Consider the following 57671-nt stretch of genomic DNA (forward strand, 5'->3'; position numbering starts at 1 on the left):
GGCTCATGATCTCCCCGTCCGGCCAGGCGAGGATCGGCTCACCGCACTGCGCAATCGCGGTGTGCCGGTTGTGCTGGTCGACCGCGACGGCCATGGCACCCCGTTCTCCTCGGTCGCCGTGGACGACGTGGCCGGTGGTGACCTGGCCGTGCGCCACCTGTGCGCGACCGGCCGCCGCCGCATCGCCGTCGTCGGCGGCCCCGCGTCGCTCTCGCAGGTGGCCGACCGCCGCACCGGCGCCGGCCGCGCCGCCGCCGAACACCCCGGCGTCCCCTCACCATCATCGATACGCCCGCCCCCACCGTTCTGGCCGGCCGCGATGCGGGTGAGCGCATCGCCGCGCTGCCCGCGGGTGGACGCCCCGACGCGGCTTTCTGCGTCAAACGACCTGCTCGCCATCGGCGTCCTCCAGGCCCTCGCGTTGCACGGCGTCGCCGTGCCCGCAGACGTGGCGCTGGTCGGTTACAACGACATCGATTTCGCCCCGTCCGCCATCGTCCCGCTCACTTCCATCCGCCAGCCGCGCGCCGAGATCGGCTCCTCGGCCATCGATCTGCTGGTCGCGGCGGCGGACGGCGGGGGAGAGCCGGAACACATCTGCTTCCGTCCGCACCTGGTCGAGCGCGCCTCCACCATCGGCTGATCGGCCCGATAATCCGACTGGCGCCAAAGAGATTCGACCGTTGAGGTAGACCGCCGGCCGAGGTGCGGCAGCGGGTCGGCGTCTGTTGTGGGCGTCAGCCGTTCTCGGTGACGGTGGTGTCGGGGTGGCGGCGGCTGGTGTCGGGCTTGACGAAGTGACCGGTGATCGCCGAGCGGTCGCGCCGGTTGTCCCCGTCGTGCGGCTCGTCCTCACCGAGGGTGGTCTTCGGGTTCTCGGCTGCGGTCTGCTCGCTCACATATTCACCGGTCTCGGCGGAACGATGGCTGCTCTCGGCCATGGGGTCCTCCTTCGAACTGTTCGGTCGATACCCCGATCAGGGCGGGGTGTGTTCAGTCCTTACCGAATAGCACGCACGAGCAGTGAGAAACGTCTGCCGAGAAATGATTTCCGTTCCGGCGTCGTAGCTTGCGGCCTCGGCCTCGTGACGGCGTGCCGGCGCAGCTCAACCGCCGTCTTTCTCCGCAATTGCTCGTGGTTGTGCCGGCGTTCCCCCGGCTGCGCACCGAAGCTGCGGCGTCGGACGACGCTCTGGGCGACACGGGATCTCGCGATCGCGAGACATCGTCACCGAGTTCGGAGACAGCCTGCGCCGCTCGGCCGATCGTCCAACATGCGCGAACCCTGCATGAATCGACAGACGACTGGTTCATTACCCACGCCGAGTTGCCTCCAACCACGTGGATGGAGCGATGTGCGGAGGGATCGATCTGCTGCACAAGCGCACTCGCGAAGGCGCGGCCTCCAGCACCGACTCTGCGACTATTCGGCATCCGGTGCAGCCCGCCGTTCAGGCGAGGTTGGACCGCACGGGGAGCATGATCTCCTGTCCGACTCTGATCAAGTTCGGGTTCGCGATGTCGTTGAGGTCGGCGATCGCCTGGAGGAATCTCAGATCGCCGTACTTCTTCTTGACGATCCCCGACAGGGTCTCGCCCGCGACGACTGTATGTCTTTCCGCTGCCATGGTTGTCTCCTAGTTCTTCGGGGGAATGATCAGTCCTTGGCCGACGCGAATGACGTCGGGGTTCGCGATCTCGTTCGCGTCGGCGATCAACGGAAACAGTGCCGGATCACCGTAGAAGCGTTTGGCCAGCTTGGACAGAGTGTCGCCGGAGACGACCTTGTAGGCGATGCCGGGGATGATCAGTACCTGGCCGACGTGGATCTCGTCGGGATCGCTGATCCCGTTCGCCGCGGCGATCAACGGGAACAGATGCGAATTCTGCGGGCGATAGAAGTGCCCCGCCAATCCGGAGAGGGTCTCCCCGCGTACCACCGTGTGCTTGCGGCTCACCTCGGGAATGATCAGTACCGCCCCGATGCGTATCGAATCGGGGTCCGGAACCCCGCTGGCGACGGCGATCAGCTCGAAGAGCGCCGGTTGCCCGTAGAATCGTTTCGCAATCGCCGACAAAGTATCTCCTGCGACGACCGTGTGTGTGTTTATCATTGAATTACTCCTCTCGGCGGCACCTCGGCGTCACTTTCGGTGTGTATCGAGAATTCGGCGAACGATGCCGAGGTGTAAGTTGACAGCATCAGCGTACGGTCGGCATGCCGGCCATTGAAGCGCTCCGCGGGATTGCATCGAAGTCGGGTAGTCCACTACTCATTGCCGAGCTCTCGGACAACGAACAATTGTGGTCCCATATTGGCGGGCGGCTTCGGCGGATTGCGGTCTTATCGACGGCGCGACGAGAAGCGCCCGCGTCGAAATGAGTAGTGGACTACTCATTACCGGCTGGATGGGTGAAACTACGGTCGACCCTACTCAGGATGGATACCGAAGGGCATCCGGTGGCTGTATGAGGGGCCGCCAGATGTTTCGAACGCCGGACCCGGCGCGGCGATCGGACCATCTCGACGTCTGGTGACGTTTGTCGGAGGAGACATGGATGCCGCAGCGCGAACGCACGTATTGGCGAAGAATCTGTCCGTAGCCCTCGCGATGGCGTCGCGCTACCCCGAAGCTCGATCGAAAAACGGACAGGACTATCGCCTCCGAGTTGCCCAGTTTCTCACCGAGAACGATCGGGTGGCCCGTGCTATCAGTGCCGAACTGGGCGAATTGTTCGAGAACGACCCTGCGCTCGGCCATCTTGTCGAAGCCATGCGCAGCAGGGGTGGCCGTAAGCGTCTCGCGCAACACTTGCGTCAGACGCTGCACGAGCACCCTCACACACGAGAGTGCCTCCTCTCCTTGACCCAAGGTATCGCCGACCCCGTCGCCGGCCGCACACCCATAGGCCGCGCGGTGTCGCGGAGCCGGTCGTCGGGGTGGTTCAGCCGCAAGGTCGTTCTGGTGTGGATGAACGTTCTGATCGTCGTCCCCGTCGTGTTCGCGTTTCTCACCGTATGGGGCGGATTCGAGCGTCAGAATACGGCGCACGACCTGTCCACCGGAGCGCTGAGGATCTTCGTTGTCTGGGTGCTTTCGTTCCTGCCCAGCTGGTTGTACGTCCGATTTCTGGGGCAACGCGCGAGCGCCTTGTGGAACGAATACGTCATTCACCTCCACCGCCTCGCCCTGGACGAGCCGAGATACCTGCCCCGACCGCCGAGATCATCAGAATTCTTCGAGGAATGGCTCGCCGACGGCGGCTACCTCCAGGAAGAGGAGCACAATATCTACCGGCAGAAGTTCAACGCCTACTACGGACGCGCCGTGTCCTCCGGAGGTGGATCCGATTTCGCGGTCAGGACCGAAACTCTGTTCCCCGTATTCCTCGCCACGACCGTCTTCGCGACGTGCTGGACTGCGGCCCTCTGGGATCTGAACTTCGTCGACAACCCAACCACGGTGTGGGACATCCTCAAGTTCGGATTTCTCGGCGCCTACGCGTTCACCGTGCAGAGCCTCATCCGCCGCTTCTTCCAAAGCGACCTCAGGCCGAGTGCGTATGCCTCCGCCCTCCTGCGAATCATCGTCGTCTTCACCACTTTGGTGCCCCTGTACCAACTCATCGACAGTTTCGAAGCCGGTGTTCGATCGGCGATCGCCTTCGTGGTCGGCGCCTTCCCGATCGTCGGCATCTACGCACTCCACCGGACTGCGGCGGTTGCCCTCCGCGCTGCGGTACCGCAACTCACACCGCACTATCCGCTCAATCAGATCGACGGCCTGAACGTGTGGTACGAATCCCGACTCATCGAAGAAGGCATCGAAGACATGCAGAGTCTGGTGACGACGAATCTCGTCGATGTCATACTCCACACGCGAGTTCCCCTGGGCCGGCTGGTGGATTGGATCGATCAGGCCCAGCTCTACTTTCACCTGGACCACAGCGAAGTGACACGGGGCGAACGTCGTCGGTCGGTGCGCTACCACAACGACCACCCGTCCGAAGATCCCAGCTGGACCGCACAACTCAGCGGGAGTCTCGGCTCCGGCGTTCGGGCAGGCACCAAGACCCGCGTGAAACTCCGCCAACTCGGCATCCGAACGGCGACCGACCTGCTCATCGCCTTCCCGCCCAGCCAACTCGACCCACGCAACCCCGCGGAACCGGTAAGTCAGCGATTCCAACACCTCGCACCGGTGGGCATCGACCTCGATCAGATACGCATCCTCGTACGAGTTCTCGATGAGAACACCGACCTCGTCCCTATCTGGAACTGGCAACGCAGGGGCGCTCGCATTCGCGCACCGCAGGAGACGTCGAGCAGGCGGCGTGTCAACGGGCACAGCTACTCGCAACCGGAAACAACGGCGAGTGCACTCCATCGACGGCAGCCGCAACGAACTCTCCCCGAAAAGCCCAGCTAGTGTCCCGCCTACTTCGGCCAGCGCAGATCGGCACGTCCTCCGGCAGTCTCCGCCGTAACGTGAAGGACCGCACCGATGGCCGGGCGCCAGTGTCCAAGCCATCGGTTGTTTGCCGCCGCCGTGGCGCGCGCGTTCAACCCAGGGCGGCCTGCATGGCGACCCCGTCGACGTAGGAGTGCTTCTCCTTGACCGCGCCGCCCTCGACCAGCACATAGTCCGCGAGGTCGACGCACACGCGGTTTCCGGTTGCCGACGTCCCGGTCAGCTGCCACTGCACGACCCAGAAGTCCTCTCCGGCGCGTAGCGAGACCAAGTGGAACGTCAGGTCGGGAACCAGGGCGAACGTGCCCGCCGCGGCTTCGCGGATGGCGTCTCGACCTCGCGCGGGCTCCTGGCCCGAGTGCAGGTGGAACACCGAGTCGACGGTGTGGAGCGCGGCGATCCGGTCCGGGTCGCGGTCTACCCAGCAGGCGTGGTAGCGCTCGAACAGTTCGTGAGTGGCAGTGGTCATGATGGCGGATTCCGATCGTTGTGCGAGCAGTCGTCCTCGATGTGACCTGGGAAGCTTCCGTGAGATCACTCTGAACGCGTGTGGCGAATACCAACGATTTGCAGTGTCGCCGAGGGCCGCCCGTTGCGGCCACGGGCGCACGCCTCCACTTGGGCGTTCTCCGTTGTGCGCACGCACAATCGGCGCTAGGTTGACGGCGGTGACCCAGGACGCGCATATCGAGCGCCCGCGCCTCCTTCGAGAGCTGTGGGCCGATCTGCCTGCGATCTCCGAAATGGTCACCGCGAGAATCGAACAGGATGAGCAGGACTACGACGATGCCGCGCTCGGTCACCACGAATTGACCACTCTCGTAGCCGACAGCCTCGCAGCATTGCTAGATGCCATCGCCGAGACCCCATACTCGCTCGAGCCTGCTCGCCGAGCCGGACGCCTGAAAGCCGAGCGAGGGATCCCGCTGGACAGTCTGCTGCACGCCTTCCGCGTCGCGGGCATGGCGTTCTGGGAGGTCATCGTGGAACGCGCTGACCAGCACGACCGTTCCGCGCTGCCCCGACTGTCGACGCTGGTTTGGGCCACTGTGGACGAGTACTCGGTCGCGGCGGCCGACGCATACCGGCACGTAGCCGTCACCGGAGACGAACAACCCGATCAACGGTGGTTGCGGGCGCTGCTCGATCCCGACTTTCCCTCGACGCAGCGCGAGGACTTGGCCAGAAGGATGCGCCTGCCGGCCCGGGGCACGTTCGTCGTCATGGTCGGCGATATCCGCCTCGCCGCGACCGGGGTGACCACCGTCCGCACCCGTATCTCCGACGACCGGGTAGTCCTCGCCGCCGCGCACTCAGCGATCACGCTCGACCACGCGCTGCGCGGCTCGACAACGCGAGCCGGCGCCAGCAAACCGTTCACCGACCTGGTGTTCGCGCCCGTCGCGCTCGATCAGGCGCGCCTCGCGTTCCGGTGTCTGAGCACGGCGGACACCGGGGTGCACGTATATGCCTCATCACCGGCGCGCGCTTTGATCGCGGCGCATCCAGAGCTCGCCGCCGACGTCCTGTCGGATGTGCTCGCCGCATTCGACCGACTCCACCCCGACGACGCCGACGCTCTCGTGCAGACCGCCCTGGCCTGGTACGAACTCGGCGGCTCGACCTCGGCGGTGGGGGAGCGGCTTCACCTGCACCGCAACACTGTCTTGCATCGCCTGAAGCGGATCGAGCAGCTCACCGGTTCCGCATTCGCAGTGCCCGCCGACGCCGCGCTGCTGTATTTGGCGCTGCAAGCACGGCTGCTCCGGACGCCCGTCGACCGGCCGTGACGCCAGGACGCGGTCGGGTCAGAAGCCGGGCAGGACGCGTGGCTCACCCGGCGTGATCGTCGGCGGTACCTCGCCGAGGTTCGGCCGAGCCACGAAGGCTCGGCCGAAACGGGCCGCGACGGTGCCGGCCGCCGCTGGTGCATGTCAGGGGACGGCAACCGTCACCAGTTCGGTGAACGGCATCCCGCCGGTAGCGGTGTCATCGAAACAGCCGCCCCGGGCGCTGATGGTCGTGCCCGGTTCGAGCCCCTCCAGCGTTGTGGTCACGGTCTGACCGGGGCCGGCCATCGACTCCGGGGTGCCGTTGCCGAAGAAGCGGTGATTGTTCTCGGGGCCGACACCAGCTTCGGCCCAGCACCGGCCGGTTCCGTTGGGGTTGTGCACGGTTGCGGTCACGGTCCCCGGCGCGGTGCCTGCGAAGGTGACCTGGGGAGCTTGCAGCGGTGTTTGCGCGCTGGCCGGCGCGGTGACCAGGCTGAACGCCACAAGCGCGGCGGACGCGGCCAGCAGGATGGGTCCATTGATTCGCTTATTCGTCACGGGAGGGACCCTATCGGAACCATGCGAGCCCAATGCGCGCTTCCGCCAATGGATTTGCGAGAATCTCGACCAGGCGGACCACTGGTCGAGGAGGTCTCGAACCACGCGGCTGTCGACTGCGCCTCCCGGACCCCCAGAGTGAGCACGTGACGACGAAGATCATCGAGTCGGCTCGTCAGGGTTCCCGAACCGCACGCGTGTCTTGTCGCCCGAGCCTTCTTCGGGGCATCGCTTGGTAACCGATGGCGCTCGATCGACGTCACCACCTGGCGACCTCACGAGTGGGTATCCGGCCTCGGTGATATCGCGGCCCTCATTAGCATCGATACGGCGAACAAATCGAGGAAATCCGAGGATCTGCGTTGACTACCGAACAACTTGACCGCTGGAATGCCCAGGAAGCCGCCGCTGAGGCGATGATTCCCATCATCGGCACGTTGTATCGGGGCAAGGGCGTGACGATCCTGCTGCACAGCCGGTCGCTGGTGAACAAGTCGGTGATCAGCATCCTGCGGACGCACCGCTTCGCGAGGCAGATCGCGGGCGAAGAATTGTCGGTGGACGAGACCCTTCCCTTCCTCCACGTGCTCAGCGAGCTGGATCTGGGGCCTTGCAAGATCGATATCGGTCAGTTGGTCATGACCTATCGCGCCGACGATCGCGGCCTGTCGATCCGCGACTTCACCGCAGCGGTGCTGTCCGAGGTGACCAACGGCAACAAGGCTCAGTCACCGGGCCCCAGGGATGTCGTCCTCTACGGCTTCGGCCGCATCGGCCGTCTGGTCACTCGCCTGCTCATCGAGAAGGCCGGATCCGGCAACGGGCTGAACCTGCGCGCCGTGGTGGTGCGTAGAGGAGGCGACGACGATCTGGCCAAGCGGGCGTCGTTGCTTCGCAGGGATTCGGTTCACGGCCACTTCAACGGCACGATCAAGGTCGATACCGGCAATGACACGATCACCGCGAACGGGAATGTGATCAAGTTCATCTACAGCGATGACCCGACGACGATCGACTACACCGCGTACGGGATAAAGGACGCGATCCTGATCGACAACACCGGTAGATGGCGCGATCGTGACGGGCTGTCGCAGCATCTGCGCCCCGGCATCGCGAAGGTCGTTCTCACCGCGCCCGGCAAGGGTGACGTTCCGAATATCGTGCACGGCGTCAATCACCGCAGTCTGGACCTTTCGCAGCAGATCTTCTCGTGCGCCTCGTGCACGACCAACGCGATCGTTCCTCCGCTCAAAGCCATGGACGACGAGTACGGCATCCTCCGCGGGCACGTGGAGACGGTTCACTCGTTCACCAACGACCAGAACCTGCTGGACAACTATCACAAGGCGGACCGTCGCGGTCGGTCCGCGCCGTTCAATCTCGTGCTCACCGAAACCGGTGCCGCGTCCGCGGTCGCGAAGGCGATGCCGGATTTCAAGGCCAAGATCACCGGCAACTCGATTCGCGTTCCCACCCCCGACGTATCGGTCGCGATTCTGAACCTGCAGCTCGAGCGGGAGACGACGAAGAGCGATGTGCTCGCGTACCTGCGTCAGGTCTCGCTCGCGGGACCGTTGAGCCGGAACCTCGACTACACCGCCGCCACGGATGTGGTTTCGAGCGATTTCATCGGATCGCGCGCAGCGTCGATCATCGATGCCAATGCCACGATCGTCGAGGGTGACACCGCGATTCTGTATGTCTGGTACGACAACGAATTCGGCTACTCGTGCCAGGTGGTGCGGACGGTGCAATACATCTCGGGCATCGAGTATCCGACCTACCCGCAGGTCGGCGCGCCGCTGGACCGCGCCGCCGACGCGCGCGTGCTGACAGCGACCGACGCGCGGTAACCCACGCGGCGCGAGCGGCTACCTGGCCCCCGGAGTCGTCGTAGCAGATCCACGCTGTCTCAGCAGTGGGATCGTGTTGGATAGGCGTCGTGGATACTGTGGACTTCGCGCGCGTCGTGGCGGAATTCGGTCCCGGTTCCGCGCTGCTCGTCGAACCGGGCTCGTCGGCCGCGGCCCATGTACCCCCGCGGTGGGCCGGGATCGCAGGCGGCGGCGATCCTCGTGCCCGGCGCGCCGCCGCCGTGGCTTTGTGGAACCTCGACCTGTTCGTCGACCTGCTGCCGCGATTCGGGGCTGTGCTGCACGAATGCCTCGTCGATGTGCGGGTCTGCCTGCTGCGTGGCGACTGGGTGCTGCTGTACGCGCTGCGAAAGCCGTTTCAGCCGCACGAATTCCGTATCGGATGGGACCCCGAGACGTTCGGCGCCGACCAGCCGCCGTATTGGGACGCTCTGCCCGAAGCGCTGCGGGCGTTCCTCGACACGGTGCACGCGGGGTTCACCGATCTGGATGGGATCTCTTACGGCTTAACCCGGCCCCGGGACATGCAGACATATCACGCGCTGGACTTGAACGAGTCGGTGCGCAATTGGGAAGCGGCCGAGGATATCCCGGGAGACCGGGCGATGCTCATCGCCAAGGGTTTGGGCGGTACACGCTACTTCGTCTCGCCTGATCTACCCGGCGGCACCATCGGCTGGGAGGCAGACGGCCATCTGGATCGGCCCCTGGACTTCGCCCAGACCTTCGACGAACTGATGAGCTACGGCTTCCAGCTCGAGCGCGATCGTCCGTCCGAGGCCGCCATGCCCGCGAAATCGCCGACACCGCAAGAACTCCGGCAGGCGAGCATGTCCGTGCCGCGGGTAGCGCGGGCTGTCGTTCGGCACCGCGAACTCACCGAAGACATCGCGCGCGGCCGTATCCGCGACCTCGTCGCCGAGCTACTCGACGCGTTGGGCGGTCAGATGCGCATCCGCCCGCACGCCGGCTCGAACGGCGAGACCGTACTACCGTTCGACGACGACGCGGGCAACATCTACCAGGTCGACCGGCTCGAGATCCGCTACTTCCTCGACCCACCCGCCCCGGATCGCGCAGACATCTATCCGCCCGTGATCGTCCGGATCTGGGAGCAGCACGGCTGGGCAGTGACGCTCTCCACCGACGCCGAGGGCATCCTCGTGCACGCCCGAACCTCCGACTGGTACGAACTCACCTTGACCCACCGCGACGACACGTTGCGCCTCTCGGTCGCATCACCCGGTTTCCACCGGCCGCACTGACGTCGCGGGTTGCGGGACGACCGTCTGCAACCGATAACCCGTCTGATCACGCCACGACCGATTGCCTGCCCCTCCGACAGCCACCATCTCCGCTGAGTGTGTATGTCGAGCCCGGCGAGATACGACAGCGGTATCGGCGACCGGGGCGAACTCCGGGTCGCCGATACCTGTCACGTCAGGCCGGTGATGCGCCGAGCCGGCCGAGATGCCGGGCGAAGAACCGGGCCGCGCTGTCGACCTCGAACCCAGGCATCTCGCCATGCCCGCCCGCGTTGGCGTGCAGTGTCTTTTCCTTCGAGGCGAAGGCGTCGAACAACGTGAGACCGGATCGGCGGTCGACCAGCTCGTCGTCCCACTGGAGCAGGAACTGGACCGGGACGGTGATCCGTCCCGCCGCTTCGGTCAGGGACTCGTGCCCCAGCACACCGAAAATCGCCGCGGTGATCCTGGGTTCGACCGCCGTCAACGGCACCCCGATCCCGGTGCCCTGCATGATGCCCCAGAAGCCGACCGGCCCCTCGGCGCCGATCTGCGGCAGTTCCTGCAGGGCGTCCAGGGTCACCTGCCATTCCGGCACGGCACGTTCGGCCAGGTAGATGTGCAGATCGACGATTATCGGGGCGATCGGCTCGCCCGCCGCTCGAGCCCGCCGTAGGACTGCGACGTGCTGCTCGTACTCCGCCGTTCGCGGCCGGTCGCCATGTCCGGGCGCGTCGAGAGCGGCGACGTGGAAACCGTAGCCGGTCACGAAGCGGTGTGCACGGCCCACGATTCCCGGTGCTCGCTTGTGCTGGCCGCCGCCGTGGGCCATCAGCACCAGGGGCGCGTGCTCGGAGCCGGATGCGGGTGAGAAGAGTACGCCGGGGACCTCACCCACCGTGAACTCGCGTTCGACGACACCGTTCGACGAGGTCTCCGCAGTGAAGTGCACAGGATGCATAGGTTGTTGCCTTTCGGGATTGCCTGGTTGTCGAGGCACTCCCGGCGACACCTACGTCAATCGCCCAACCGTGAAGAAGATGGGGAGCACCCAATTGATACAGCGTTGATGGGTCTCACCTCCTCGCGTCGTGTCACGGACCGGCGCACGGTACCAGCCGGTGCGCCATCCCGCCCAACTCATTTCTGCAACGGAACTCGGCACGCCCACCAATGCCCTCACCTGCCGCATACCTGGGCTGGTGGAGTGTTCCGCGTACTGTCCCGGTCAGCCCCGACTATGTGGAATCGTGGCCGGCGGCGGTGTTCATCCTGATGCGCAGGTCGGCGCGAGCCGGTCCGGCTTCCGCGGCCATGAACTACTGCCGGTCGGGTCGGGCGCCTGATCTCACTGCATCTTCGGTTCGACATCGGAGCGGCTCATGGTGACATTGGATCGATTGGCGAACGTACTGAGTGGCTATGGGATCCGCGTGCGGTTGGGTTCGGTTCCCCGGTCGGCGCCATTGCGCAGCGTTGTGATCCACGGAGCCGATCCGGACCCCACGGAAGTGGGCGATGTGCTGCTGGGGATCGGAGCCCGCTCGGTATCGGAGGTGGTCGATTGGGCGGTGTCGGCGCGGGCTGTCGTCGCGCTCGTCCGTGGGGGTGAGGAGACCGAGGACGAGCCGGAGATCGAAGGTGTGGCGGTGATGGTGATCGACCCTGCGGTGGCCTGGAGCGAGGTGGCCGCCGTGGTCTACGGGTTGGTGCTGGAAGGACGCGAGACCGAGGCCGGCCGCGGCCCGACCGATTTGTTCGCCCTGGCCGACAGTCTGGCCGACGCGGTCGGGGGTGCGGTGACGATCGAGGACCGCCGGTCTCGGGTGCTGGCGTATTCGAGGCCGCAGCAGCACCACGACCCCGCACGTGTCGAGACGATCCTGGGCCGGCAGATGCCGCCATGGTTGCACGCGGTGTTCGATGCACACGGTGTCTTCACGCATTTGGCGGCGTCGGACGAGCCGTTGTTCGTTCCCGCGCAGGCGGAACGTGGTTTGACCGGGCGCATGGTCGTGGCCGTGCGCGTGGGGCGGCAGTTGCTGGGCTCGGTATGGGTGTCGTGCCCGGCACCGTTACAGGGGGCTCGGCGCATGGCCTTGGCCGACGGCGCGCGCACGGTGGCTCTGCATCTGTTGCGGTCGCGGGCCAGCGCGGACCTGGAACGTCAGGTCGAATCCGACCTGGTGATCCGTTTGCTGGAGGGCGCTGCGGACGCGGCGACGGTGGCCAGCAGATTGGGGTTGGCACCGGAGAGTCTGCGGGTGATTTCGCTGCGTGCCCGGATCGCGGACGAGCAGCACGCGGCGCTGCTGTTGGTCTTCGAGCGAGCGACAACCGGATTCGGCTGGTCCCGTTCGAGCCGCAGCGCGTTGGTCGGCGACAGCATCTACACCGTGCTGCCCGCAGTGGAGGGGGCGGCGGCGCGCCGCTGGATAGGCGAGCTCCAAGCGGCACTGCCTGCGCAGGTGACGATTGTGGCCGGTATCAGCGGGGTGGCCCGGGCCACCGAATTGGCGTCGGCGCGCCGAGAGGCCGACGAATGCCTGGCGCTGCACGAGGCCCGCTCAGCCGGTGCCGCGCCCCCCGCCTATGACGAGTCGTGGGACGAAATCCTGCTACAACGGTTGCGCACCGCAGGGCTTTCTGGACGCACCCCCGCCCGGGGGCCGGTGGCGGAGTTGCGCCACCACGACCGCACGAACTCCACCCAGTACGCGGCGACGCTGCGCGCCTGGTTGCAGGAGCAAGGCGACCCCGCCCGTGCGGGTGCGCAGCTCGGCGTGCACGAGAACACCGTCCGCAACCGACTGCGCAAGATGGCAGAGGTGACCAACCTCGACTTGGACGACCCCCGCAAAAGGCTCGCCATGATGATCGAACTCGCCGTCACCGACACCGTCTGACGCACCCGCGCTGTGCCATCCCCGCAGATCTCTGCGCAATCGTCCGAACCAGGCAGCTGAGGCGCGGTGCGCGGGCGCTGTCGAACGGCCCCAGGGGTGGAGAAATCGGACAAGTGGCGCACCCGCGATTGTCGCCGTCGGACAAGCGCAGCCGTTCGGTGTAAACGATCCTGGCCTTGTCAGCGAATATCCGGATGGCGTGGAGGTGGTCGTACAAGGGGCCGCTGGCAGGGCGGCCCATCCTCCTCACTCGACCGCATTCCAACACCAACCCTGGAGAACAGGATGACCCACGCACAACCCGTGTCACACGCACGTCTCACCGACCACCTACCCGCATTGCGAGCCGCCCTGAACCAGCAACGCCGCTTCCGCCTGCAGCAGCTGGCCGAACTCGAAGCCGAAATCGATGATGCCGCCGCTCCCATCGACCCGGCCGACACGGCCAGGTACGAGGTCACCATCAAATTGGTCTCGGCCGCACGACAAGCGTTGGCCGATATCGATGAAACCCTCACCCTCATCACCGCGGGCCGCTACGGCCGCTGCCGCGGCTGTCACAGCGAGATCCCGATCCACCTACTACAGGCCATTCCCACTTCACAGTGGTGCCTGAACTGCCGACAGCATCTCCCTTCCCCCGGCGGTTCCAGCCCGACGGGCAAACAGCTGCCTCGCGCGGCCTCCCCGGCGTGACCTGCCGGTGGAACCGGAAACCCTCGCATGCCGTTTGATACGGCTGCCGGTCGAGCGTCGTACCGGCTGCGGCGACGTCAGCCGCCGCCCGCGGCACACCTGACCAGAACTTCCGCCGGTCCCGACGGGGGCGCTTGGCGGCGCCAGATGGCGCGGAAGTTCCGTGTGAGAACGACGGAGTCGGCCGTTCGCGCTTCCGCGATGGTTCCGCTGTCCAGGTGGGGCGCCGCGATCAACCGGCTCAGCACCGCGGGTGCGACCCCTGCTCGGGCCGACGCGACGATGGCCGCCGCCGAGCCCAGTTCGGCGGCCGGGCGGGCAGGCTGACATTCCGCGCCCAAGATTTCCCAGACCGCATCGCGAGTGCCCGAGCCCGGCTCGCGCCACAGCAGGGGAGTGGTGGCGAGTTCGCGCAACGTCACCGGACGGCGGCGCCTGGCCCACGGATGGCCGGGCGCGACGACGACGACCAGTTCGTCCGTGCCGAGTATCCGACTGCCCAGGCCGGGCGGCGGGTGCGGTCCCTCGACGAAACCGACGTCCGCTCGACCCGTACGGACCATTTCCTCGACGTGCCTGGTGTTGTCCACTTCGAGGGACACGGCCACATCCGGATACGATTCGCGTAGGACCTCGAGCCACTGCGGGATCCGATGATCGGCAAGGGTTTTCGACGCCGCGATGCGCAAGTGCGGAACCTGAGCGGCGTGCAAGGCGGCCACACCCGCACCGAAGGCCCGCGCCGCGTCGAGCACGGCTTGCGCGTACTCCACCACCGAGCGCCCCGCGTCGGTGAGCGCCGACCCGGTAGGGCCGCGATCCAGCAGGCGCAGCCGCAGCCGCCGTTCCAGGGCGCTGATCCGCATGCTCGCCGCAGGCTGGCTGATGCCGTGCCTGCGTGCGGCCGCGCCGAGGCTGCCCAGCTCCGCCACGGAGACGAGCAGGTCGAGCACCGCCAGATCAGGTGTCCCAGGCGGCAATGTCATGGGCAGATTATGAGCGGTGATCAGCCGTGGGCATCGCGCACCCATCACTGTGGCTTATGAGGTGCTGTCAGCGCGATGGCTACCAGGACCGCATTCCGGTCGCGATCGTGTTGAGATGACGTTTCTTCGCAAGCACGGTCCCGGCCTCTCGGCGGCGGCCGTGCTCGCCACCGCCGCGACATTCGCGGGCACGGTGTGGCCCGTGCTCGGCGTACCCGTGCTCGCGCTGGCCGGTGGTGCGATATTCGGCGCGTTCGCGCGCCGGGCCCGGGACGAACGGTTCGGTCCCGGCCTGGCCTCGGCTCAGCAGCGACCGCTGGGTGCCGCCATCGCCCTGCTCGGTCTCGGCCTGCCGGTCGGCGCGGTGGTCAGCGTGGGCCGGAGCACGATGATCGTGCTGGTCGGCACGCTGATCATCGGTGCGGGGACCGCGCTCGTCGCAGGCAGGCTGCTGGCTCTGGACCGGGAGTCGGCCATCCTGGTGGCGGTGGGCACCACCATCTGCGGGGCCTCCGCGATCGCCGCCGCCACCGCCGTCATCAAGCCCGACCGCGATCGTGTCGCCTACGCGCTCGGCACCATCTTCGTTTTCAATGTCGTTGCCGTGCTGGTCTATCCACCGCTGGGCCACCTGCTCGGCATGTCTCAGGAGGCGTTCGGCCTGTGGGCGGGCACCGCCATCAACGACACGTCCTCGGTGCTCGCCGCCGGGGTGGCCTTCGGCTCCGGTGCTGCGCAATTCGCCGTCGTCGTCAAGCTGGTACGCAGCCTGGCGATCATCCCGCTGTGCGTCGGGCTGCAGCTGGGAGCGCGACACAACGGGGGCACCGCCACGCCCCTGTGGCGCACCATCCCGCTTTTCGTCGTGTTGTTCCTCGCCGCGTCGGCCATTGCCGCCACCGGCGTTGTCCCACTGTCGTGGACGCCACTGCTGAGTCACCTCAGCGCCTGGCTCATCGCCGCGGTCCTGGCCGCTATCGGAACCACTCTCACGCCGCAGCGTCTACGCACCGCGGGGTACCGTCCCCTGCTCTTCGGCGGCATTCTCGCGCTCGCCCTCGGAACGTCCAGCCTGGCGTTGCAATTCGCCACCGGGTGGCGGTAGCCGTGCGTCCGATGACCCCGCGAAGTAGCGGTGCGCCGGGGCTTCGCGAAGCCACCGGCGGTTCGGCGGAACACCGAAGTTGCGGAGCCTATCCGCGGTCTGTGTGAATTCCCCTCAGCAACGCCGGTGCCAACTGTGGCCAGTCACAGCATTTCCGCATACTACCGACAAGTAATGAGAGGCGTCACACGCGTCCGCGGGTCCAGAAGTTAGCTGGTCTCCGGATGGGTGAAACCGCGGCACAAACGGCGTTACGTGACTTCATATTCTTTCCGTGATGCGGTAGGGGTGATCCAAATTATAAATACCGGTGGGTTGGTATTTATTTCACCTTGTCTGCCGATTGAACACCGCGTGAACAGCGGAGTTTCCAAAAGTGGAGAAATTATTGTGTCGCGCGGTGACAGCTGATGCAATCCCCTATGGGAGACCTGTTGTCAAATCGTCTGGGACAGCTCATTTCACGTCTCGCTTTCCATGGGGTTCGGCTTTGTTTCCGGAAACATAGTCGAGGAAATTAGCCGAAGAATTGCCTTCCCATGAAACATGCTGTTGTCCAGTGCGTTTCGGATTGCAGCTCACATAGTGCGGGTGTACAGATGTGGGAAGCGTGGTGGTGTCGCAGGACCCGGCACGCAGAAGGCGGGACAGCGAGATTCGGCTGCCCCGTTCGCGGATATCGGAGGGCAAGTGATCGCGGACTCGGCAGGCCAAGAAACCTGCACTGAACTGTGTGGATCCGGTTCGAAACAGTCGTGTGAACCTCGATCGGCACATATGTACCGTGCGCGCGGAAAGAGCCGCCAGACGGTGGAGGAGGCGCTGAATGAATGAATCCGATGCTGTGACACAACGGGTGCTCGCGATATTCTCGCGTGGACTTCGGGCGGTCGAAATAGACCCCGACACACCCTTGCTGGATTATGGCTTGGACTCGGTGCGGTCGGTGGAGTTGGTGGTCGAGCTCGAGCGGGAGTTCGAAATCGCGATCTCCGACGAGGAGGCGGCGACACTGCACACCGCGCGCGAGGTGATCGCGTGTGTGACAGCGAAGACGGCCCGCGTTGCGCGGGTCAAGGCGCGAGCGTGACCGCGCGTACCGGACGGCAGGAACATATGCCGCCCACCGAATCGGACACCTTCGACGATTTCGCCGAGTACAACCGTCCTGGCCTGGCCCGACTGCTACGAGCCTGCCACCTGGACGTGGTCTATACCGCCGCCGAGGGCGACTATCTCGTCTGCGCCGACGGCACCCGGGTTCTCGATCTGGTCGGCGGCTTCGGCGCCGCACTGTTCGGGCACAACCATCCGGCGCTGGTGCGGGCTGCGACGGCGACGCTGAACCAGCAGGTGCCATTCGTGGCGCAGGGCAGTGTCCGGCCCGGTGTCGCGCGGTTGGCGCGGCGGCTGTCCGAGTCGGTCGGCGCGCGCACCGGCCGGGAGTACGTGGTGACTTTCGGTTCCACCGGGGCCGACGCGGTCGAGGCAGCGATACGGCACGCCGCGGTCGCGCACGCACGCGCCCTGTCGGAGTTGGACGCCGAGATGCGGCGGACGCTGCGTCGGCTCCGGCGCGACCGCCTGCACGACGTGCGCCCGTCCGCGCCCACCGCAGACCCGGAGATGCGGACCGCCGCGGCCGTGCTCACCGAGTCGCTGGACCGCATCGCGCGGCTGCGCGAGCGCGGACCGGTGTTCGTCTCACTCGCGGGCGCGTTCCACGGAAAGAGCGTGGGCGCCTTCGCGCTCACCGAACACGCCGATACGCCGACCGACTTCGTCGTGCCCGGCCCGGAGCGGCGACGGCTCGCTACCTGGGCACCGGACGAGGTGGCGAGCGCGTTCGCGGACGAGCTGTGCACTGTGGGCGTCATCGGCTTCGGCTCCGACGGTGCGCCCGTACGCACCTGGCGGCATCTGTCGCCCGTCGCGGCGGTGTTCGCCGAGCCGGTGCAGGGTGAAGGTGGCGTGCGTGAAGTTCCCGCCGAAACCCTGCTGGCCCTGCGCGAACTCGCGGATCGGCACGCGGCGGCGTTGGTCTTCGACGAGATCCAATGCGGCATGGGCCGAACCGGCACGTTCCTGGCGTCGGCGCCGTCGGGTGTGCGCGCGGACTACTACCTGATGTCGAAATCGCTCGGCGGCGGACTGGTCAAGATCGCCGCGCTGCTGGTGGACCGCACGCACTCCGTCGCCGACTTCGGCCGCTACCACACCTCCACCTTCGCCGACGACGAACTGTCCGCGACGGTCGCGGATGCCGCGCTGGACTTGTTGCGCGACAACCAGATCCGGATCAGCGACGCGGGTGCGCGGCTACGGTCGCGGCTGGACGAGGTGGCCCGTCGCTGGCCGCGGGAGATCGTTGCGGTGCGTGGGCGCGGCCTCCTTCAAGGCGTGGAGCTGCGGGCGCCGCAGCCGGAATCGGCGCTGCTGCGCGAGATCTGCGCGCCCGACATGTTCGGCTACGCGGTAGCCGGATACCTGCTGCACCGGCACGCGATCCGCATGTTGCCCACCCTCTCGGCGCCCACGACGCTGCGGGTCCAGCCCTCGGCCTTCGTCACCGAAGCCGATATGGGGCGGCTGACGGAAGCGTTGGACGACGTCGCCGCACTGCTGCACCGCGGCCGCTACGACCGGCTGCTGGCGCACCTGGCGGCCCCGGTCACCACGAAAACCACTGCGTCGGACCGCACTCCGCTGCCGCGGCGGGCCGACACCCCACCGGCGCGGGACCCGCGCGCGCCGCTGCGAGTGGCGTTCCTGGCGAACCTGCCCGAGACCGGGGATCTACGCCGGTTGGCCCCCGAGCTGGAGAGCTGGACCGACCCGGAATTCGCCGCCCTGTTCGAACGTCTGCGCACCGTGGCCGATCCGTTCGAGCTGACCAGGCAGACGATCTCCGCACCGAACGGCGCCGAGGTCGAGATGCTGTTGCTCGCGCTGCCGCTGACAGCCGAGCAGATCGTCGCGCATCAGCGTGCCGGTGAGCGGACCTATCTGCGCGAACTGGTGTGGCACGCGGTGGAACAGGCGATCGCGGCCGGGGCCACGGTGATCGGTCTGGGCGGTTACACGTCGATCGTCACCGATGCCGCTCGCGAGGTGGCGGAAGACACCGTCACGGTCACCTCCGGCAATGCGCTCACCGCGGCCTGCGCCTACGAGGTGCTCAGCGCCGAACTGGCCGCACTCCCGCCGGGACAGCGGCGGGTCGGCGTCCTCGGCGCACTCGGCAATATCGGCGCGGTCATGGCCGAACTGCTCGCCCCGCTCGCCGACTCGCTGGTCCTGGTGGGCAGGTCCGGCGCAGAGACACGCCTGCGTCGAGTGGCCGGCGGACTGCCCGGCGAGGTCGTCGTGAGCGAGGATCTGGCCGCCCTACGGGACTGCCGGGTCGTGGTGACCGCGACCAACTCGGCGGAGCCGCTGATCACCGCCCGGCATCTCGCCGCCGATCACCGGGTGCTGATCTGCGATCTGGCCGTACCGGGGGACGTGGACCCGGCGGTCGCCGAGCATCCGCACCTCACCCTGCTCGACGGCGGCCGCATGGCGCTGCCGCTGGGCCAGACCCCTTCCTTTCCCGAAACCGGGTTGCCCGTGGGAATCGTGTACGCGTGCATGGCCGAGACGCTGCTGCTCGGCTTCGAGCCGCGCACCGCGAGCCCGTCCTACGGAGCGCTCACCGTGGCCGGCGTCCGCTCGGCGCGGAGTCTGGCCGCTCGCCACGACGTACGCCCGGTTCTGCTTCCGACAGGAGCCACCACCGTGATCACTCCCGCCACCGCGTCCGCCCCGATGTTCCTGGGCGCGGCCGACTTCACCCCGGCGCGGGCCGGCGGCAAAGCCGCCACCCTGCACGAATTGCTGGCCGACGGCTTCGCAGTCCCACCCGGCTTCGTCGTGCCCGCCGACCTGGACCTGGACGGCGTCACCGACGACGAGCTGTCCGGCTGGGTGCGGGCCATCGGCGGGTTCCCGGTCGCCGTGCGCTCCAGCGGTGTCCTCGAGGATCTGGACGACGCCAGTTTCGCGGGGCAATACGAGTCGTATCTGGACATCGCGGACACGGCCGCACTGCGGACGCACATCCAGCAGTGCCGGGCGTCGGTTCGGAACGAGCGCGTGCGGGCGTATCTGTCCCGGCGTGGGATGGGCGACACGGACGCGACGGTGGCCGTCCTGGTGCAGCGCATGATCGAGGCCCGCTGCGCCGGCGTCGGTTTCAGCATCGATGTGCTCACCGGAGTCGAGGAGCACGCCGTGCTGGAGACCTGCCACGGTGTGGGTGAGCGCCTGGTCTCCGGGCAGGTCACACCGACTCGCTACACACTGCGTCTGGCCGACGGCGGGGTGGTGACCCGCGACGCGGGCGACGAGGACGTCGTGCTCGCCGCGGCCGACACCACAGCGCTGGCGGCGTTGCTGCTCGCGGTGCAGGCCCGCCGGCATCGGCCGCAGGACATCGAATGGGCGATCGACGGCGACGGCGCACTGTGGTTGCTGCAGTCCCGTGCGGTGACCGCGATCAGCTGGCGCACCGACATCGACCAGTTCTCCGATGCGGACCTACGGGACGGCGGCGTCTCGGCCCGGGTGTGCACACCGATGATGTTCTCGCTGTACGACAACGCTTTCCAGTACTCGATGCAGCGCTTCTTCGAAGGGCTCGGCTTGGCCGGGCCGGGCGAGGAGGCGGACTGGATGGCCATGTACTACGGCCGGGCCTACTGGAACGTGAGCGCGGTGAAGAAGTGCTTCCAGCGCATTCCGGGTTTCGACGAGCAGCACTTCGATGACGATCTCGGCGTCCTCAACGAATACGGCCCCGACGGGCCGATCCGCACGCCGAACACGCCGTTGACGATCGCCCGCGCGCTGCCCGTCGCGCTGGCGGTGCAGCGCAGCTACCGCGACCAGCTCGCCGCCGTCGACAGGTTCGCCGCGAGCTGGCCCGCCAAGTACGAGGCATGGCGGGAGCGGGTGCGAGCGCTACCGCACACCGACGAGGCGACCTTCGCCGCCGACCTCGCCGACTGCCTGCTCACGCTGCACGCCGCCACCGAGCGCACCTACTTCACGACGATCTATCACAACTCCAGCGTGCAGACCGATTTCAAACAGCTGCTGGACAAAGTCGACGCAGCGACCGGCGCGACCAGCTCCGCCATCGACCTGATGGGTGGTCTCGCCGAGATCAGCCACATGGCACTGCAACGCGGCATCGTCGAATTGCACCGAGTAGCACAGGATTCCGGGCTGGACGGCCCGGCGTGGGACGACGCGCTCGCGGCTTTCCTCGCCGAGCAAGGCTTCCACGCCGACGCCGAACTCGACCTCACCTGCCCGCGCTGGTCGGAGGACCCGCAGCGGGTGCGATCGATGATCGCGGTGATGCTCGACCACGGCACCGCGCCTGCCGACCCCGCGACCACGCTGGTGGAGCAGCGCAAACGCTATGAGTCCGAACTGGCCGCGGTCCGCGCCCGGGTGCGTGCCCGGCCGACGACGCGAGTGCGGTATGCCAAGGCGCTGGACAAGCAGATCGAGCGGATGCGGCGCTATCTCGTCGCCCGCGAGCGGATGCGCGAATTCTCCTCGCAGTGCTACGCCGTCGTGCGCGCCTACGTGGTGGAAGCGGGCACCCGCTTGGCCGCCGCGGGCGCGCTGGAACACCCCGACGACGCGTTCCAGCTGACCATCCACGAGCTGACCGATCTGGTCGCGGGCCGGGTGGACGCCGCCGGCCTCGCGTCCGTGCTCGCCTATCGCCGGGCGATGTACGCGGGATACCGCGATCTGACGCCACCGCACGAACTCGGTGGCGGCGTGACCGTCGCGGCGGTGCGCGCCGTCGCCGACGGTGACCTGACCGGCCTCGGGTGCAGCCCCGGCGTTGCCGAGGGAACGGCCCGGGTGATCACCGCGCTCTCCCACATCGACCAGTTGCGTGAGGGCGACATCCTCGTCACGCGCTTCACCGACCCGGGCTGGACTCCCGCCTTGGGCTTGGTGGCGGGTGTGGTCACCGAGGTGGGCGGCATGTTGTCGCACGCCGCCGTGATCGGGCGCGAGTACGGCATCCCCGCCGTGCTGAATGTGGCGGGTGTGACGAACGCCGTGAAATCGGGTCAGCGGATCCGGATCGACGGCAGCGCGGGCGTGGTGCGGATCCTGGACGCCGACCCCGTCCGAGATTCCGCGCCGGACAGCCCGGCCCTGGCCGAATCGGTCGCCGGCCAGCCGCTCCCGGACATCGCCCCACGCACCGAGCCGGAAGCGGACGTCCGCGTGATCCCGGAAACAGTCATGAACACATCGGATCTTGCCGCAGCACCCCGCGCCCGGCGCGGTATGGGAAAGGACACGACACTGACCGCACGTAAACGTCTCATCTGCCTCGCGGGTGGTGACGGCTCGGGCAAAACCACCCAGGTGGCCAGGATCGCCGCCGAATTCGAGGCGCAGGGACACAGCGTCGCCGCGGTGACGATCTGGGACGCCTTCCTCGACCCGAAAATCTCCTCGAAACTGCCCTGGGGCAGTCCCGCCGAGATCTACAGCTACCTCCAGCTGCTGACCCCGCTCAGCCGCGCGCACTTCCTGTTCCACGCCATGCAGCTGTCACTGGACCTGGCCGCCGAACGCGGCGCGGACATCTTGCTCGCCAACGCGTACTGGTACAAGTACTACGCCACCGAAGTCGCCCACGGCGGCGATCCGGTCGTACTGCGCAGCTTGGCGGCGGGATTCCCGGAACCCGACCGCACTTTCTACCTCGCCGTGCGGCCGCGGGACGCGCTGGGCCGCAAACGGTTACGCAGCGACTACGAGAGCGGCTACGGCGACGAGGAGTCGTTCCTGGCCTTCCAGCAGCGCAGCCACGAGGCGCTCGACGCGTTGTCCGACGAGTTGGGATGGATCCGGCTCGACGGCACTGCGGCGCAGGCCGAGATCACCGAGGCCGTGCTCACCCAGCTGCGCGAGGACGACCGATGAGCGGACAGACCCGCCGGGTGGCCCTGGTCGGCATCGACGGGGCGGGCAAGTCTTCGGTGCTGGCCGCGCTCCGCGCGCTGGCGGGGGAATCCGAGGGCGGCGGGTTCGCCTCGATGACCTGTCCGGACTTCCACGACACCGGGAACGTCCCGCTCACCGATCTGTCCCGGCAGCTGAGGGCATTCAGCGTCGGCTGCGACGAGATCGGCGACGTGGCGATGAAGGCCACCGCGATGTACTTGCAGATGACCCTGTTCGGGCCGGTGGAACAGCACTTTCTGCGCACCTGGTCACCGGATGTGCTGGTGTGCGAACGGCATCCGCTGATCGAACTGCTCGTCTACGGTCCGCTGTACGTGGCGCTGGCGGGCAACGACGGGCGCTGCCGCGAGCGGCAGGACGAGATCGCCGCGGTACTGGAGCGCCACCAGCCCGGCACTTTCGCCGACATCCTGGCGTGGCAGCACGCGCAGGCCGCGCGGCTGGGCAGCTCGCCGGACCCGTGGCTGCTGCTGTCGGAGATCGCGGAGCTGGTGAGCCGCGACATGGCAGGCGCGGTGTCCGGGTTCGCCGAACGGTTCCGCACCACCCTGCCGGATGCCGTGCTGTGGCTGGACGCCCCGCCCGAGCAGGCAGCGGCGCGCTGTGTGCAGCGGTCGGGGCACGGACCCGTCGAGGCCCACGAGACCGCCGAGCGGCTGACCGCCCTGCGCGCAGGCTACGAGCAGGTGCGCGAGACCCTCGCGAGCACGTTCCCGGAGGTGGGATTCCACCGCATCGACACCGGCGACGACGTCGACCTCGAGGAATCGGTGCGCGCCTGCGTGACGGAAGGGAAATTGCTCGGATGAGCGCACGCGACGACATCGGCTCGGCCGATCTGGAGGCGCGGGTCCGCGCGATCGTCGGGGAGGTGCTGTGGGTGCCCGCGGCCGACCTGGACCCGATGGCGCCGCTGATCGACTACGGACTCGACTCGCCGACCGCCATCGAACTCACCATTCAGCTGGAACAAGCCTTCTCCGTGAGCATCCCGGAGGACGTCGCCGTCCGGCTGACCACGGTCGCCACGATCGTGCGTTATGTGAAGGACCAGACATGACCACACCATCCCGGGAACTGCGCCCCGAGCACCCGAGCATCGTGCACGCACTGCTGGCGGCCGGCGAGCGAGGGGTGGCGGCGGCATCGACGATCATCCTCGCCGAGCGCGCCACGGCGCATGACGATGACGAGATCCATTGGCGGCACGATGATCTGCTGGCCGTCGCGAGCCGCGCGGCGGCTGGTCTGGCCGCTTCCGGCGTACGTCGGGGCGACCGGGTACTGCTGTGCCTGCCCACCTCGGCCGAGTTCGTCACGGCGTTCTTCGGCGCACTGCTGCTCGGCGCGGTGCCCACCGCGATCGCCACCCCGGGTGGGTTCGGGGCCGCGGAGATCTTCCTGGATCGATTCGACCGGTTGCTTGCCTATCTGGAGCCGACGGCCGTGGTGAGCACCCCAGCGGTGGTCGCCACGCTGTCGCTGCCCGCATCGGTCGCGGCGATCGACGCCTCGTCGCTGCATGCGCTGGCTCGTACACCGGACGCTCCCGCGCTCGCGCCCCACCTGCCCGCACCGGACGACCTCGCGTTCATCCAAGCCACCTCCGGCTCGACCGGTACGCCGAAGGGGGTTCAGGTCACCCACGCGAATCTCGCCGCCAATTGTGAGCAGATCGCCCGCGCCGCCGCGATCGGACCCGGCGACACCTGGGTCGGCTGGCTGCCACTGCACCACGACATGGGCCTGATCGGCGGATTCCTCACACCGCTGTTCCGCGGCATCGACGCGGTGCTGATCCCGCCGAGCCGATTCCTGCGCCACCCGGCGGACTGGCTGCGCGCGGTCGCCCGGCATCGCGGAACCATCACGGCCGCACCGAACTTCGCCTACGGCTACGCCGCCGCGCGGATCGCCGACAGCGAACTCGTCGGAGTGGATCTGTCCGGATGGCGCTTCCTGTTCTGCGGCGCCGAACCGATCCACCCGCCCACGGTGCGGCGGTTCGTCGACCGGTTCGGCGCCTGGGGACTTCCCGCGGACGCGCTCGTGCCGTGCTACGGGCTGGCCGAGGCGTCGCTCGCGGTGACCGTGTCCGGTCCCCGGGCGCCGATCGCGTTCGACTCGGTCTCCCGCCGCAGGCTCGCCGAAGACGGTGTCGCAGTGGATGTTCCGGCCGATGACCGCGACGCGCTCGACATCGTCGACTGCGGTGCGCCGGTGGTGGGCACCGAGGTTCGCGTGGTGGACGAGGACGGTTCGCCGCGCGGCGCGGATCTGATCGGGCACGTGCAATTCCGTGGACCGTCCACCACGCGGGGCTATTTCCGGTTACCCGAAGCCACCGCCGCCACCCGCGCGGACGGCTGGTGGGACACCGGCGACATCGGCTACCTGCGGGATGGGCGACTGCGAATCACCGGGCGAGGCAAGGACCTGATCATCATCCGCGGCGCGAACTACCTGCCCACCGACTTCGAGATCGCCGCCGAACAGGTGCCGGGTGTGCGACCGGGTGGCGTGGTCGCGGTGGGGCGAACGGATGCCGAGAGCGGATCGGAAGAGCTGCACTTGATCGTCGAATCCGCCGAGGCACCGGCCGGGCATGCCGCGCTGGCCCGCGCGGTGCGCGCCGCGGTGAGCAAGCGCACCGGAGTGCTGGCGGCGGGTGTGCGGATCGTCGCACCGCGCAGCATCCCCAAAACCACCAGTGGCAAGGTCCAGCGCGCCGCCGCGCGGACCCTTCTGAACGACGATGCCGACGAGTTGGTCGGCGCCGTGCGCGGGGGAGGCGGGGCGCGATGACACCGCCGACGAGAACCGGTGATCGCCGCCTCGACGGTCCGGCCCTCCGCCACCCACTGGGCGCCTACGCCCGCTATCGGGCCGACCCGCTCAGCCTGTTCTACGAGTCCGCGCTCGGCTATGGCAGCGTCCGGCTGCGGCTGGCGCACCAGCACGTACACCTGCTGGTCGAACCCGCGCACATCGAACAGGTGCTGGTCACCCACGCGGGCCGCTACGAGAAGGGAGTCAGCTACCGAAGCCTGAACCATTTGCTCGGCCCCGGCCTGCTGACCAGCGGCGGCGAGCTGTGGAAACGGCAGCGCGCCTTGATCAAGCCGGTCTTCGCGCGCCGTCACGTGGAGACCGAGATACCGCTCATGGTCGAATGCGGACAGCGGATGCATACCCGCTTGGATACGCACGCCGCGAACGGCGAGGCCTTCGACCTGGTGCCCGAGCTGATGGGTTTCGCCGCCGACGTCGTGTGCCGCGCGGTACTCGGAGCGGACCTCGACGGCGTGCTCCCGCAAATCGAAGACGATGTGCGCCAGGGTGTTTCGTGGGTCATGCGGCACATGGCCGCACCGATCCAGCTCCCGCCGCGGCTCCCGACGCCGGGTAACCGGCGGCTGCAGGCGGTGCGCCAACGGTTGCACCGAGTGGTGGACGAGGTGATCGGGCGGCACCGGCAGACCGACGACGCCCACTCCCTGCTCGCCCGGTTGCTCGCCGCCCGCGACGACGCCGGGCACGCGATGGACGACGAGCAACTGCGGCACGAGGTGCTGACCTTCCTGCTCGCCGGTCACGAGACCACCGGAGGGGCACTGGCCTGGACGATCTACGAACTGGGCCGCAACCCGACGGTGCTCGAGCGGGTGCGCGCGGAGATCGACGCGTGGCCGGACGCACCGGACGATCCGGACGCCGTGCGGGCCGCGCTGCCCCGATTGGAGTACACCGGCCGCGTGATCGACGAGGCGATGCGCCTGCATCCTCCGGCATGGGCGTTCAGCCGCACCGCACTCGAGCCGGACCGCTTCGACCGGTTCGACCTGCGGCCCGGCGCGATCGTGGTGATCAGCCCGTTCGTCAACCATCGGCTGCCGCGGTTCTGGGATTCGCCGCTGACCTTCGATCCCGACCGGTTCACGAAGGAGCGGAACCGGGCGCGTCCGCCGTTCCGGTACTTCCCCTTCGGCTGGGGCGCGCATCTGTGCGTCGGTCAGCAGATGGCGCTGATCGAGATCCGGGTAGGTCTCGCGATGCTGCTGTCGCGCTACGACATCGAACTGGTGAACGGGATGCGGGTGCGTGAACGCCCCGAGATCTCCAACACCCCCGACCCGGTCCTGGTCCGGTTGACCCGGCGCGAGCGCGCCGTCCCGGCGACCCGGGCCAGACAGGAGGCCGCACGATGACCAGTACCACCACCGGCGCGATACAGCGCGCCGAAACCCTCGCGGCGGACCCGGCGGCAGCCGCGGGTGCGGGTGCCAAGGCCGCGAATCTCGCCAGGTTGCAGGCCGCCGGGCACCGGGTGCCGCCGTTCGTCGTGCTGGGCACCGACACGTGCGCACGGCTGCTGGCCCCGTCCGCCGCTGCTGTCGCCGACTTGCTTGCGGGCCTCGACCCCCACGATCCGGCCGCACTGCGGTCCGTCTCGACCCGGATTCGAACGCTCATCGAGGGACAACCGTTGCCCGGTGACATCGCGGCCGAGCTGGACACCGCAGTCGCCGATCTGTCCGGCGCCGGTTCAGCCGCTACGGCTGAGGTGCGATTCGCCGTGCGTTCGTCGGTGCGCGGCGAGGATTCGGCCACCGACTCCTTCGCCGGACAGCTCGATACCGTGCTCAATGTCCCGGCGGCCGGTCTGCCCGCCGCGATCGGGACGGTGCTCGCCTCCGCATGGTCCGAGCGCGCGCTGTTCTACCGGGCGCGTCGTGGTCTCGACGACGCGCCGGTCGCCTGCGCCGTCGTGGTGCAGGTGCTGCTCGACAGCGCTGTCTCCGGTGTGGTGTTCAGCTGCAATCCGCAGACCGGAGACCCGTCCGAAGCGGTCGTAGCGGCCGCGCTCGGACTGGGCGAGGGCGTGGTGGCGGGCACGGTGGACTGCGATACCTACTTCGTCGACCGCGGCACCGGCGCCATCACGTCTCGGATCGTCACCGACAAGCGCAGCCGCGTGGTGCCCGCGCGTAACGGTGCGGGAACCACCGTCGAAGAACTCGCTGCCCCGGTGACGGACGCGGCGCTCTCTGACGCGCGAATTCGCGAATTGGCGGAGGTAGCAGGCGAACTCGCCGACCACTTCGGCGCGCCACAGGACATCGAGTTCGCCTACACGACCGATGGGCGATTGCACCTGTTGCAGGCCAGACCGGTCACGGCGACCGGTGCGCGTGAAACCGTCTTCGACAATGTCAATGTCGCCGAGTCGTATCCGGGGCTGTCGAGTCCGCTCACCTTCTCCGTGCTGCGGGCCGCCTACGAGCGGGTCTTCCGCGCCTGTCACCGCGATTTCGGAGCCACCGCGCGGATCGTGGACCGCAACGCCGCCGATCTGTATCCGTATCTGGTCGCCACCGCACGCGGTCGCATCTACTACAACATCAGCAACTGGTACCGCCTGTTCCTCGAGATACCCGGCATGGACTTCGCCATCGAAGGGTGGGAGGCGGCGCTCGATATCGAGAATCGATACCAGCGGCCGCCCCCGTCGGCCCGTGGCATCGCCCGGCTACGCGCGACCGTACTTCGGCTGCGGGTGTTGGCGATCATTGTGCTCGGCTGGCTGCGTCTGCCACGGCGGCTGCGGGCGTTCTTCGCCGCGCTGGCGGCGGCGACCGCCGACCTCGAGCGCAGACTGGACCAGGACACACCGGAGCGCGAACGCGACGCACACGCGCTGCTGGCCTGGACGGAACGTTTCTTCGACGAGCTCGTGCCCGCGTATTCGGTGCAGATCTTCAACGACTTCCTCGCTCAGCAGATGTTCCATGTGGTCGGACTGCAGTTGCGACGAGCCGGCTTGGCCGAGGACGCGGCGCTCACCCTGCGCAACGAGTTGTTCTGCGGCGAGGACGGTGTCGACAGCGTCGATCCGGTGCGGTCGGCACTGGCATTGACCGCACAGGTGCGCGCCGACTCGGCACTGCGTGCGCTTTTCGACGGCCCGGCCACCGCATACGAGGTGTGGACGGCATTGTCGGAGGATCGGTTCGCGAACTTCCACGCGGCTTGCCTGCGCCACATCACGGAGTTCGGCGACCGCACCGTGGACGAACTCAAGCTGGAGACCGATCCACTGGGCGAGCATCCCGAACGACTGGTGCCCATGCTGCGCAACTACCTGCGCGGTGGACAGAACGCCGACGACATGATCGCGCGCGAGCAGGCGATCCGTCGCGCCGCCGAGCGCGCGGCGAACGACCTGTTCGCGGGTAAACGACTACAGCGCTGGGGTTTTCGGTTCGCGCTCCGTCTTGCCCGCGAACACGTCAAGCAGCGGGAGAACATGCGGCTGGGCCGAAGCCGCTCCTTCGGTCTGGTCAAGCGGGTTTTCCGGGAGTACGGCAGGCGACTGCACACCGACGGCCTGCTGAGCGATCCGCGCGATGTCTTCTGGCTCACCTACGAGGAGATCGCGGCGCTCACCCGCGGAACGGCGGTGGACGCCGACGCCACCCGCACCGTCGCCGTGCGCAAGGCCGATTACGAGCGCTGGCGCGCCCAACGACTGCCCTCCCGCATCGTCACGACCGGGATCGCCGCGGCGGGAATCGCGGATGTGCCGCTGGAGGAACCGGACGAGAATATCGCCGCCGGAGCGCGCGTACTGCACGGAATCGGTTGTGCCCCCGGTCGCGTCGAGGCGCCCGCGCTGGTTCTGCGCAGCCCGGACCCGGACGTCGCGATCGACGGACAGATCCTCGTCGCCTCGACCACCGACCCGGGCTGGGTGTTCCTCATGGTCGCCGCGGGCGGTCTGGTCAGCGAACGGGGCAGCCTCCTTTCGCACACCGCCATCATCGGACGCGAACTCGGTATCCCCACGGTCGTCGGCGTTGCCGGAGTCACCGGCCTGATCGACAACGATGAGGTACTGGTGCTGGACGGCCGCGCCGGAACCGTGACGCTCGGGCAGGAGCAACGACGGTGACCGCACCCGATCTGGCCCACGGCGAGAACTTCAGCCTGGAGCACTACCTCGACCCCGCCGCGCACACATTCGAACAGCGTTTCGCGGAATTCCGGCCGTATGCCCAGCACGCTCGCGGCAGCGGTTTCGTGTTGCGGGAAGTGGCCGGACCGTCCGGCGCGGTCGTGCCGGTGCGCGATCCCGCGACCGGCGCGACCGATGAGCTGATCATGCTCGGGTCCAACAACTATCTCGGCCTCGGCAACGAACCATCCATCGTCGAGGCGGCCATCGCCGCGATCCGCGAATACGGCGTGGGACACGGCGGCCCGCCCTTGCTCAACGGCACCACCACCTTGCACCGGCGGCTCGAGCAACGGCTGGCCGAGCTGAAGGGCTGCGAGGACGCCATGGTCTTCTCCTCGGGCTATGCCGCCAATGTCGGCTGGGTGACCGGTCTGCTGCGCAAAGGCGATGTGCTGCTCTACGACGAGCAGAACCATGCCAGCCTCTACGACGGCATCCAGCTCGGTCGCGTGCGCTCGATGGCCTTCGCGCACAACGACCTGCGGCACCTGCGCCACCGGCTGATGCAGATCCGCTGGCGTAATCCGGGTGCGAACGTCGTGGTGGCCGTCGAGGGCGTGTACTCGATGGACGGCGACATCGCGCCGCTGGCCGAGATCCGCGCGCTGTGCGACGCGTTCGGGGCGTGGCTGGCGGTGGACGACGCCCACGGCACCGGAGTGCTCGGTGCTCGCGGGCACGGCACCGCCGAGCACTTCGGGCTCGGCCCGGGAGCGGTAGAACTGACCATGGGCACGTTCTCGAAGGTCTTCGCGGGTACCGGCGGTTTCGTCGCGGGATCCCGAGACCTGGTGGACACCCTGCGCTTCTTCGCCCGCTCTTACATGTTCTCCGCCGCGCTCGCACCCTCCGTGGTCGCGGCGGTGCTGGCGGGAATCGATTTCCTCGCCGCGCATCCCGAGCGGGTAGCGCGACTGCACGACAACGTCGGATATTTCGTGCGCGGACTGCGGTCCATGGGCTTCGCCGTCGATCCGCAGACCGCGATCATCCCGCTCCTGGTGCCGCAGCGTCTCGCCGTCGCCGATGTGGTCACCGCCCTGCACCGAGAAGGCGTGTTCGTCAATGGCGTCGAATTCCCGGCAGTGCCCCGCGACCAGCAGCGCCTGCGCATCAGCATGATGGCCACCCTCACCCGCGACCACCTCGATCACGCGCTCGATCGCATCGACGTCGTCGCCCGCCGCTTCGGCTTCCATCCCGAACAGGAAGGGATCGCTTGACATGACCGACACCGTGATAGCCGCGGGCGGGACGGAGGCCGAGCGGCTGCTGGTGCACGCTGCGCTGGCCACACCCACCGAACAGGAACGCGCCGCGCTGGTCGATCTGGCCCACCGGGTCACCGAGTGGGCCGCCTTCTTCGAGCTGGCACAACTGAACGCGACTGTCCCGCTGGTGCGGCGTTCGCTGATCGCCGCCGAGGTGTATCCGCTCGTCCCGCCGCTGGTTCGGGTACGGCTCGACGCCGCGACCGAGCGGATCGCGACCGCGAACGACCGGCGCCTGGCCGGTGCGGTGCAACTGCTGCGGCGCCTCGACGAACGCGGCGTGCGCTGCGTGGTGCTCAAAGGCATGCTTTTCGCCACCGAGGTCTACCACGACCCGCGCTACAAACGGATGAACGACCTGGACATCCTGTTGGAACCGGACCAGATCGACGTGGCCGTCGAGATCTACCGTGAGCTGGGTCTTTTCGCGACCTCGGAGCTGTTGGGGAAGGCGCCCAAGGCGCGGACCGAGCGCTCACACCACCTGCCGTCGTTCGTCTCCCGCGACGGCGCGCTCGTGGTGGGAACGCACTGGGGATTGATCACGCCGCTGGCGCCTTACACAGTCGACTACACCGCGATCTGGAAACGCGTGCGGCCCATCGACTTCCACGGTGTACCCGCATGGGCGATGGCGCACGAGGACAACCTCCACCATCTGGGCATCCACCTGCCCTACTACAAGACCGGCGTACGCGAGCTCGGTGACATCTGGAACCTGGCCCGACACGCGGGTGCGGACCTCGACTACGACCTGCTGGCCGCGCAGATCGCAGCGGCAGGCAGCGAAGGCTTGATGTATCACGCCCTCGCACTGGCCCACCGGCTGGTGCCCGACCCGCACTTCGCCGTGCTGCTGGACCGGATCGCGCCGCGCGTGGACCGATTCACCCGCGCCGACACGGCGCGCAAGATCGCCGATGTGCACACGCTGCTGCGCAGCCGCTCCACGCACACCTCCCGAATCGAGAAGGCCTACACCGAGTTCAACATGACCGCCGACCCGGGGGAGAAACTGGACGGCTTCCGGCGGTTGTGGTCCGGGTTGCTGCTGGTCCCCGGCGCGGAGGCGGCCCGGATGAACTCGGTACGCGACCCGGGCGCCCTGACCGCCGTCGGCGCCCGTCTGATCGCGCCCTACCGGCTGACCCGGGTGTTCCAGCGCGACCTAGGCCGGTGGCTGTTCCCCGCCGCGCTGGTGAAGACGGTCTACGACCTCGGCGCGGCATACGCCGGGGAGTTCCGGTCCCGCACCGGGCTCGGCGGTGCGCCGCCCGGTATCGAGGAGTACGCCGCCCGCCTCGGGCTGACCCGAGCGGACCTGCAAGCAGTACTGGACAGCCAGGAGTGAGCCCACGACCGACCGTGCTGTGGGATCTGGACGGCACGTTGATCGGGCAGCGGCGGCGCACCTTTGCGACGCTGATGCCCGCGGGAGCGGCCTGGGTATTCCGCGATCTCATGCCACCGCACCGTTTCCTGCCGCTGTTGAGCCGCACGCTGCGCGATGTACGCGCCAACGACACCGGACACACCAACACGGAGCTGATGCTGCGGCTGCTCGCCGAGCGCGTCGGCACCGGCCGCGACGTGGTGGAAGCCCGCCTGGCCCGGCTGGCAGAGGTCGAATTCGCCCGGTTGCGGGCTTGTTTCCCGGCGCGACCGGCAGCGGTGGCGGCGGTGCGCGCGCTGGCGGAGGCGGGTGCGCGTCAGGTGGTCGCGACCAACCCGCTGTGGCCGCGCAGCACCGTCGAAGCCAGGATCCGCTGGGGTGGACACGATCTCACCTCGTTCGACTTCGTCACCAGTGGCGAGAGCATGCGCCGCGCCAAGCCACGGCTCGATTTCTATCGCGAGCTGCTCGACCGGCTGGGCGTGGCGGCTGGTGACTGCGTGATGGTCGGCAACGACCCGGCCAACGACGGACCCGCGGCGCAACTGGGGATCCCGGTGTTCCTGGTCGGCGCGCGAACAACCGATATTCCACCCGCTGTGGCCCGGACCGGACTGATCACGACCGGAGACCACCGCGCACTACGCCGATGGCTCGGCATCGAGGAGGATTCGTGCTCGTCGTCCTGAACCCGCGATCGAACGCGGGCACCGCACTCCGGCGCTGGAAGCCGGTGGAATCCGTGCTGCGCGACCGGCACCCGGAGCTGTCCGTCGAACTACCCACCGACACACAGCACGCCACGGAACTGGTGCGCGCGGCCGTCACCCGCCCGGACCCACCATCGGTGCTGGTCGCCGCGGGCGGCGACGGCATGGTGAACCTGGTGCTGAACGCCCTCATGGATTCCGTCACCGACCGCCCGCGCGCCGTCGGCTCAGCACTGGGCGCGGTGGGACTGGGCAGCTCCAACGACTTCCACAAGCCGGTGCCCGACAGCGCCCTTGTCGGAAAGATTCCGGTGCGGCTCGACGCAGCGCGCGCCGGCCTGGTTGACGTGGGCAAGGCCAGCGTGCTGCTGGCCGACGGCACCCGCGCCGTGCGCTACTTCCTGCTCAACGCCAGTATGGGACTGGTCGCGGCGGGCAATCATTCGTTCAACCAGGCCGTCGGGCCGATCGGCTGGCTCAAGTCGCGCAGCGTGGATACCGCCATTCTGGCCACGGCGCTGGCCACCATCGCCACTCATCGGCCGCTGCCGGTCGCGGTGCGCGGCGGCGACTGGATGCACGCCGCCCCCATCACGAACATCGGCGTGCTCAAGAGCGTGCACTTCGCCGGCGGCATGCACTACGACACCACGGTCACCCGTGCCGACGGTCAGTTCGACGTGAACATCTGGGCCGAAGCGGGCAGGCTGCGGACACTCGGCCTGATCGCCGGGCTGTACGCCGGCCGATTCCGGCGGTCGCGGCTGGCGGTGTGCTACCGGGACGCGGTGGTGGAGCTGCGGCCCGACCGCCCGGCGCCACTGGAACTGGACGGCGAGATCACGATGGTGGAGTCGGCGCGGCTGGAGGTTCTGCCGCGGGTGCTGAAGGTGTGCGCCGCATGACGGTCGTGCTCGTCACCGGAGCCGCGAACGGCATGGGCGCGGCCACAGCGGGACATCTCGCCGCGCTGGGACATACGGTCGAAGGATGCGACCGGATGGCCGCGCCCGGCATCGCACAGGTCGACGTGGGCGATGCCGAGGCGGTGAACCGCTGGGTACGCGCCGCGCACGACAAGCACGGCCGGATCGACGCGGTCGTCACGTTCGCGGCATACGGCGTCGTCGGCGCGGTCGAGGAGACCACACCCGAGGAGGCCGCGGCGCTGTACGACACCAACGTGCTCGGCACCCACCGGGTGCTGCGAGCAGTGCTGCCACTGTTCCGCGACCAGGGCGAAGGCCGGGTGCTCGTCGTGAGTTCGGGAGCGGGTGCCATCGCCGAGCCGTACGGCGGCTGGTATTCGGCCACCAAGGCGGCCGTGGAACGGATCGGCGAGGCCGCGCGAATGGAGACGGCTGGATCCGGCGTGCACGTATCGGTGCTCATTCCCGGTTGGACGGTCACCCCGATCATCGACACGGCGGTCCAGGTGGCTACCCCGATCTCCACCTATGACCACGACCGCGCCGCCGTACTGAACCTCGTGCGCGGCTACCTGGCCGCCGGACAGCCGCCCGCAGCGGTGGCCAGGAAGGTCGCGATGATCCTGGCGGCGGACCGGCCACGGCAGTCCTACCTGTGTGGCCGAGACGTCCGCTTGTCCTTCTGGACTCGCAGGCTGGTCCCGGCCCGTGTCTATGAGCGAATGGTACGGAGGTATTACGGTATGGGGCGAGGCGCGGAACGGCATCCGCTTAGGACGTGACTCGCCCTAAGCCGGTCCTATCGTACGTTTCGTGACTGAAACAACTGAGCATCCCGGTCGCAGCGGCGGCGAAATCACGACAGCACAGAACCTTCCGGCCGATCTCGTCGAGCGGTATCGCCGAGACGGCTACGTCCACATTCCACGAGTACTCCATGCGACGGAAGTGGAGGCGTTCCTGGCCGACGCCCTTTCCCAATTGCACCAGCAGCCCACGGTCTCTTGGGATGCGCCCGAGGGCGGGAACGTGATGGATTGGGTCGCCGAACCGGAAATCGCCAGTGCGCAGATGCGAGGGCTCGCACTGCACCCCGAGATCACCGCCATCGCCGAGCGTCTGGCCGGGAGGCGGTTACGCATGTTCAAATCCGAACTGTTGCGCAAGCATTCGTCGGGAAGTGCCCGCACACCGTTGCACATCGATGAGCCTGCTTTTCCCATCGCGGCGGCGCCGGTCACCCTCACCGCCTGGGTGGCGCTGGTCGACGTGCCCGTGGAGCGCGGATGCCTGACGTTCCTTCCGGGATCACACCGCTGGCCCGGCGACACGGTCCCCACGGACGGTGAGCCGTTCGACGTTCGACCGGAATTGCGGTGGTGGCCCCGAGTGACAGTTCCGCTGCGAGCCGGTGACTGCACTTTCCACCACTCCCGGCTGGTCCACTCGGCCGGTGCGAATCACACGGAGGCGACCCGGATTTCACTGGCATCGGTGTACATGGACGCAGAGGCGGTCTATCACCCCAACCCGGATTCGTGGTATCAGGACAAGGTGCCGGACCGGGAGCCCGGACAAGCACTCGTCGGCGACCGTTACCCGCGCCTCAGCTGAATCCGTCACTCGCGTGGGTGCCTACGGACTGCCACGGAACCCACGCGAGTGCAGGGGAGTGAGCATCGCTCGGTCGGGGCGAGCTCTGCCGCGAAAGGTCGCGATGTGACACGTGCGGCCCACCGGCCCTGACGAGGCTCAGCGCCTGCGATGCGAACACCGCTTCGGGGCGGCTGCACATCGAGAAGCGACGAACGACGATATGCCAGCCGCGCTCGTGGGTCGGACCGGAGAAGCCGAAACCCGGGATGGACGGAATCACCAGGTGGAAGTCACGCGACAGCGGCTCGATCACGTCGAGGAAATCCGGGTACGAACCGGGTCAGCCGTGGATGAGGATCAGCGCGAGCGCACCGGTTTCGGAGGCCGGACGTGGTACTGCCGGTGGCCACGCTTCACGGCCGGGGGCACGGCAGAATGATCGGATGGTTGTGGCGATGGACGGCTCGAGTTCAGCTCGAAGCCAACGGGTGGTCGGGCGCGGTCGGTACGCATCGTTGGTGAAATCGCACCGCAGTACCCGAAGCGCGCTCGTCATGGTGGCCGTGTGCGCGAGCGCCGTTCTGTCCGCATGCTCGTCGTCGAGTTCGGAGGGGGACTTCACGGCCACCAGGGATCAGCCCTTGGTGATCTCGCTGGACGATCTACTCGCCGAGGCGGGCGGCAGCGCCGCGGTCGGGATCGCCGATCCGCGGCACGGCACGATCACCCGGCGCACCGACGGTGCGGTGGTGTACACGCCGGCGGCCGGGTACACCGGGTCCGACAGCATCACCGTGACCACCACCGACGCCGTGAAGCTGTTCACCACCGATATTCCGCCGCTCGGCGACTTCGGCGGGGTGAGCGTGCAGGGCAGCGGGTACGGGTCGGCGTTCACCCCGGTGCCCGGATCGACCGACGAGTTCTACGGTCTCACCGACCGCGGTCCGAATGTGGACGGCAAGGCCAAGAACGAGAAGCTCACGCCCATACCGTCTTTTACGCCCACCATCGCCAAGTTCAAGATGGTCGGAACCGAGGCGGTACTGGAGAACACCATCCCTCTGAAGGATTCGGCGGGCCGGCCGTTCAACGGCCTGGTCGACACCTCCGCCGGCACCGGCGAAACCATCCGCGGCCTCGACGGCGCCATCCTGCCGCCCACCGATCACGGCATCGACAGCGAGGGCCTGGCGGCGATGCCCGACGGTAGCTTCTGGGTGTCCGACGAGTATGGGCCGTTCCTCGTGCACTTCGATGCCAACGGCACCGAGCTGGAGCGGCTGGCGCCGGGCCGCGGGCTGCCCAAGGAGCTTTCGTTGCGCACCCCCAACCAGGGGATGGAGGGGCTCACCGTCACGCCGGACGGCAACACACTGGTCGGCATCGTGCAGAGCGCACTGAACGAGCCGGGAGTCGCATCGACGCGTGAGGTGCCCATGACACGTATCGTCACCGTGGATCTGAAGACCCGGGACGTCGAAGAATTCGTGTATCCGCTCGAGGATCCGAAGCAGAAGCTCGCGGTCTCCGAGATCACCGCGCTGAGCAATACCACCTTCCTGGTCGACGAGCGCGACGGCAAGAAAACTCCCAAGGCGAACAAGAAGCTCTGGACCATCGACATCACCGGCGCCACCGATGTCGGCCCCCAGGCGAAGGTCCAAGGTGCGCAATACGATCCGGAGTTGGGCCTGCTTGTCGACGGCAAGCCGCTGGAACTCCTCGTCGGCGCCGTACCCACCGCCGACGGCGTCGCCGTGCTCCGGAAGGCGGGCATCACCCCCGTCGCCAAGAAGTCCAACCTGGACCTCGGCGGCCTGCTGGACAGCCTCGACGGTAACGGCAAGTTCTTCGGTCACGACAAGATCGAGGGCGTCGCCACCCGTGACGGCGGCAAGACCCTCTACATCGCCGCCGACAGCGACTTCGGCATCGAGGCCGCCACCGGCGACCAGCCGCCCTTCGGACTGAAGGCCAAGCTCCTCGCCAACGGCGTGCAGGACTCGGGTGAGGTGCTGATGGTCGACACCACCAAGCTGCCCGCCAAGACGCAGGCGAAGACGATCACGATAACCGTGAAGTAGGTCCCACCGAGCGGCGAGAACGCGCGGTGCCCGGCGCAGGCTTCCCCTTTATGGTTATGGCCGACGGGCCGGTCCGTCGAGAGGAGTTGCCGATGGATGCCGAACACTTCCTGCCGTTCCGCAAGAGCGCGGTGATCTCTCTGTGTGCCGATGAACTCCCCGATGCGGAACGCGAATCGTTCGTGGAGTTCGCGAGTCTGCTCGCGGCGGTGGTGCACTACGAGTTCCACGTGCGCGGTGAGGCTGTGCTCGATGCCTATCAGCTCGTCGATCCCGCGGAGGACGAGCGGACGGTCCGTGCCGCTACGGCAGAGGATCGGGCGGCGGCGCGGGTGAGAGTGGAAGGTGAGCTGGTCGCGCTGGCCGAAGCGGCGGATTTCACCCGTATCGATGCCGCTGAGATCGAGCGCGCGTTCGCCGAGCACTCCCTGGTGAAGGTGCGCTTGGAGGTCGACCAGGAAGACGTCGATACCGCGATGTTCTTCCGGCGCGGGGTATCGCAGCGCACCGAACAGGTGAGGTGGCTGTTCGGTTTGCGGCGGCGCAGCATCGAATTCACCAGTTACGGCAAGGTTTTGGTGTACATCGCATTCACCGAGCGTCCGGAGGCCGTCGCGGATCGGCCCAACGGCGGTGTGCTGCTGAAACTGTTCCAGAACGTCCCGAAGAACGACCTCGAGATGCTGTATCCGAGCGTTCGGGTCCGGATGCGGCCGCTGGACAAGTTGTTGATCGGGGTGCCCGCGGTGGTCTCCGGAATCGTCGTGGTGGTCACCAAGCTGGTCGCCTCGCTGGGGCCGCTGGTGCTGATGCTGGCGTTCTGGATCGGGCTGCGCGAGGAATCCGTACGGCTGGATCAGGCCACGCTGATCACCCTCGGCGCCGGGTTGGCCGCCTTCGGCGGTTACCTGGTGCGGCAATTCTCCAAGTTCAAAAACCGCAAGATCAAGTTGATGAAGGCGCTGTCGGAACACCTCTACTTCCGCAATCTCGACAACGATGCGGGAGTGTTCCACCATCTACTCGGCGCCGCCGAGGAATCCGAGGTCAAGGAAGCCATCCTGGCCTACCACTTCCTGCGCACGGCCGACCGCCCGCTCACCGCCGCCGAACTCGATCGACTGGTGGAGGACTGGTTCCGCCGGCGGTGGGGGACCACCTTCGACTTCCAGATCCGCGACGGGCTCCGCCGACTCCGGGAATGGGAACTTCTCATCGAGCACGAGCGCGGCACACTCGGCGCGCTGCCGCTCGACGAGGCGAAACAGCGGCTGGATCATCACTGGGACAACCTGTTTCGTGTCGGACCACCGGCCGACGAAAGGCCGCGCCGGGCCGAGGTCACATCCGGCTGAAGCCGGCGCCTCGATCTGCGGCACGAGTTCAGTGGTCGGACCGCTCTTCGATCACTCCCGCGAGGGCCGACGCGATGAGGGCGACAGCCCGATCATCGTCGTGGGCCAATTGCTGCAGGACGCCCAGCGCGATGGTTCCCGGCATCTCGGCGAATGCCTGGGCCAGGCGTATCCGCACTGCGGAGTCCGCCGCGTGTGCGGCGAGCTCGTCGATCAGCGCACCCATGATCCGGTCAGCGAGCCCGGGGTCCAGTGCCAATGTTCCCAGGACCTCGGCCGCCTCGACGTCGCCCGTCCCCTCGACCACCATGCCGACGAGCGTCGGCACGGCCGCGGTCACGCCCCGCTTGCCCAACGCCAGACCGGCATGCCCGCGCACCGTCGGGTCGGAGTCCCCGAGTGCGTCCGCGAGCAACGCGCTCGCTTCGTCACCGGACATCTCGGCGATCGCCAGGACCGCGCGCCTCCGGATGTCGACGTTCTCCGAGTGCACGCCGGACGCCACGCTCGCCACGCCGTCACCGCCTGCCCGGGCGAGGGCCCACCGTAGGGCGCCGGCGACATTAGGATCCGATTCGGCGAGGACCGCCCCGGCCAGCAGCTCGATGGGAACCGGCACGTCCTCGGCCGGGGCCAGGACGGTTTGTTGCCGGCGCGCGGCATCGGGCGAGTTCAGCCCGTGCAGGAGCTCGACGATGCGCAGGACGTCCTGCCAGCCGGAGGGCGCCGAGGCATCGACCGTACGGAGTCGCTCGAGTAGCTCCTGCTCCCGATGCAGTCGCTCTTCGGTCCGTCGGATGAGGTCACCGACCAGTGCGGACGGCGTGAAGGCCGGATCCTCCAGAGCGCGTCCGATCTGTCGCAGCGACAATCCCAGAGACCGTAGGCATTCCACGTGGAAAATCCGGCGAATGTCCTCGGCGGAGTACTCGCGGTAGCCGCCGACGGTGCGGCCCGTCGGTCGCACCAGCCCGAGGTTGTCGTAGTGCCTGAGCATCCGGGTGCTCACCCCCGAGCGGCGGGCCACCTCGCCGATCAGCACGCTGTTCCCTCGACCCGTTCCGGACCGAGCGCGACGATCCGTTTCGCCTCGTCGACTGCTGGGTCGAAACCGGCATCCGGGTCGTGCAGAAGCCGCTGGGTGGCGCGGGCATGCGCACGCACCGTCGGGTCCGCGCTCGCCAGTCCCGTCTGCAGGACGGGCTCGATCACGTCGCCGAGTGCGACCAGTGCTCGGCTGAGACTCATTCGCACATTCCGGTCGCCGCGACCGAGTTGTGCGGCCAGTTCCGCGGCCAGCGCCTTCTGTTCCTCGGCGGGCACGAGGACGACCGCGGCACGCCATGCGCTGCGCGCGACATCGTCGTCGGCGTCGTGCAGCAACGACCGCGTGATCGCGGGCCACGCATTCACGTCCCCGATCTTGGACAGCGTATGCAACGCCTGGCTGCGCGCCTGAGCGTGCTCGGAACGGAGCTCCGCGCACAGTCTGGGCACCGTGACCTCCGCCGGGAAGCGGGTCAACGCCCAGGTGAGCATGTCGCGCACGAAAAAGTCCGGCTCGATCGCGCACCGTGCGACGAGGGTCTCGATGAGCTCCGGGTCGGGGCGCGTACCGGCGGCCAGAGCCGCCTGGAGCCGCGTCGACGAGTTTCCGGCACCCAACGCGTCGAGCAGGCGCGTGTCCTGTGAATTCCTGTGTGGCGAGTTGATGGGGACCACCTCCTGCACTCAGTGAAGACCTTGTCACGGTGTCAACGTCAAGTCGTGATTCGAGGGCGTCAGCTACCGCCGTCGCCCCGTGCCCGGTGCGGGTCAAGCGGAGGGGCAGCGTGTGGCCGGCTACCCCGCAGCCCAGCCGCTGGTAGCGCGGAGGTCAGGTTTCGGTGCGTGTGATCCAGTCGATGAGATCGTCCTCGACTTCCTCGCGGTTGAGCTCGTTGAGAATCTCGTGCCGGGCGTCCGGGTAGGCCCGGTAGGTGATGTCGGTCAGACCAGCGTCGCGGTAGCGCCGTACTTGAAGGTCGCTCAGGCGCAGCTTGTCGTTGAGCGGGTCGGCGTCGCCGACCATCACGTAGAGCGGCAGATCACTGCGGATTCCTCGAGGTTCGGCCAGCCGCTCGGTGGCTACGGTGGCCAGCAGCGCCATGTTGGCGGGGTCGATTTCGAATCCGCACCACGGGTGGGCCAGGTAGGCGTCGACCTGAGCTTCGTCGCGGCTCAGCCAGTCGGCCGACGTGCGCGTCGGCTCGAACTCCCGGTTGAACAAGGCCGGTAGGTCGCCCTGTGCGGCGGCGATGTCGACGAACAACTCGTCGACGGCCGTGGTGCCACACAGCACGACCTCGTCGACGAGGTCTGCGTGGTCGAGGAGGTACTGCTGGACGGCGAACGAGCCGAGGCTGTGCCCGAACAGGATCACCGGCAGCCCTGGGTGCTTGTCGCGCAGGATCGTGGTCAGCGTGACCATGTCCTCGACCAGCAGATTCCAGCCGTTGTCACCGAGATCGCCGGGGGTGCCAGTCATGCTGTGGCCGTGGCCGCGATGGTCGTTGGCGTAGACGGCGTACCCGAGCGCGGCCAGGCGGTCGGCGAGGTGGCTGTAGCGCTCGGCGTATTCGCCCATGCCATGAGCTATTTGGACGACGCCGCGGGGTGCGGCCTCGCCGGGAAGCCAACTGTGTACATGGATGATTGTGCCGTCACCGCTGGTGAAGGTGGACATGGATACTCCTGTGGATCCGTTGAGCTTGTGCGCAGGCACAGCTGAGGGACGCACGAAATCGTCGCACCGCTGTGACGCCGATCCCATGGACGCGCGGACAGCATCGTCCTCGAACTGTTGTTCCCGAGAACAATCAGACCCTCGGTAAGCTGCGAAGATGTCGAGAACAACGCCGCAACGGGCGATCGTCGACGTCGCCGCGATCCTGCTCGAGCGCATCGACGAACTCGGGCTGCGCCTGGCTCAGCGCTTCATCGTCGAACTCGACACCTACCGCAACCAGACCCAGGTGCCGTTCGAGACGATCCACACCTCCTGCACCCGCAACCTCACCTTGATGGTGCGCCACTTCACCTCCACCGCACCACTGGATCCCGAACCGCCCAGGGAGACCGGGCGACTGCGCGCCCAACAGGGGGTGCCGTTGGCGGAAACCCTGCATGCCTTCCGCATCGGGTTCGAATTCCTGTGGTCGGAACTGGTCGCCGAAGCCCGCCGCCATCCCTCGGTCACCGACGCGATGCTGGTCGACCTGGCCGCGGAGGTATGGGCGCTGTCGGGCGAGTACTCCGTCGCCGTCGCCGCCGCCTATCGGGAGATGAGTTCGGAACTGATCCTGCAGCGCGAGCACGAACGTTCGGTACTCGTGGAGGCGTTGTTCACCGGCGTCATCGCCGACCCGGCCACCCTCGGCGAAGCCACACGAATCCTCGGACTGCCACCTACGGGACGCTACGTGGTGGTAGCCGCTGACGTGCCCGCCGCGGGTCGCGAAGCGATACCCGGCATCGAGACCGCACTCAACAGCGCGCAGATCACCTCTGCCTGGCGGCTGCTGCCCGACCAGCAGATCGGCGTTCTGTCCGTGCCCGAGCCTCGAGAAGCTCTGGCAATCCGCATACTTCGCAAATCCCGCGCGCGCGTCGGGGTGAGCCCGCCCTACGATGCGCTCACCGAGACACCACAAGCGCTGCATTTCGCACGCCTCGCATTGAGCGGGCTCGGTAGGCGCGCCTTCGGTGTCGCCCGATTCGACGACAACCCCCTTGCGATGCTCGTCGCGGCCGCCCCGGCCGAAGCCGAACGAATGGTCCGCCTCCGGCTCGGCCCGCTGCTCGCCCTACCATACGAGGAACGGACCAGGCTGCTGGAAACACTCGAAACATGGTTCAGTGCGGGAGGTTCGGCCGCGACGACCGGTGAGCGTCTATATCTTCACGCGAACTCCATCCGGTACAGGTTGCGGCGGATCGAGGAACTGACCGGCTTATCGCTGACGAATCCCGCGGCAGTTCGCGATCTCGGCGCCGCGCTCGAAGCGCTACCGGTGCTCGCAACGCGACCACTGTGACAGTTCGCCATGCTGCTGTCGGGAGTAACCAACCAGCCGCGGGAAGTGCTTCCCGCAGAGGGGGGTCAGCGCGCTTGCGCCCGCAATTGCCCTTCCGGAGGCAGTGTGGCGGTGAACGCTCTGATGTGCTCGGCGATGACCTCGGCGTGGTCCTCGAGTGCGAAGTGCCCGGTGTCGAGAATATGGATGTCAGCATCGGGCAGATCGCGGCGGTAGGGATGTGCGCCGGATTCCGGGAAGATGTCGTCGTTGCGGCCCCAGGTGATCAGGGTGGGCGGCCGGTGGCCGCGGAAGTAGTTGTGCCACTGCGGATACAGGTCGGGATTGGTGCGGTAGTCGTAGAGCAGGTCGAGCATGGCGTCCTTGTTGCCGGGGCGGGCGAGCAGGGCGCGTTGCAGCAGCCAATTGTCCGGGTCGATGCGGGTGGGATCGCCTACGCCATGGGTGTAGTTCCATTCCAGGGCGGCATCGGACATCCCGGCGTCCCGGATGGCGTCCCGGTTGCTGTCGCTGGGGTCGTTCCACAGCGTGCGAAGCGGCGACCAGAAGCTGTCGGGCAGTCCCTCATCGTAGGCGTTCGCGTTCTGCACAACCAGGAACCGCACGCGTTCGGGGTGCCGGGTGGCGAGACGGAATCCGATGGGGCCGCCGAAGTCCTGCATGTAGAGCCCGTAGCGGTGCAGGCCGAGTGCCTCGGTGAACTGGACGATGATGTCGGTCAGATGGTCGAAGGTGTAGTCGAATTCGATGCGGTCGGGTGCGCCGCTGTGCCCGAATCCCGGGTAGTCGGGAGCAATGACGTGGAACCGGTCCGCGACGAGCTCGATCAAATGCCGGAACATGAACGACGAGGCCGGAAATCCGTGCAGCAGAAGAAAAGTGGGCTTGTCCGGGTCTCCTGCCTCACGGTAGAAGACCTCGACTCCATCGGTGACGATCGTGCGGTAGTGCGTGGTCATGAGATTCCTATCGGTAGTCGGCCTGGATGGACAGCGGCATCGGTTCGGGCCGGACGTGACCGGATGCCTGTCGGGGTTCGGCTCAGAGCCGATTTCGCGGGCCGGACTTGGACCGCATGTCAGTCGCAGGCCACAACCGGGTGCGGTGGGGCCACACCGCCCGGGTCGGAAACGGAGGTCCGGCGGTGGCGCAGCCTGTCCACGGCCCAGACGGCAGAAGCCGATATGGACAGGGTTGCGCCGAGGGCGCAGACGGCATGCCACCCGGCGACGCTGTAGAGCGCGGTGGCGGCCACGGCTCCGCCGCCGGAGCCGAGTGAGTAATAGACCATGTAGCTGCCGATCAGGCGACTGCTCATGGCGGGGTCGATGTGCACGATCAGGTGCTGGTTGGTCACATGCAGCGCTTGCCCGGCCAGGTCGAAGACGATCACCCCGACCACCAGCAGCACCAGGGAGTACGGCGTCGCCGCGATCGCCGCCCATGACAGTGCCAACAGGACGAGTGCGATCGCGCTGACTGTTTGCGCCCGGCCACGGTCGGCCAGTCGTCCCGCTCGGGTCGCACCCAGCGCACCGGCCGCGCCGGCGATCGCGAACATACCGATCTCGCCGGTGGACAGATGCCACGGCGCCGCCGCCAAAGGCAGTGCCATCGAACCCCATAGCGCACCGAACGCGGCGAACATCAGAAGTCCGATCAGGCCGCGTATGCGAAACACCGGCTCACGCACGCTCAGGCGCACCACGGAACCGACCAGGTAGGCATACGAAACCCGTTCCCGCGCAACATGATCACGCGGCAGCAGACGCGCCAGCACCCCTGCTGAGCCCAGCATGAGCGCGGCCGACACCGCGAACACCGCCCGCCACCCCGCAACCTCGGCGATCAGACCGGATACGCTGCGGGCCAATAGGATACCGATCACCACCCCGCCGGTCACCGTACCCACGACCCGACCCCGTTGCTGTGGCGCACTCAGGGCCGCGCCGTAGGCGACGATGACCTGCACCACGACCGACGCCGACCCGACCAGCGCACTCGCCGCGAAGAACCAGACCGCGTCCCGCGACACCGCGACACCTACGAGGCCGCAGGCGGCAGCCGAGGTGAGGCTCAGGATGAGGCGCCGTCGATCGACCAAGTCGCCCAGGGGCACGAGCAACACCAGACCGAGCAGGTAGCCCGCTTGGGTCAGGGTGGTCACCAGGCCGAGCTCGCCGGTCCCGACCCCGAGGTCCGCGCCGATCCGTTCCACCAGCGGTTGCGCGTAGTAGACATTGGCCACCGACGTTCCACAGGCCACCGCGAGCACTGTCGCCAGACGCGTGCCGATCTCGCTCGACCCCACTGTGCCCGTATCGGCGCCGACGCTCGGACTCATCGCACTCCTTCACCTGCGGTCCGCGGCGACTCGCCACGACATCATGGTTTTGATTTAAAACCATGATGTCGGGGTTGGTAGTTTTATGCAACTATGGATTCCAGAGCCGAACGTGGCGGATAGAAGTCAGGAGACGGCATGAGCGACACCGGGGCGCGCGAGCGGGTTTGGACCGATCCGCCGTGCCCGGTCGCGCGGACGATCGATCTGATCGGCGACAAGTGGTCGCTGCTGATCATTCGCGACGCCTTCGACGGCGTCACTCGGTTCGGTCAGTTCCACCGCAGCCTGGGCGTGGCCAAGAACATCCTCAGCGACCGGTTGCGCAACCTTGTCGAGATCGGTGTACTTCGCGTCGAACCAGCCTCCGACGGCAGCAGATTCCAGGAATACGCACTCACCGAGGCAGGGCGGGAACTCTTCGATCTCGTCGTGAGCCTGCGCCAGTGGGGCCAAGGCCACGCTTTCTCCCCCGGGGAGCCCCATTCCCAACTGGTGGATGCCACCACGGATCTGCCCGTGCCCGAACTGACCTACACGACCCCCGACGGCAGGGTCATCCAGGCCGACGAAACTCGAGTACGCAAAGTTGGCGAGCCCCGCCCGGCCGACAGATGACCGTCGTGCCGAACAGGCTTTCCGTCATCAGGGCAAGCCATGCGGTGAGACAACGCGCTGAGCGCCACGGCGGTCAGCGCGAGGACACCCGTGAGCAAGGGCACGGAGATCCGCAGGTCATTCGGCCGGCACGCTATCCGGCGCCACCGAGGAGCGCATCGCGGCCACTTCGGCGCGCAGAGCTTTGATCTCGGCGACGAGTTCGGTGATCTCCCGGTCGGTATGCTCCACGTTCGCCTCGACACTCTTCAGCTGATCCATCACCCAACTGGTGGTGGTGCCGATCGCGAAACTGATCAGGCCGATGCCCAAGGTCATCAGGATCAACGAGATCAGACGACCTTCGGTCGTCACCGGATACACATCGCCGTAGCCGACGGTGGTCACCGACACCATCGACCACCACAGCGCGTCACCGAAATTGTGGATCTTGCTGTCGGCCGCCCCGTACTCGGCGTCGAAGAAGGCCAGACTGCACAGCAGCAACAGGAGTATCGAACTGGCCCCGACGAACACCGCGAGCCTGGCTCTGGTCGTCGTGTTCCGGTTCAACGTGCCGATCACAAGCATGGCGGCCCGCAGCAGCCGCAGCGGGCGAAGCGGCGGCAGCGCCACGATCAACAGGTCGACCGGGTGGGTGCGCAGGAACCGCAACCGGTTCCCGGACAGCCACAACCGCACCGCGAAATCCAGCGCGAACGCCGCCCAGATCAGCACGTCGACCCGGGTGAGCCAGGCGTCGAGACGAGGTGAGGCCCCGGTGTCGAGCACCTGCCAGGCGTAGACGCCGAGGAACGCGACGGCCAGCACCATCAGGGGAATGCCGGTCGTCCGCTCCCAGGACTGTCTGCGGGTGAACTCGGAATGTGTTTCGGGCATCGAACTACCTGTGTCGCTCAGCTGCGGTGTCGGCGACACCGCGAGTTCGGCCGCTGAGGCTCCCGAAAGAGACCGGCCGTTCTCCGCAGATTCTCACACGGAATCGAAGGCGCCATGCCGATCCATGTCGCATTCCGGCGAGGCACACCTGCCGCCGGCAGCGGCTGCTGTCTACGATGACGGCGTCTCAGCTGGTGACGGCGTCGTAGGCGGCCATCAGGATGCCGAGGGCCCGGGCATTGTCGTCGCTCCACAACACCTGGTTCATCACATAGGAGACCGTCATCCGATGCTCCATATCGACAAGCACCAGGGATCCGCCCCACCCGCCCCACGAGCAGGTGCGCCCCTCGAGCCGGTAGCCGAGGCCCCATCGGATCGGCTGTGCCAGGATTCGGTCCTCGCCCCGGAACTGTTCGTCGAACACGCGCTCGCAACCGGTCCTGGACAGCAGGCGGACACCGCGGATGCCGCCGCCGCAGGCCAGGATCGACTGGATCGCGGCGACCGAGCGTGCGTTGCCGTGCCCGTTGATCGCCGGGATCTCCGCGCGCCGCCACGCGAGGGTGTTGGCGTCGGACACCCCGACCGGGAATCCCTCAGGGCGGTCCCCAGCGGGATCGGGGATGAGCGTGGCGACCCGATGGTCGTGCTCTGGGGCGAGCCCGATATGGAAATCCGCACCGAGCGGGGCGGCCACCTCCTCGGCGAAATAGGCGCCCACGCTGCGTCCGGTCACCCGGGCGATGACCTCGCCGATGAGGAAACCGTAGGTGATCGAGTGATATCCGGCCGCGGCGCCCGGCTCCCATTCCGCGGACTGCCCGGCCAGGCGCGCGGTGACGGTCGGCCAGGAATACAGGTCGGTGGCGGTGATCGGGTCGTTCCACACCGGCAGGCCCGCTGTGTGGCCGAGCAGGTGCCGCACCAGCACGTCCTGTTTGCCGCCCGCCGCGAACTCCGGCCAATATCCGGCGACCGGCGCGTTCAGATCGAGTTCGCCACGGTCGGCCAAGATGAGCGCGCACAACGCCACCATCGTCTTGGTCGTCGAAAAGACGTTGACGATGGTGTCCTCCTCCCACGCGGCACTGCGATCGGCGTCGACGTAGCCACCCCAGATGTCGACTACCGGTTCACCGTCGATGAACACCGCGGCCGACGCTCCGACGTCATCGACGTCCAGCGAGGCCGCGAGCGCCTCGGCGACACCGGCGAATCGCGCGTCGTATGAACCCCGCACTTCCGTAGTCACGTGCGCACTCTAGACCGCGCTTTCATAAGCGAACGAATGATTTTCACTGACCGCGACGCCCCCGGCCGCGCGATTCGCCAACGGACCGAGCTCGCAGGGCGTCGCCGGTGAAGTTTTTTCCACTGCGGCTGAGCTGGGAGTTCGGTGAGTGGCTGAGGGCGCCGGTGAGAACAAGACTGTTTGTTCGTGAATTGTCTCGGCATCCTGGCACAGCGATCCAGGGAAGGGAGATCCACCGATGACGAATCCGTCGAACGCCGCTGTGCCACTGCATCTGGCCGGGAACAACGCGCCGGTCACCGAGGAATTCACCGTGGAACCGACAGAGGTGATCGGAGAGATACCCGCGGACCTGAACGGAATGTTCGTGCGCAACGGTCCCAACCCGCGTACCGGTTGGTCACCGCACTACTTCGCCGGAGACGGCATGGTCCACGCGGTCGCTCTGGCAGAAGGCCGGGCGCGCTGGTATCGCAATCGCTACGTGCGTACCCCGCTCTATCGCCACCCCGGCCGCTCGCGTTTCGAGCTCGGTTTCGACCCCGCGACCGCGACGATGGATTACCGGGTCACCACCGCCAACACCCACGTGATCGCCCATGCGGGCCGACTTCTGGCCCTCGAGGAAGGCGGCTTCCCTTACCACCTCACCGCGGAGCTGGAGACCGTGGGACCGTTCACCTTCGGCGGCGCGCTGCGAACGCCGATGACCGCGCACCCCAAGATCTGTCCCGAATCCGGCGAGTTGCTCTTCTTCGGGTACCGGCTGAGCCCTCCGTATCTGACCTACCACCGAGCTTCATCCTCCGGCGAGCTGCTCCAGACGCAACCGATCGAGATTCCGCGAGCCACGATGATGCACGACTTCGCCGTGACCCGGCGCCACGTGGTCTTCATGGACCTGCCGGTGGTGTTCGACCAGGCCGCCACCGGGTGGCGCTGGGACGACGGACATCACGCCCGGTTCGGGGTCATGGCCCGCACGGGTGGCCCGGTCCGCTGGTTCGACATCGAACCCTGCTATGTGTGGCACACCCTCAACGCCTTCGAGACCGACGGCATCATCATCCTCACCGGTACGCGGGTGCCCGTTCTGTGGCGGACCGGTACCGACGACATCGGCGGCGGGCTACCGCGCTTGCACCAGTGGCGCCTGAAGCTTGCCGAGGGAACCGTCACCGAACAGCAGGTCGACGACGCGGTGGTCGAGTACCCGCGCGTCGCCGACACCGCGGTCGGGCACCGCCACCGCTTCGGTTACCTGACCAGCTTCGCGCTCGAAGCCGAACCGCACCACTCCAGCATCTACCGCTACGACTTCGCCGACGGCGCTTCCCGGCACACCCATCGACTGCCCGAAGGGCACACCTGCGGCGAGGCCGTGTTCGTCCCGCGCCACCAGGCGACGGACGAGGACGACGGATACCTGATGAGCTTCGCCCACAACCGCATTCGCGGAAACGGCTACCTCCTGATCCTCGACGCCGCCGACCTCGACAGCCCGCCCGTCGCCGAAGTCCACCTGCCCGTCCGAGTCCCCACCGGATTCCACGGCAGTTGGATCTCCACATGATTCTCCAGGATGCGAGTCAGTTCAAGTGGTATGTCATCCCGCTGCTGCTGCTCGTCATCTACATCTATGCCGTCGAAGTCGAAAGGCGAAACTGGGACATCCTGTTCGCTGGGCTCGCACTGTGGGGCGTCGTGGACGTTCGTCCCTACCGATCAGCCCCTGATCGGGGCGATGCTGGAGAACTCGCCGACCAACCGTTCACTCGACGCGCTAGCGGCCCCGTCGCCGTACGACTACGAGGGCGTCTCGCCCCGGGGATGGAGTGCGCAGGTGCACACCTTCGACGTGGCCGTGACACCCACTCCACTCCGGGTCGAGTTCAGTGACGGCAACCGGCTGGACCTGGTTCTGCACACTGTCGACGGGTTGCGCCAGACGCCGCAGCAACCGGGAATCACCGGTCAGCCGCGGCACTTCGACGGGAACCATCGAACTGCCGTCGGAGCTGTTGACGGGCCTGGACGCGCAGCCCGCGACCGTGCGCGACTTCGTTCGAAGCGCGTTGGGCGGCGATCGTTTCACCGACACCCCGGTCGATGTCACCGACGCCCGGTTCCACATCGGCCTGTGGGGTCTGACCCTGAACCGATCCTGATCCGAGCGCTCAGGAGCGGCCGGGCCGGGGCAGGGTAGTGATCGCCGCGGCCTTCCTGGTCAGATGCCGTCCGATGGCCTCGATGCGTTCGGAGGCGAGCTCGATGAGAGGATGCACCGCTATCAGCAGTGCGACATGACCACGTGGATCCAGCACCGGCGCCGTGATCGCGGCGACCGGGCCGGACGTGGCGTCGGGGAATCCGATCGTGGTGAATTCCGCTCGGAGTTGATCGAGGGTCTCGCGGATGTTCGGCGGGAGGGCGATGGCGCCGGTGTCGAGGGTGCCCAGCAAGCTCGCGGCCTGGCCCAGCGCGGGTGAGGTGCGATCCACGTCGAATCCGCGGTCACGAACCGCGGCCAGCCCTTCGGCCAGTCGTTTCGAAGTCTGTGTGCCGGCGGGCGCGGTCCGCTGGATCCAGGCGCGGCGTCCCTCCTCGGTATCCCAGGCCGCGAAGGCGGCGCCGAACGGGGGAGCGTACGGGATGCGATCACCCGGCCACAGTCGCTCGCCGCCTTCGAACGCCGTGATCACCAAGGAGTCGTCGGTGAGTTTCTCGGTAACCGAGGCGGCATAGCCGAACTCGGCGGCGAGTTCGACCGAGGCCGCCCGGGCGGCCTCGACGAACGGGCGAGTGTTGACCGCCGCGGCCACCGGCGTCAGACCGGGACCGAGAGCGAAGGTCTTACCGGCCGGATCCCGACTGACCCAGCCCCGATCACACAGAGTCTTCAGAATCGCGTGCGTGGTGGCCTGCGTCAGGTCCAGCTCGCGGGCGATGTCGCTGTAACGCAGCCGCTCACTGCCGGGGCGGGACAGCAGCTCGACGATATCGACGACCCGTGCTGTCGGCGCCGACACCGCACCCCGCATTCTGGCTCCCTTCGCCCGCTGCTGCACCTTCAAGATCGCAGCACCTACAAGATCAGATTTCTTGATAGAATAAATCGAATATTCGATTAATGCAAGAACGTTGGCCTCTCCGTTCGCGCCCATCTGGATCACCGAGATGGTGCGCCGGCAGCACGGCAGGTAGAAAGGTTCGCGCCGAGGAACACCGTCCCCGGCGGGGCTCGACCGCGGGCGCTTGCATCGCACTCTGAGCAACGTCGGACGTGGGGGTGGGGTATCCACACCCCTTGGGTGTCTATTTGCCATGCGTTTGCTACATGACGATTGGAGTGCCCATCCCCGATCGCTCCGGCGAGGAAGAACGAGCTCATGTCCATCGCTCTCGCACAGGCACGTCTCACCCGCACGGCTGCGCACGCGCGCAAGCACACAACTCCTTCGGCGCCGCGGACGACCGTACCCGTCATCGAAGCAATCGCGACCGGCGCGCCTAGCCAGGTCCTCGACCAAGCCGTCGCAGCCGACTGGGTAGCTGAGCAATTCACCGATCCGGAGCAGCAAACCCGGATCAGGCGCATCTTCGGCAAGACCATGATCGACACCCGGCGATTCGCGGTCGACCCGCTGGATCCTCGACATCATGCGCCGGGCGGCAAACCTGCGACGATCCAGGATCGCATGCAACTGTTCTACCGCCACGCCGTTCCACTGGCGGTCGATGTGGCGCGGCGCGCGCTCGGCGGTGTCGACCCGGCCGACCTCGGACTTCTCGTGTTCGCCACGAGCACCGGCGTCATCGCGCCCGGCGTCGACGTCGCGGTCGTCGAAGAACTCGGATTGCCCCGGTCGGTCGCTCGCCTGGTGGTCAACTTCATGGGCTGCGCGGCAGCGATGAACGGAATTCGCACCGCCTCGGACTTCGTGCGGGCCAACCCGGGCAAGAAGGCGATGGTTCTGTGCATCGAGCTCAACTCGGTGCATGCCGTCCCCATCGAAGACGTCGACGACGCGGTGAGCTACAGCCTGTTCGGAGACGGTTGCGGCGCGGTCGTCATCGGAGCGCGCCAAGGGCCGGAGCGTGCCGAAGCCGGGACGATCGTCATCCGCGACAACTTCACCCACCTGTTCGAGGGCACCCGAGACGGCATCGCGGTCGGCGTCAACCCCGACGCCATCACGTGCGAGCTGTCCGAGAACGTACCCCAGTACATCTACAACGGCGTTGCTCCCGTCGTCGGAGACATTCTGCATCGCAATGAATTACGACAACCGGACGTCGATGTGTGGGCAATCCACCCGGGCGGGCCGAAGGTCTTGCTCGAATCCGCGCGATCGCTCGGCCTCCCGCCGGAAGCTTCGTCGACGAGCTGGGATGTGCTCGGCGAGTACGGAAACATGTCGAGCGTCTCACTGGTCTTCGTGCTCGAACGGATAGCCGGTGAGACCGGGGCGAACAAGCCGATCTCGACGGGCGTCGCGTTCTCGTTCGCGCCGGGAATCACGATCGAGGGGTTCGTCTTCGACGTCGTTCGCCGGTGATCACCTCGCTTACGACAACTACCCCTTCGAAGCTGGCGGACCTGCGAGCGATGCCAGGCGATCCGGTGGGAGCCTCGGTCGGTACTAATCGCGCCAGACAGGTGGGCGCTTCGCCAGGAACGCCGCCATCCCCTCACGCGCGCCGGGAAGTTGAGCAGCGGCGGCCATGACTTCCAGGGCGAGAGCGTAGGCATCTGCTTCAGGGCGGTCGAGTTGACTGTAAAGAGTGCGTTTGCCGAGTGCCTTGCTGGCGCGGCTGCCCCGGGTAGCGCGCGCGAGCAACTCGTCCACTGCGGCGTCCAGCTCGGCGTCTGGCACCGCTCGGTTGATCAGGCCCCACTGTTCGGCGGTGCGGGCATCGATCGGGTCGCCGGTGAGAGCCAGTTCCATCAGGCGCTTACGGCCGACGGCGCGGGCCACCGGCACCGCAGGGGTGTGGCAGAACCAGCCACCCTTGCCGCCGGGGAGGGCGAAACCGGCTGATTCGGCGGCGACAGCGAGATCGCATGAGGCCACCAACTGGCAGCCTGCGGCCGTGGCCAGACCTTGCACCCGGGCGATCACTACCTGCGGCACCGACTCGATGGTGGACATCAGCTCGGTGCACAGTGTGAGCAGTTCCCGCACACCGAGCAGATCGCGCGCGGCGACGTCGGCGAAGTCATGTCCTGCGGAGAACGCCGGACCGTGCGCCCCGAGCACTATCCCGGTGGCGTCGGTCTGACCGGCGGCCCGGAAGGAGGCGAGTAGTTCGGTGAGATGCTCGCCCGACAGCGCATTGCGCCGCTCCGGCCGGTTCATGGTGATGCGCACCGTGTCACCGTCCCGCGCGACCAGCAGATGCCGATATTCCAAGGCGGTCATCTCTCCACCGTAGAACTTGCGAGCAACGACAGGACGCGAGGTCAGCACTGTCGCGCCACGGCCAACAGGCTGTTATCCGCCGCGCCGCGGGGGAGCTTGTGCGGTGAGTCGCCGGACGGATCCGACGGCTTCGCGATCGAGGACCTATACCAGCCCTTGCCGTACCGCGAACACGGCCAGCATCACGCGGTTCTTGGTACCGGTCTTCGTCATCGCGGCGGCGATATAGGACTTCACCGCGGTGACTCCCACATGTAGCGCGTCGGCGATCTCCCGGTTCGTCGATCCGGCCCCCACCAAGGCGACCACCTCGCGTTCACGCGGCGTGAGAGTGTGGCCACTGCCCGGCTCCCGATGTCCGGTGAGGGCTCGGTGCACCAAGCGGCGAAGGACATCCGGACTGAACGGGCTGTCCCCCTCCGCGGCCTGCCGAACAGCCTGTAGCAGCTGCCGCGGGCTCGCGTCCTTTGCCAAGAAGCCGCAGGCGCCGGCTTGCAGCGCGGGGTAGAGATGATCGTCGTCATCGAACGTCGTCAGGACGACGACCTTCGACGCAGGCACCGACGAGGCGATCATCCGGGTCGCCTCGATGCCGTCCATTCCCGGCATGTGCAGATCCATGACCACCACGTCGGGCCTGGTGTCCTGGGTGAGCCGGACGGCTGCGGCTCCGGCGCTCGCTTCGCCGACGACCACGATGTCGTCGGCGCTCCCGCAGAGCATGCGCAGACCGGCTCTGACGAGATCTTGGTCGTCGACGAGGAGTACCGAGATCACGATTTCGTCTTCGACGGCAGTGTGGCCGACAGCCGCCAGCCGTCGCCTTCCGGCCCGTAGTCGAGGTCGCCGTCGAGGGCCTCGAGTCGCTCACGCATGCCGACGAGACCGAATCCGCCATTCCCGTCTCGGTATTGCGCCTTTCGATGGTTGCGGATCGATACGGCGATATCGCCGTCATCGATGTCGGCGCGCACGGTCAGCGCCGTACCGGTTTCGGAATGCTTGACGGCGTTGGTGATGCCCTCCTGAAGGGTGCGGTACAGCACGAGTCCACGAACGCCGTCGATATCCGTGATGGCGGGATCGATGGCGGACTCTACGAGCAGACCTGCCCTCCTCGCGTTCGTGAGCAGCGCATCGATCAGGTCGAACAAGGCCGTGCGATCGTCGGCGAGCATGGAGCCGACACTCGCGGCACGGGCGTCGTCGCGTAGGACGTTCATCAATTCGCGCAGATCGTTCATCGCCGCCTCGGCAGTGTTGTGGATGTCGGCGAGCAGGCTTTCCACCTCGTCCGCGGCGAGAACGGGAACGTACCGGGCCATTCCGACCCGGACGAGTATGGCCGAGACGTGATGGGCGACGATGTCGTGCAGATCGCGGGCGATCTGCGCCCGTTCGGCTCGGCGCGCCGACTCGGCCTGCAATGCCACGTTCCGCTCGGCCTCCTCCGCGCGCCGCCGCAAGGACGCGATGTAGCCGCCGCACAGCACCGGTACGATCACCAGCAACAGCAACCGGTACACCAACGGCACCGCTCCGGGATCGCTCGCCCGGCCGTCGATCGCGAGGTAGGCGGCGCAGAGCGCCACGACGGCGACGGCTTGCTGCCGCGGTCCTCGCCTGAGCGCGAGTTCGAACAGGGCGACGGCTGCCCACGCCTTGACGCCGATGCCCGCTGACTGGCCGTACTCATGGGCCGCCACGAGCAGTACCGCCTGCCCGCACAGCACCGCCAGCGGCCACCGGCCCCCGGCCAACAGCAGAGCGCCGGACAGGATCGAGATGACGACGTCGATGTCAGCGGCGCCTCGAACCAGCACGTAGGCCAGTCCGACAGGTATCGCGAGCAGACGAAATACCGCGAGCATACGGGCGAACCGCCTTCAACCGGGGATGCCCGGTGGCATCCGCATCTTGCCGCCGCCGAAGGGTCCACCCCCGACGAGGACAGTCGAACCGACCATATAGCCGAAATCGTCGGAGCACAGCGCGAGGATTGCGCGTGCGATCTCCCCGGTGGTGGCCATACGCCCGAGACCGGAGACGTTCAGCGGACCCCAAGCGTCGCGGAAGGTGTCCCACACCGCGTCGGGCATACCGCTCGGCCGCACCAGTGCGGTGTCGGTCGTGCCCGGCGCGATCGCGTTCACGCGGATGCCCTTGTCCGCGTAGTCCAGCGATACGGACGCCACCAGTCCTTGCAGTGCCAGCTTGCTGGCGCTGTACGCTGCGCCGCCAGGGCGCCGGGATTCGGAGGTCGTGCAGATGATCACCCCGCCGCCGGATCGGAGCATCAGCGGTACCTCATGCTTGATCGCGAGGAACACTCCGCGCACGTTCGTGTCCAGCACGTCGTCGAAGTGCTCGACCGGCATCTCGTGCGCGGGCGCCGTGATCGAGATGCCCGCGTTGTTCAACGCGATGTCCAGCCGGCCGAATCGCCGGTCCACCTCGGCGAGGAGGTTCCGCATGTCGTCGGCGACGCGGACGTCGGCACGCACATATCGAGCCGCGGAACCGATGGAACGCTCGATGCCGCGCCCGAGATGTTCGCGGCGACCGCAGAACACCACCGCGGCGCCTTCGCCGGCGAACGCCCGCACAGCGGCTTCGCCGATTCCGGAGGTTCCGCCGGTGACCAGAACGACCTTCCCGGCGAATCGTCCGCTCGGCGGTGCTTCCGGCAGCGGCGCGGTCGGCGGATTCCGCAGGTAGGCGGGGACGGTCACGGCCGTCGTGACCGCCGCCGCACCGGCGGCCGCCGTTGCGAGCCCGACGAATGCCCGTCGCGAACGCTTCGGTCCTCCGGCAGGGTCCTGTACCGCATCGGGCTCTGTCACATCGCTCATGCCCTCATGGTCATCGCAGGCCGCTCACGGCGGTACCTACTTCTGGCCGCAAAGTGTCGGCCACGAGGCTGATAACGGCGAACCCGCGTGCACTGGCCACACCGGGTCGCTCGCGCCCACCGGGATGTCGGTGGGGTGGAGTAGGCAGAGGTCATGACTTCATCCGCCAGAGCTCCCGACCCCTCCTTGCCCACCTCGGGCCCCCGCCTACTGGACGTCCGGCGCCTGTGGGCCGAACCGGACGCGCTGGCGAGCCCGCGCGGCAGGCAGGTGCGCGCGCGCTTCCCCGATGCCGAGGTCATCACCGTCGCCTCCCACTGGAACATCGACGAGCTGCACGGCAACGCGGGCAACGTCGACCGCTGGATCCGGGTCAAGACCGAGGATCTCGTGCTCGGGGTCAAGAAGTCGCTGACGGCCCGGGCGAACGGTCGCTCGGCCGACTGGATCGCACCCTCGACGTCCAACGGCTGCGCGATGGCGTGTGCCTACTGCTACGTCCCCCGCCGCAAGGGCTACGCCAACCCGATCACGGTGTTCACGAACATCGACAAGATCATCGGCTACCTCGGACGCCACGTGCGCAGGCAGGGGCCCAAGACCGTGCCGAACCAGTGCGACCCCCACGCGTGGGTCTACGACCTGGGCGAGAACAGTGACTGCTCGGTCGACGCCCTGGTCAGCGACAACGTCGCCGACCTGATCACCGCGTTCGGCGCCTGGCCCACCGCGAAGGCCTCGTTCGCCACCAAGTACGTCAACCGCGACCTGCTCGACCTCGACCCCCGCGGGCGGACCCGGATCCGGTTCTCGCTCATGCCAGAGGCCGACTCCCAGCTGCTGGACCTGCGCACGACGCCGATCCGGCAGCGCATCGCCGCGATCGATGACTTCGTGGCAGCGGGCTACGAGGTGCACGTCAACTTTTCCCCTGTGGTCGTCCGCCCCGGCTGGGAGGAGGACTGGGCGGAGTTGCTGGAGCAGCTCTCGGACGGCACCGGCTCAGCCTTCAAGGCCCAGGCCGCCGCGGAGATCATCATGCTCACCCACAACGAGCAACTCCACGAACTCAACCTCGGCTGGCACCCGAAGTCCGAGGACCTGTTGTGGCGCCCGCAGATCCAGCAAGCCAAGCGCTCCCAGTCGGGCATGTGGAACGTGCGCTACCGCAACAACGTCAAGGCCGCCGGGGTCGAGACGCT

48 protein-coding genes (1 of these 48 running past the window's edge) are annotated in these 57671 nt (G+C 67.5%); 29 read left to right on the top strand and 19 right to left on the bottom strand.

Annotated features, from left to right (window positions below; all coding sequences use genetic code 11):
* The first annotated feature begins 70 nt into the window (after positions 1-70).
* Positions 71-643, top strand: coding sequence for a substrate-binding domain-containing protein (locus tag IU450_RS39885; protein ID WP_324197777.1), 573 nt, complete (start codon positions 71-73; stop codon positions 641-643).
* A gap of 94 nt (positions 644-737) precedes the next feature.
* Here IU450_RS39885 and IU450_RS22975 read toward each other — a convergent pair whose 3' ends face one another.
* The 3 genes from IU450_RS22975 to IU450_RS22985 form a co-directional block, all read right to left on the bottom strand.
* Entirely contained in the window at positions 738-941 is a 204-nt protein-coding gene (locus IU450_RS22975) for a hypothetical protein (protein WP_195151800.1), read from the bottom strand.
* A gap of 510 nt (positions 942-1451) precedes the next feature.
* A complete protein-coding gene (locus IU450_RS22980) occupies positions 1452-1628 on the bottom strand; it encodes a LysM peptidoglycan-binding domain-containing protein (protein WP_195151801.1) in 177 nt (58 codons plus the stop codon).
* 9 nt (positions 1629-1637) lie between these two features.
* Entirely contained in the window at positions 1638-2114 is a 477-nt protein-coding gene (locus tag IU450_RS22985; RefSeq protein ID WP_195151802.1) for a LysM peptidoglycan-binding domain-containing protein, read from the bottom strand.
* Between the two features lie 858 nt (positions 2115-2972).
* On the opposite strand from IU450_RS22985, the gene IU450_RS22990 reads away from it, so the two are divergent.
* Complete coding sequence (locus tag IU450_RS22990) at positions 2973-4430, top strand: hypothetical protein (protein WP_195151803.1); 1458 nt, start codon at positions 2973-2975, stop codon at positions 4428-4430.
* A gap of 133 nt (positions 4431-4563) precedes the next feature.
* On the opposite strand, the gene IU450_RS22995 is transcribed toward IU450_RS22990, so the two are convergent.
* Positions 4564-4941, bottom strand: coding sequence for an ester cyclase (locus IU450_RS22995; protein ID WP_195151804.1), 378 nt, complete (start codon positions 4939-4941; stop codon positions 4564-4566).
* 199 nt (positions 4942-5140) lie between these two features.
* On the opposite strand from IU450_RS22995, the gene IU450_RS40995 reads away from it, so the two are divergent.
* Positions 5141-6262 carry a PucR family transcriptional regulator gene (locus tag IU450_RS40995; RefSeq protein WP_195151805.1) on the top strand — a complete coding sequence of 374 codons (1122 nt, stop codon included), beginning with the start codon at positions 5141-5143 and terminating at the stop codon, positions 6260-6262.
* A gap of 144 nt (positions 6263-6406) precedes the next feature.
* Here the strand turns inward: IU450_RS40995 and IU450_RS23005 are convergent, their stop codons facing one another.
* Positions 6407-6802 (bottom strand): hypothetical protein, encoded by a 396-nt coding sequence (locus IU450_RS23005; protein WP_195151806.1) that lies wholly within the window; start codon positions 6800-6802, stop codon positions 6407-6409.
* 416 nt (positions 6803-7218) lie between these two features.
* Between IU450_RS23005 and IU450_RS23010 the strand changes: the two genes are divergently transcribed.
* The gene (locus tag IU450_RS23010) at positions 7219-8655 is read left to right on the top strand and encodes a glyceraldehyde-3-phosphate dehydrogenase (RefSeq protein WP_416382898.1); all 1437 of its coding nucleotides are present in this window, start codon (positions 7219-7221) and stop codon (positions 8653-8655) included.
* Between the two features lie 89 nt (positions 8656-8744).
* Positions 8745-9941 carry a hypothetical protein gene (locus IU450_RS23015; protein WP_195151808.1) on the top strand — a complete coding sequence of 399 codons (1197 nt, stop codon included), beginning with the start codon at positions 8745-8747 and terminating at the stop codon, positions 9939-9941.
* A 175-nt stretch (positions 9942-10116) separates the two neighbouring features.
* Here the strand turns inward: IU450_RS23015 and IU450_RS23020 are convergent, their stop codons facing one another.
* Positions 10117-10872 (bottom strand): alpha/beta hydrolase, encoded by a 756-nt coding sequence (locus IU450_RS23020; RefSeq protein ID WP_324197783.1) that lies wholly within the window; start codon positions 10870-10872, stop codon positions 10117-10119.
* A 430-nt stretch (positions 10873-11302) separates the two neighbouring features.
* On the opposite strand from IU450_RS23020, the gene IU450_RS23025 reads away from it, so the two are divergent.
* Together IU450_RS23025 and IU450_RS23030 are read left to right on the top strand one after the other, a co-directional pair.
* On the top strand, positions 11303-12826 hold the full coding sequence (locus tag IU450_RS23025) for a PucR family transcriptional regulator (RefSeq protein ID WP_195151810.1): 1524 nt from the start codon (positions 11303-11305) through the stop codon (positions 12824-12826).
* 303 nt (positions 12827-13129) lie between these two features.
* Positions 13130-13522 (top strand): TraR/DksA family transcriptional regulator, encoded by a 393-nt coding sequence (locus tag IU450_RS23030; RefSeq protein ID WP_195151811.1) that lies wholly within the window; start codon positions 13130-13132, stop codon positions 13520-13522.
* 77 nt (positions 13523-13599) lie between these two features.
* Here the strand turns inward: IU450_RS23030 and IU450_RS23035 are convergent, their stop codons facing one another.
* The gene (locus IU450_RS23035) at positions 13600-14508 is read right to left on the bottom strand and encodes a LysR family transcriptional regulator (RefSeq protein ID WP_195151812.1); all 909 of its coding nucleotides are present in this window, start codon (positions 14506-14508) and stop codon (positions 13600-13602) included.
* Between the two features lie 115 nt (positions 14509-14623).
* Between IU450_RS23035 and IU450_RS23040 the strand changes: the two genes are divergently transcribed.
* The 16 genes from IU450_RS23040 (at position 14624) to IU450_RS23115 (ending at position 39022) form a co-directional block, all read left to right on the top strand.
* Positions 14624-15613, top strand: a complete 990-nt coding sequence (locus tag IU450_RS23040; protein WP_195151813.1) for a YeiH family protein — start codon at positions 14624-14626, stop codon at positions 15611-15613.
* A gap of 826 nt (positions 15614-16439) precedes the next feature.
* Entirely contained in the window at positions 16440-16703 is a 264-nt protein-coding gene (locus IU450_RS23045; protein WP_195151814.1) for an acyl carrier protein, read from the top strand.
* Positions 16700-22621 carry an aminotransferase class III-fold pyridoxal phosphate-dependent enzyme gene (locus tag IU450_RS23050; protein ID WP_195151815.1) on the top strand — a complete coding sequence of 1974 codons (5922 nt, stop codon included), beginning with the start codon at positions 16700-16702 and terminating at the stop codon, positions 22619-22621. Before IU450_RS23045 ends, IU450_RS23050 begins: the two co-directional genes overlap by 4 nt.
* Entirely contained in the window at positions 22618-23472 is an 855-nt protein-coding gene (locus tag IU450_RS23055) for a hypothetical protein (protein ID WP_195151816.1), read from the top strand. The genes IU450_RS23050 and IU450_RS23055 overlap by 4 nt, the downstream gene beginning before the upstream one ends.
* A complete protein-coding gene (locus tag IU450_RS23060; protein WP_195151817.1) occupies positions 23469-23723 on the top strand; it encodes an acyl carrier protein in 255 nt (84 codons plus the stop codon). The genes IU450_RS23055 and IU450_RS23060 overlap by 4 nt, the downstream gene beginning before the upstream one ends.
* Positions 23720-25468, top strand: a complete 1749-nt coding sequence (locus tag IU450_RS23065; RefSeq protein WP_195151818.1) for an AMP-binding protein — start codon at positions 23720-23722, stop codon at positions 25466-25468. Before IU450_RS23060 ends, IU450_RS23065 begins: the two co-directional genes overlap by 4 nt.
* Positions 25465-26871 carry a cytochrome P450 gene (locus IU450_RS23070; RefSeq protein WP_195151819.1) on the top strand — a complete coding sequence of 469 codons (1407 nt, stop codon included), beginning with the start codon at positions 25465-25467 and terminating at the stop codon, positions 26869-26871. The genes IU450_RS23065 and IU450_RS23070 overlap by 4 nt, the downstream gene beginning before the upstream one ends.
* The gene (locus tag IU450_RS23075; protein ID WP_195151820.1) at positions 26868-29615 is read left to right on the top strand and encodes a PEP/pyruvate-binding domain-containing protein; all 2748 of its coding nucleotides are present in this window, start codon (positions 26868-26870) and stop codon (positions 29613-29615) included. Before IU450_RS23070 ends, IU450_RS23075 begins: the two co-directional genes overlap by 4 nt.
* A complete protein-coding gene (locus tag IU450_RS23080; protein WP_195151821.1) occupies positions 29612-30904 on the top strand; it encodes an aminotransferase class I/II-fold pyridoxal phosphate-dependent enzyme in 1293 nt (430 codons plus the stop codon). Before IU450_RS23075 ends, IU450_RS23080 begins: the two co-directional genes overlap by 4 nt.
* Before the next feature lies 1 nt (position 30905).
* Complete coding sequence (locus tag IU450_RS23085; RefSeq protein ID WP_195151822.1) at positions 30906-32303, top strand: nucleotidyltransferase family protein; 1398 nt, start codon at positions 30906-30908, stop codon at positions 32301-32303.
* Positions 32300-33034, top strand: coding sequence for an HAD family hydrolase (locus IU450_RS23090; protein WP_195151823.1), 735 nt, complete (start codon positions 32300-32302; stop codon positions 33032-33034). Before IU450_RS23085 ends, IU450_RS23090 begins: the two co-directional genes overlap by 4 nt.
* Complete coding sequence (locus IU450_RS23095) at positions 33019-33960, top strand: diacylglycerol/lipid kinase family protein (RefSeq protein ID WP_195151824.1); 942 nt, start codon at positions 33019-33021, stop codon at positions 33958-33960. Before IU450_RS23090 ends, IU450_RS23095 begins: the two co-directional genes overlap by 16 nt.
* Positions 33957-34766, top strand: coding sequence for an SDR family NAD(P)-dependent oxidoreductase (locus IU450_RS23100; protein WP_195151825.1), 810 nt, complete (start codon positions 33957-33959; stop codon positions 34764-34766). Before IU450_RS23095 ends, IU450_RS23100 begins: the two co-directional genes overlap by 4 nt.
* Positions 34767-34797: 31 nt before the next feature.
* On the top strand, positions 34798-35598 hold the full coding sequence (locus tag IU450_RS23105; protein ID WP_195151826.1) for a phytanoyl-CoA dioxygenase family protein: 801 nt from the start codon (positions 34798-34800) through the stop codon (positions 35596-35598).
* Positions 35599-36098: 500 nt separating this feature from the next.
* Positions 36099-37667, top strand: a complete 1569-nt coding sequence (locus tag IU450_RS23110) for an esterase-like activity of phytase family protein (RefSeq protein ID WP_324197778.1) — start codon at positions 36099-36101, stop codon at positions 37665-37667.
* Between the two features lie 92 nt (positions 37668-37759).
* Positions 37760-39022 (top strand): TMEM143 family protein, encoded by a 1263-nt coding sequence (locus IU450_RS23115; protein ID WP_195151827.1) that lies wholly within the window; start codon positions 37760-37762, stop codon positions 39020-39022.
* Between the two features lie 28 nt (positions 39023-39050).
* Here the strand turns inward: IU450_RS23115 and IU450_RS23120 are convergent, their stop codons facing one another.
* The 3 genes from IU450_RS23120 to IU450_RS23130 all read right to left on the bottom strand — a co-directional run bounded on the left by IU450_RS23120 (position 39051) and on the right by IU450_RS23130 (position 41747).
* Entirely contained in the window at positions 39051-40064 is a 1014-nt protein-coding gene (locus IU450_RS23120; protein WP_195151828.1) for a MerR family transcriptional regulator, read from the bottom strand.
* A complete protein-coding gene (locus IU450_RS23125) occupies positions 40058-40744 on the bottom strand; it encodes a HEAT repeat domain-containing protein (RefSeq protein ID WP_416382899.1) in 687 nt (228 codons plus the stop codon). The genes IU450_RS23120 and IU450_RS23125 overlap by 7 nt, the downstream gene beginning before the upstream one ends.
* A 154-nt stretch (positions 40745-40898) precedes the next feature.
* Positions 40899-41747, bottom strand: a complete 849-nt coding sequence (locus IU450_RS23130; protein WP_195151830.1) for an alpha/beta hydrolase — start codon at positions 41745-41747, stop codon at positions 40899-40901.
* A gap of 157 nt (positions 41748-41904) precedes the next feature.
* Between IU450_RS23130 and IU450_RS23135 the strand changes: the two genes are divergently transcribed.
* Positions 41905-43098, top strand: coding sequence for a PucR family transcriptional regulator (locus tag IU450_RS23135; RefSeq protein ID WP_195151831.1), 1194 nt, complete (start codon positions 41905-41907; stop codon positions 43096-43098).
* Between the two features lie 65 nt (positions 43099-43163).
* Here the strand turns inward: IU450_RS23135 and IU450_RS23140 are convergent, their stop codons facing one another.
* Both IU450_RS23140 and IU450_RS23145 read right to left on the bottom strand, forming a co-directional pair.
* Complete coding sequence (locus IU450_RS23140; protein ID WP_195151832.1) at positions 43164-44057, bottom strand: alpha/beta fold hydrolase; 894 nt, start codon at positions 44055-44057, stop codon at positions 43164-43166.
* Between the two features lie 119 nt (positions 44058-44176).
* Positions 44177-45442, bottom strand: coding sequence for an MFS transporter (locus tag IU450_RS23145; protein WP_195151833.1), 1266 nt, complete (start codon positions 45440-45442; stop codon positions 44177-44179).
* Positions 45443-45580: 138 nt separating this feature from the next.
* Here IU450_RS23145 and IU450_RS23150 point away from each other — a divergent pair, with 138 nt between their 5' ends.
* Entirely contained in the window at positions 45581-46060 is a 480-nt protein-coding gene (locus IU450_RS23150) for a winged helix-turn-helix transcriptional regulator (RefSeq protein ID WP_195151834.1), read from the top strand.
* Between the two features lie 117 nt (positions 46061-46177).
* Here the strand turns inward: IU450_RS23150 and IU450_RS23155 are convergent, their stop codons facing one another.
* On the bottom strand, positions 46178-46939 hold the full coding sequence (locus tag IU450_RS23155; RefSeq protein WP_195151835.1) for a potassium channel family protein: 762 nt from the start codon (positions 46937-46939) through the stop codon (positions 46178-46180).
* Positions 46940-47126: 187 nt separating this feature from the next.
* Positions 47127-48194, bottom strand: coding sequence for a serine hydrolase domain-containing protein (locus tag IU450_RS23160; RefSeq protein ID WP_195151836.1), 1068 nt, complete (start codon positions 48192-48194; stop codon positions 47127-47129).
* Between the two features lie 238 nt (positions 48195-48432).
* On the opposite strand from IU450_RS23160, the gene IU450_RS23165 reads away from it, so the two are divergent.
* Both IU450_RS23165 and IU450_RS23170 read left to right on the top strand, forming a co-directional pair.
* Positions 48433-49767, top strand: coding sequence for a carotenoid oxygenase family protein (locus IU450_RS23165; protein ID WP_195151837.1), 1335 nt, complete (start codon positions 48433-48435; stop codon positions 49765-49767).
* Positions 49768-50089: 322 nt separating this feature from the next.
* Positions 50090-50362: a hypothetical protein gene (locus IU450_RS23170; protein WP_195151838.1), complete on the top strand. Its 273-nt coding sequence runs from the start codon at positions 50090-50092 to the stop codon at positions 50360-50362.
* A 9-nt stretch (positions 50363-50371) separates the two neighbouring features.
* On the opposite strand, the gene IU450_RS23175 is transcribed toward IU450_RS23170, so the two are convergent.
* Complete coding sequence (locus IU450_RS23175; protein WP_324197784.1) at positions 50372-51262, bottom strand: helix-turn-helix domain-containing protein; 891 nt, start codon at positions 51260-51262, stop codon at positions 50372-50374.
* A gap of 321 nt (positions 51263-51583) precedes the next feature.
* Between IU450_RS23175 and IU450_RS23180 the strand changes: the two genes are divergently transcribed.
* Entirely contained in the window at positions 51584-52753 is a 1170-nt protein-coding gene (locus tag IU450_RS23180) for a type III polyketide synthase (protein WP_195151839.1), read from the top strand.
* Between the two features lie 84 nt (positions 52754-52837).
* Here IU450_RS23180 and IU450_RS23185 read toward each other — a convergent pair whose 3' ends face one another.
* The 4 genes from IU450_RS23185 to IU450_RS23200 form a co-directional block, all read right to left on the bottom strand.
* Complete coding sequence (locus IU450_RS23185) at positions 52838-53617, bottom strand: enoyl-CoA hydratase-related protein (protein WP_195151840.1); 780 nt, start codon at positions 53615-53617, stop codon at positions 52838-52840.
* Positions 53618-53761: 144 nt separating this feature from the next.
* Positions 53762-54394: a response regulator transcription factor gene (locus tag IU450_RS23190; RefSeq protein ID WP_195151841.1), complete on the bottom strand. Its 633-nt coding sequence runs from the start codon at positions 54392-54394 to the stop codon at positions 53762-53764.
* On the bottom strand, positions 54391-55488 hold the full coding sequence (locus IU450_RS23195; RefSeq protein ID WP_195151842.1) for a sensor histidine kinase: 1098 nt from the start codon (positions 55486-55488) through the stop codon (positions 54391-54393). Before IU450_RS23195 ends, IU450_RS23190 begins: the two co-directional genes overlap by 4 nt.
* Before the next feature lie 15 nt (positions 55489-55503).
* Positions 55504-56469, bottom strand: coding sequence for an SDR family NAD(P)-dependent oxidoreductase (locus IU450_RS23200; RefSeq protein ID WP_195151843.1), 966 nt, complete (start codon positions 56467-56469; stop codon positions 55504-55506).
* Positions 56470-56622: 153 nt separating this feature from the next.
* Between IU450_RS23200 and IU450_RS23205 the strand changes: the two genes are divergently transcribed.
* Positions 56623-57671, top strand: partial view of a spore photoproduct lyase family protein gene (locus IU450_RS23205; RefSeq protein ID WP_195151844.1) — the 5' portion only. It continues 55 nt past the right edge of the window; only the first 1049 of its 1104 coding nucleotides appear in the window; the start codon lies at positions 56623-56625; its stop codon lies beyond the right edge, outside the window.

Source organism: Nocardia abscessus (genome assembly GCF_015477775.1).
Classification (GTDB): Bacteria; Actinomycetota; Actinomycetes; order Mycobacteriales; family Mycobacteriaceae; genus Nocardia; species Nocardia abscessus_A.

Excerpts from the sequence above, each read along its gene's own strand:
- IU450_RS22975 (WP_195151800.1), bottom strand. The coding sequence starts at position 941 with ATGGCCGAGAGCAGCCATCGTTCCGCCGAGACCGGTGAATATGTGAGC.
- IU450_RS22980 (WP_195151801.1), bottom strand. The coding sequence starts at position 1,628 with ATGGCAGCGGAAAGACATACAGTCGTCGCGGGCGAGACCCTGTCGGGG.
- IU450_RS22985 (WP_195151802.1), bottom strand. The coding sequence starts at position 2,114 with ATGATAAACACACACACGGTCGTCGCAGGAGATACTTTGTCGGCGATT.
- IU450_RS22990 (WP_195151803.1), top strand. The coding sequence starts at position 2,973 with ATGAACGTTCTGATCGTCGTCCCCGTCGTGTTCGCGTTTCTCACCGTA.
- IU450_RS22995 (WP_195151804.1), bottom strand. The coding sequence starts at position 4,941 with ATGACCACTGCCACTCACGAACTGTTCGAGCGCTACCACGCCTGCTGG.
- IU450_RS23010 (WP_416382898.1), top strand. The coding sequence starts at position 7,219 with ATGATTCCCATCATCGGCACGTTGTATCGGGGCAAGGGCGTGACGATC.
- IU450_RS23025 (WP_195151810.1), top strand. The coding sequence starts at position 11,303 with ATGGTGACATTGGATCGATTGGCGAACGTACTGAGTGGCTATGGGATC.
- IU450_RS23035 (WP_195151812.1), bottom strand. The coding sequence starts at position 14,508 with ATGACATTGCCGCCTGGGACACCTGATCTGGCGGTGCTCGACCTGCTC.
- IU450_RS23040 (WP_195151813.1), top strand. The coding sequence starts at position 14,624 with ATGACGTTTCTTCGCAAGCACGGTCCCGGCCTCTCGGCGGCGGCCGTG.
- IU450_RS23045 (WP_195151814.1), top strand. The coding sequence starts at position 16,440 with ATGAATGAATCCGATGCTGTGACACAACGGGTGCTCGCGATATTCTCG.
- IU450_RS23055 (WP_195151816.1), top strand. The coding sequence starts at position 22,618 with ATGAGCGGACAGACCCGCCGGGTGGCCCTGGTCGGCATCGACGGGGCG.
- IU450_RS23060 (WP_195151817.1), top strand. The coding sequence starts at position 23,469 with ATGAGCGCACGCGACGACATCGGCTCGGCCGATCTGGAGGCGCGGGTC.
- IU450_RS23065 (WP_195151818.1), top strand. The coding sequence starts at position 23,720 with ATGACCACACCATCCCGGGAACTGCGCCCCGAGCACCCGAGCATCGTG.
- IU450_RS23070 (WP_195151819.1), top strand. The coding sequence starts at position 25,465 with ATGACACCGCCGACGAGAACCGGTGATCGCCGCCTCGACGGTCCGGCC.
- IU450_RS23075 (WP_195151820.1), top strand. The coding sequence starts at position 26,868 with ATGACCAGTACCACCACCGGCGCGATACAGCGCGCCGAAACCCTCGCG.
- IU450_RS23085 (WP_195151822.1), top strand. The coding sequence starts at position 30,906 with ATGACCGACACCGTGATAGCCGCGGGCGGGACGGAGGCCGAGCGGCTG.
- IU450_RS23100 (WP_195151825.1), top strand. The coding sequence starts at position 33,957 with ATGACGGTCGTGCTCGTCACCGGAGCCGCGAACGGCATGGGCGCGGCC.
- IU450_RS23115 (WP_195151827.1), top strand. The coding sequence starts at position 37,760 with ATGGATGCCGAACACTTCCTGCCGTTCCGCAAGAGCGCGGTGATCTCT.
- IU450_RS23130 (WP_195151830.1), bottom strand. The coding sequence starts at position 41,747 with ATGTCCACCTTCACCAGCGGTGACGGCACAATCATCCATGTACACAGT.
- IU450_RS23135 (WP_195151831.1), top strand. The coding sequence starts at position 41,905 with ATGTCGAGAACAACGCCGCAACGGGCGATCGTCGACGTCGCCGCGATC.
- IU450_RS23140 (WP_195151832.1), bottom strand. The coding sequence starts at position 44,057 with ATGACCACGCACTACCGCACGATCGTCACCGATGGAGTCGAGGTCTTC.
- IU450_RS23145 (WP_195151833.1), bottom strand. The coding sequence starts at position 45,442 with ATGAGTCCGAGCGTCGGCGCCGATACGGGCACAGTGGGGTCGAGCGAG.
- IU450_RS23150 (WP_195151834.1), top strand. The coding sequence starts at position 45,581 with ATGAGCGACACCGGGGCGCGCGAGCGGGTTTGGACCGATCCGCCGTGC.
- IU450_RS23155 (WP_195151835.1), bottom strand. The coding sequence starts at position 46,939 with ATGCCCGAAACACATTCCGAGTTCACCCGCAGACAGTCCTGGGAGCGG.
- IU450_RS23165 (WP_195151837.1), top strand. The coding sequence starts at position 48,433 with ATGACGAATCCGTCGAACGCCGCTGTGCCACTGCATCTGGCCGGGAAC.
- IU450_RS23180 (WP_195151839.1), top strand. The coding sequence starts at position 51,584 with ATGTCCATCGCTCTCGCACAGGCACGTCTCACCCGCACGGCTGCGCAC.
- IU450_RS23185 (WP_195151840.1), bottom strand. The coding sequence starts at position 53,617 with ATGACCGCCTTGGAATATCGGCATCTGCTGGTCGCGCGGGACGGTGAC.
- IU450_RS23195 (WP_195151842.1), bottom strand. The coding sequence starts at position 55,488 with ATGCTCGCGGTATTTCGTCTGCTCGCGATACCTGTCGGACTGGCCTAC.
- IU450_RS23200 (WP_195151843.1), bottom strand. The coding sequence starts at position 56,469 with ATGAGCGATGTGACAGAGCCCGATGCGGTACAGGACCCTGCCGGAGGA.